46 protein-coding genes (1 of these 46 only partly in view) are annotated in these 56,576 nt (G+C 74.5%); 20 read left to right on the plus strand and 26 right to left on the minus strand.

Features of this window, described 5'->3' with window-relative positions; all coding sequences use genetic code 11:
* Positions 1-63: 63 nt before the first annotated feature.
* On the minus strand, positions 64-1,440 hold the full coding sequence (locus tag ACFVVA_RS21135) for a transcriptional regulator (RefSeq protein ID WP_359902173.1): 1,377 nt from the start codon (positions 1,438-1,440) through the stop codon (positions 64-66).
* Between the two features lie 306 nt (positions 1,441-1,746).
* Between ACFVVA_RS21135 and ACFVVA_RS21140 the strand changes: the two genes are divergently transcribed.
* Positions 1,747-2,460 carry a bifunctional DNA primase/polymerase gene (locus ACFVVA_RS21140; protein ID WP_387691542.1) on the plus strand — a complete coding sequence of 238 codons (714 nt, stop codon included), beginning with the start codon at positions 1,747-1,749 and terminating at the stop codon, positions 2,458-2,460.
* 404 nt (positions 2,461-2,864) lie between these two features.
* On the opposite strand, the gene ACFVVA_RS21145 is transcribed toward ACFVVA_RS21140, so the two are convergent.
* Positions 2,865-3,557: a metal-dependent transcriptional regulator gene (locus ACFVVA_RS21145; protein WP_049649967.1), complete on the minus strand. Its 693-nt coding sequence runs from the start codon at positions 3,555-3,557 to the stop codon at positions 2,865-2,867.
* A 221-nt stretch (positions 3,558-3,778) separates the two neighbouring features.
* On the opposite strand from ACFVVA_RS21145, the gene ACFVVA_RS21150 reads away from it, so the two are divergent.
* The 3 genes from ACFVVA_RS21150 to ACFVVA_RS21160 all read left to right on the plus strand — a co-directional run bounded on the left by ACFVVA_RS21150 (position 3,779) and on the right by ACFVVA_RS21160 (position 6,678).
* Positions 3,779-4,543 (plus strand): sugar isomerase domain-containing protein, encoded by a 765-nt coding sequence (locus ACFVVA_RS21150; protein WP_387691663.1) that lies wholly within the window; start codon positions 3,779-3,781, stop codon positions 4,541-4,543.
* Between the two features lie 297 nt (positions 4,544-4,840).
* The gene (locus ACFVVA_RS21155; protein ID WP_387691545.1) at positions 4,841-5,758 is read left to right on the plus strand and encodes a DUF4231 domain-containing protein; all 918 of its coding nucleotides are present in this window, start codon (positions 4,841-4,843) and stop codon (positions 5,756-5,758) included.
* A 23-nt stretch (positions 5,759-5,781) separates the two neighbouring features.
* Positions 5,782-6,678: an alpha/beta fold hydrolase gene (locus tag ACFVVA_RS21160; RefSeq protein ID WP_359902164.1), complete on the plus strand. Its 897-nt coding sequence runs from the start codon at positions 5,782-5,784 to the stop codon at positions 6,676-6,678.
* Here ACFVVA_RS21160 and ACFVVA_RS21165 read toward each other — a convergent pair.
* The 3 genes from ACFVVA_RS21165 to ACFVVA_RS21175 form a co-directional block, all read right to left on the minus strand.
* Positions 6,649-7,611, minus strand: a complete 963-nt coding sequence (locus ACFVVA_RS21165; RefSeq protein WP_387691547.1) for a 2-hydroxyacid dehydrogenase — start codon at positions 7,609-7,611, stop codon at positions 6,649-6,651. The genes ACFVVA_RS21160 and ACFVVA_RS21165 overlap by 30 nt on opposite strands.
* Positions 7,612-7,717: 106 nt before the next feature.
* Positions 7,718-11,725, minus strand: a complete 4,008-nt coding sequence (gene fxsT / locus ACFVVA_RS21170) for an FxSxx-COOH system tetratricopeptide repeat protein (RefSeq protein WP_380351892.1) — start codon at positions 11,723-11,725, stop codon at positions 7,718-7,720.
* Entirely contained in the window at positions 11,722-13,263 is a 1,542-nt protein-coding gene (locus ACFVVA_RS21175; RefSeq protein WP_387691550.1) for a TIR-like protein FxsC, read from the minus strand. The genes fxsT (ACFVVA_RS21170) and ACFVVA_RS21175 overlap by 4 nt, the downstream gene beginning before the upstream one ends.
* Positions 13,264-13,461: 198 nt before the next feature.
* Between ACFVVA_RS21175 and ACFVVA_RS21180 the strand changes: the two genes are divergently transcribed.
* Positions 13,462-13,656: a DUF397 domain-containing protein gene (locus ACFVVA_RS21180; protein ID WP_359902156.1), complete on the plus strand. Its 195-nt coding sequence runs from the start codon at positions 13,462-13,464 to the stop codon at positions 13,654-13,656.
* Positions 13,657-13,719: 63 nt separating this feature from the next.
* On the opposite strand, the gene ACFVVA_RS21185 is transcribed toward ACFVVA_RS21180, so the two are convergent.
* Positions 13,720-14,649, minus strand: a complete 930-nt coding sequence (locus ACFVVA_RS21185; RefSeq protein WP_387691552.1) for a helix-turn-helix transcriptional regulator — start codon at positions 14,647-14,649, stop codon at positions 13,720-13,722.
* A gap of 91 nt (positions 14,650-14,740) precedes the next feature.
* On the opposite strand from ACFVVA_RS21185, the gene ACFVVA_RS21190 reads away from it, so the two are divergent.
* Positions 14,741-15,307 carry an NIPSNAP family protein gene (locus tag ACFVVA_RS21190; protein ID WP_387691554.1) on the plus strand — a complete coding sequence of 189 codons (567 nt, stop codon included), beginning with the start codon at positions 14,741-14,743 and terminating at the stop codon, positions 15,305-15,307.
* A gap of 119 nt (positions 15,308-15,426) precedes the next feature.
* Here the strand turns inward: ACFVVA_RS21190 and ACFVVA_RS21195 are convergent, their stop codons facing one another.
* The 10 genes from ACFVVA_RS21195 to pdxH all read right to left on the minus strand — a co-directional run bounded on the left by ACFVVA_RS21195 (position 15,427) and on the right by pdxH (position 29,214).
* Entirely contained in the window at positions 15,427-15,930 is a 504-nt protein-coding gene (locus tag ACFVVA_RS21195; protein ID WP_387691556.1) for an N-acetyltransferase, read from the minus strand.
* 208 nt (positions 15,931-16,138) lie between these two features.
* On the minus strand, positions 16,139-16,852 hold the full coding sequence (locus tag ACFVVA_RS21200; protein WP_387691558.1) for an aminoglycoside N(3)-acetyltransferase: 714 nt from the start codon (positions 16,850-16,852) through the stop codon (positions 16,139-16,141).
* Between the two features lie 155 nt (positions 16,853-17,007).
* Positions 17,008-19,413 carry an FxsB family cyclophane-forming radical SAM/SPASM peptide maturase gene (locus tag ACFVVA_RS21205; protein ID WP_387691560.1) on the minus strand — a complete coding sequence of 802 codons (2,406 nt, stop codon included), beginning with the start codon at positions 19,411-19,413 and terminating at the stop codon, positions 17,008-17,010.
* A gap of 61 nt (positions 19,414-19,474) precedes the next feature.
* The gene (locus tag ACFVVA_RS21210) at positions 19,475-19,660 is read right to left on the minus strand and encodes a hypothetical protein (RefSeq protein WP_359913873.1); all 186 of its coding nucleotides are present in this window, start codon (positions 19,658-19,660) and stop codon (positions 19,475-19,477) included.
* A 386-nt stretch (positions 19,661-20,046) separates the two neighbouring features.
* Positions 20,047-21,114 (minus strand): aKG-HExxH-type peptide beta-hydroxylase, encoded by a 1,068-nt coding sequence (locus tag ACFVVA_RS21215; protein WP_387691562.1) that lies wholly within the window; start codon positions 21,112-21,114, stop codon positions 20,047-20,049.
* Positions 21,115-21,341: 227 nt separating this feature from the next.
* A complete protein-coding gene (locus ACFVVA_RS21220; protein WP_387691564.1) occupies positions 21,342-22,502 on the minus strand; it encodes an FxsB family cyclophane-forming radical SAM/SPASM peptide maturase in 1,161 nt (386 codons plus the stop codon).
* A 35-nt stretch (positions 22,503-22,537) separates the two neighbouring features.
* Positions 22,538-26,551 (minus strand): FxSxx-COOH system tetratricopeptide repeat protein, encoded by a 4,014-nt coding sequence (gene fxsT / locus ACFVVA_RS21225; RefSeq protein ID WP_387691566.1) that lies wholly within the window; start codon positions 26,549-26,551, stop codon positions 22,538-22,540.
* A complete protein-coding gene (locus ACFVVA_RS21230; RefSeq protein ID WP_387691568.1) occupies positions 26,541-27,929 on the minus strand; it encodes a TIR-like protein FxsC in 1,389 nt (462 codons plus the stop codon). Before ACFVVA_RS21230 ends, fxsT (ACFVVA_RS21225) begins: the two co-directional genes overlap by 11 nt.
* A gap of 240 nt (positions 27,930-28,169) precedes the next feature.
* Positions 28,170-28,361 (minus strand): FxSxx-COOH cyclophane-containing RiPP peptide, encoded by a 192-nt coding sequence (gene fxsA / locus ACFVVA_RS21235; protein ID WP_359913861.1) that lies wholly within the window; start codon positions 28,359-28,361, stop codon positions 28,170-28,172.
* A 154-nt stretch (positions 28,362-28,515) separates the two neighbouring features.
* On the minus strand, positions 28,516-29,214 hold the full coding sequence (gene pdxH / locus ACFVVA_RS21240) for a pyridoxamine 5'-phosphate oxidase (RefSeq protein ID WP_387691665.1): 699 nt from the start codon (positions 29,212-29,214) through the stop codon (positions 28,516-28,518).
* Between the two features lie 371 nt (positions 29,215-29,585).
* On the opposite strand from pdxH, the gene ACFVVA_RS21245 reads away from it, so the two are divergent.
* Entirely contained in the window at positions 29,586-30,686 is a 1,101-nt protein-coding gene (locus ACFVVA_RS21245; RefSeq protein WP_387691571.1) for a citrate synthase 2, read from the plus strand.
* A gap of 174 nt (positions 30,687-30,860) precedes the next feature.
* Positions 30,861-31,988, plus strand: a complete 1,128-nt coding sequence (serC, locus tag ACFVVA_RS21250; RefSeq protein WP_387691573.1) for a phosphoserine transaminase — start codon at positions 30,861-30,863, stop codon at positions 31,986-31,988.
* Between the two features lie 444 nt (positions 31,989-32,432).
* Here serC and thpR read toward each other — a convergent pair whose 3' ends face one another.
* Positions 32,433-33,020, minus strand: coding sequence for an RNA 2',3'-cyclic phosphodiesterase (thpR, locus tag ACFVVA_RS21255; RefSeq protein ID WP_387691575.1), 588 nt, complete (start codon positions 33,018-33,020; stop codon positions 32,433-32,435).
* A 44-nt stretch (positions 33,021-33,064) separates the two neighbouring features.
* On the opposite strand from thpR, the gene ACFVVA_RS21260 reads away from it, so the two are divergent.
* Positions 33,065-33,601: a GNAT family N-acetyltransferase gene (locus tag ACFVVA_RS21260; protein ID WP_387691577.1), complete on the plus strand. Its 537-nt coding sequence runs from the start codon at positions 33,065-33,067 to the stop codon at positions 33,599-33,601.
* A 45-nt stretch (positions 33,602-33,646) separates the two neighbouring features.
* On the opposite strand, the gene ACFVVA_RS21265 is transcribed toward ACFVVA_RS21260, so the two are convergent.
* On the minus strand, positions 33,647-34,936 hold the full coding sequence (locus ACFVVA_RS21265; RefSeq protein ID WP_359913881.1) for an MFS transporter: 1,290 nt from the start codon (positions 34,934-34,936) through the stop codon (positions 33,647-33,649).
* Positions 34,937-35,387: 451 nt separating this feature from the next.
* Positions 35,388-35,822, minus strand: a complete 435-nt coding sequence (locus tag ACFVVA_RS21270; protein ID WP_030235202.1) for a MarR family winged helix-turn-helix transcriptional regulator — start codon at positions 35,820-35,822, stop codon at positions 35,388-35,390.
* A gap of 120 nt (positions 35,823-35,942) precedes the next feature.
* Here ACFVVA_RS21270 and ACFVVA_RS21275 point away from each other — a divergent pair, with 120 nt between their 5' ends.
* On the plus strand, positions 35,943-36,401 hold the full coding sequence (locus ACFVVA_RS21275) for a VOC family protein (RefSeq protein ID WP_359905722.1): 459 nt from the start codon (positions 35,943-35,945) through the stop codon (positions 36,399-36,401).
* A gap of 295 nt (positions 36,402-36,696) precedes the next feature.
* Positions 36,697-37,578: an MHYT domain-containing protein gene (locus ACFVVA_RS21280; protein WP_387691580.1), complete on the plus strand. Its 882-nt coding sequence runs from the start codon at positions 36,697-36,699 to the stop codon at positions 37,576-37,578.
* Positions 37,579-37,696: 118 nt separating this feature from the next.
* Here ACFVVA_RS21280 and ACFVVA_RS21285 read toward each other — a convergent pair whose 3' ends face one another.
* Complete coding sequence (locus ACFVVA_RS21285) at positions 37,697-39,415, minus strand: hydrogenase maturation protein (protein ID WP_387691582.1); 1,719 nt, start codon at positions 39,413-39,415, stop codon at positions 37,697-37,699.
* 183 nt (positions 39,416-39,598) lie between these two features.
* Positions 39,599-40,522 carry a DUF4231 domain-containing protein gene (locus tag ACFVVA_RS21290; RefSeq protein ID WP_387691584.1) on the minus strand — a complete coding sequence of 308 codons (924 nt, stop codon included), beginning with the start codon at positions 40,520-40,522 and terminating at the stop codon, positions 39,599-39,601.
* A 131-nt stretch (positions 40,523-40,653) separates the two neighbouring features.
* Here ACFVVA_RS21290 and ACFVVA_RS21295 point away from each other — a divergent pair, with 131 nt between their 5' ends.
* On the plus strand, positions 40,654-41,103 hold the full coding sequence (locus ACFVVA_RS21295) for a VOC family protein (protein WP_387691586.1): 450 nt from the start codon (positions 40,654-40,656) through the stop codon (positions 41,101-41,103).
* Positions 41,104-41,179: 76 nt separating this feature from the next.
* Here the strand turns inward: ACFVVA_RS21295 and ACFVVA_RS21300 are convergent, their stop codons facing one another.
* Entirely contained in the window at positions 41,180-42,640 is a 1,461-nt protein-coding gene (locus tag ACFVVA_RS21300; protein WP_387691588.1) for an NCS2 family permease, read from the minus strand.
* 199 nt (positions 42,641-42,839) lie between these two features.
* On the opposite strand from ACFVVA_RS21300, the gene ACFVVA_RS21305 reads away from it, so the two are divergent.
* On the plus strand, positions 42,840-43,166 hold the full coding sequence (locus ACFVVA_RS21305; protein WP_359905737.1) for a DUF2530 domain-containing protein: 327 nt from the start codon (positions 42,840-42,842) through the stop codon (positions 43,164-43,166).
* A gap of 52 nt (positions 43,167-43,218) precedes the next feature.
* Positions 43,219-45,678 (plus strand): cation-translocating P-type ATPase, encoded by a 2,460-nt coding sequence (locus ACFVVA_RS21310; RefSeq protein ID WP_387691591.1) that lies wholly within the window; start codon positions 43,219-43,221, stop codon positions 45,676-45,678.
* Between the two features lie 44 nt (positions 45,679-45,722).
* Here the strand turns inward: ACFVVA_RS21310 and ACFVVA_RS21315 are convergent, their stop codons facing one another.
* Positions 45,723-49,019 (minus strand): sacsin N-terminal ATP-binding-like domain-containing protein, encoded by a 3,297-nt coding sequence (locus ACFVVA_RS21315; protein WP_387691593.1) that lies wholly within the window; start codon positions 49,017-49,019, stop codon positions 45,723-45,725.
* 229 nt (positions 49,020-49,248) lie between these two features.
* Entirely contained in the window at positions 49,249-50,130 is an 882-nt protein-coding gene (locus ACFVVA_RS21320) for a DUF3027 domain-containing protein (RefSeq protein WP_387691667.1), read from the minus strand.
* Positions 50,131-50,678: 548 nt separating this feature from the next.
* Here ACFVVA_RS21320 and ACFVVA_RS21325 point away from each other — a divergent pair.
* From ACFVVA_RS21325 to ACFVVA_RS21340, 4 genes are all read left to right on the plus strand, one after another.
* A complete protein-coding gene (locus ACFVVA_RS21325) occupies positions 50,679-52,028 on the plus strand; it encodes an MFS transporter (protein WP_387691668.1) in 1,350 nt (449 codons plus the stop codon).
* 73 nt (positions 52,029-52,101) lie between these two features.
* A complete protein-coding gene (locus tag ACFVVA_RS21330; protein WP_387691595.1) occupies positions 52,102-52,647 on the plus strand; it encodes a hypothetical protein in 546 nt (181 codons plus the stop codon).
* An 11-nt stretch (positions 52,648-52,658) separates the two neighbouring features.
* Positions 52,659-53,459 carry a futalosine hydrolase gene (locus ACFVVA_RS21335; protein WP_387691597.1) on the plus strand — a complete coding sequence of 267 codons (801 nt, stop codon included), beginning with the start codon at positions 52,659-52,661 and terminating at the stop codon, positions 53,457-53,459.
* Complete coding sequence (locus ACFVVA_RS21340) at positions 53,452-54,303, plus strand: 1,4-dihydroxy-6-naphthoate synthase (RefSeq protein WP_359905752.1); 852 nt, start codon at positions 53,452-53,454, stop codon at positions 54,301-54,303. Before ACFVVA_RS21335 ends, ACFVVA_RS21340 begins: the two co-directional genes overlap by 8 nt.
* Positions 54,304-54,321: 18 nt before the next feature.
* Here ACFVVA_RS21340 and ACFVVA_RS21345 read toward each other — a convergent pair whose 3' ends face one another.
* The gene (locus ACFVVA_RS21345; protein WP_359905755.1) at positions 54,322-54,705 is read right to left on the minus strand and encodes a cold-shock protein; all 384 of its coding nucleotides are present in this window, start codon (positions 54,703-54,705) and stop codon (positions 54,322-54,324) included.
* Between the two features lie 471 nt (positions 54,706-55,176).
* Here ACFVVA_RS21345 and ACFVVA_RS21350 point away from each other — a divergent pair, with 471 nt between their 5' ends.
* Positions 55,177-55,416 (plus strand): hypothetical protein, encoded by a 240-nt coding sequence (locus ACFVVA_RS21350; RefSeq protein WP_380538335.1) that lies wholly within the window; start codon positions 55,177-55,179, stop codon positions 55,414-55,416.
* Positions 55,417-55,517: 101 nt separating this feature from the next.
* Here the strand turns inward: ACFVVA_RS21350 and ACFVVA_RS21355 are convergent, their stop codons facing one another.
* The gene (locus ACFVVA_RS21355; RefSeq protein WP_387691600.1) at positions 55,518-56,147 is read right to left on the minus strand and encodes an HAD family hydrolase; all 630 of its coding nucleotides are present in this window, start codon (positions 56,145-56,147) and stop codon (positions 55,518-55,520) included.
* A gap of 99 nt (positions 56,148-56,246) precedes the next feature.
* On the opposite strand from ACFVVA_RS21355, the gene ACFVVA_RS21360 reads away from it, so the two are divergent.
* Positions 56,247-56,576: the beginning of a FecCD family ABC transporter permease gene (locus tag ACFVVA_RS21360; protein WP_387691602.1), read on the plus strand. 717 nt of this gene lie beyond the right edge of the window; only the first 330 of its 1,047 coding nucleotides appear in the window; the start codon lies at positions 56,247-56,249; the stop codon falls past the right edge of the window.

Below are 56,576 nucleotides of genomic sequence, written 5' to 3' on the forward strand. Positions count from 1 at the left end.
CCCCCGGGCCCGAGGCGCGGAGGCGGGCCCGCGCCCGGGACACGGAGACCGGCCCGGCGCCCGCTAGGCCGCCTCGGCGTCCGCGCGGGCGTGGAACTCCCGGACCACCCGCTGCTCCCGGTAGGGCTCCAGCCGGCGCCGGAACTCGTCCAGGTACTCCACGCCCCGGTTGGACCGCAGCCCGCTCAGCAGCCGGACCGCCTGGGCGCCCGTCTCGCAGGCGCGTTCCAGGTCCCGCTGCTGGAGCTGGGCGGTGGCCAGCAGGACGAGGTCCACCGCACGGCGCCGGACCCGGGTCGGCGGGTGCAGGTCGAGCGCCCGGCGGGCGTAGTGCTCGGCCTGGCCGGCCTGCTCCAGGTCCCGGTGGCAGTGGGCCAACTCGTCGGCGAGGTAGGCGTCGTCGAAGTGGGCGATCCAGTCCGGGTCGTCCTCCGGGCGGCGGCGCTCCATCATCTCCAGGGCCCTGGCCGACACCGTCTCGCAGGAGCGGGCGTCACCGAGCAGGGCGTGGCCGCGGGCCTCGGCGGCGTAGAACATCGCCATCGCCGTCGGGGTGGCCACCGAGCGGGCGCCCTCTTGGGCGGCGCGGGCGAGTTGGGCGATCTCCCGCGGGTTGCCGAGGGTCGCCGCCAGGTGGCTCATCGAGGCGGCCAGCACGTAGCCGCCGTAGCCGCGGTCGTCGGCGGCCTGGGCCAGCCGCAGCGCCTGGATGTAGTAGCGCTGGGCGAGGCCGGGCTGCCCGGTGTCCACCGCCATGTAGCCGGCCAGTTCGGTCAACCGGGCCACTGCGGCGAAGAGTTGGCGACCGGTCTCCTCCCGGTAGGCCCCGCCGAGCAGGCCGGAGACCACCGAGTTGAGGTAGTGCACCACCACCGGGCGCACATGACCGCTGCCGAAGCGGTGGTCCAGGTCGACCAGCATCGTGGTGGTCGCCCTGATCGCGGCCACGTCGGTCGGGCCGACCCGGGGGCCGCCGGCCCGCGCCACCACCGGGTCCGGCGGGGTGATCAGCCAGTCCCGGCTGGGTTCCACCAGCGCGGAGGCGGCGACCGTCGCGCCGGTCAGGAAGTCCCGCCGGCCGACGTCACTGCGCCAGAGCTCGCAGACCTGCTCCAGGGCGGCACCGATGGTCGGCGCGAACTGGAGCCCGATGCCGGAGCTCAGGTTCTTGCCGTCCGCCATGCCGATCTCCTCGACCGACACGCTGCGGCCGAGCTTGCGGCCCAGGGCCTCGGCGATCACGGCCGGCGCCTGCCCGCGCGGCTGCTGCCCGCGCAGCCAGCGGGCCACGGAGGTCTTGTCGTACCGAAGGTCCAGCCCGTGCTCGGCGCCGCAGAGGTTGACCCTCCGGGCCAGGCCGGCGTTGGAGCAGCTGGCCTCCTGGATCAGTTGCTGCAGACGCTCGTTGGGCTGTCGTGCGACGAGTGGTCTCGCGGCCATTGGGCTTCGCCTCCCCACACCCTCCGGTCCCGGCCGGCGGGCGACGATTCTGCTGATCTGTTGCCGACTGTCCGACCGTCCAAGGAATCTGACACCAGGTTAGCGATCAGCAACGCCAGCGGGATACCCACGGTGACGAACCGCACCCCCCTTGCGCCCTGGGAAATGCTCCTGTGCGCCCCCACTGCGCCTGCCCTCGGCCCCACCAACTCGGTCGACTAACCGGAACGGGTGACATTGCCGGGATGCACCCAACCGGGCGCCATCGGGCCGTAACCAGCCTCACACACGGTAGTTGAGTACCCCGTGGAAGACATCCCCGACGCCTCGGACCGGAACGAGAAGGCCGCTCCACCCCCCTTGCTCGTCGAAGCCGTCGGCTACGCCGAGAACCGCCACTGGGAGGTGGCCCCGGGCGCCTGGCTGATCGACGACGGCGGCGGCGGTGTCCGCTGCTCCTGCGGGGACCACCGCTGCACGCTGCCGGGCGCCCACCCGCTGGACGCGGACTGGGCGCGCACGGCGAGCGCCGGCCCCGGCGCGGTGCGGAGCTGGTGGACCGACCGGCCCCGGGCGTCGATCCTGCTGCCCACCGGGCGCTCGTTCGACGTGCTGGACGTCCCGGAGACGGCCGGCTGCCTGGCGCTCGCCCGGATGGAGCGGATGGACCTCCAGCTCGGCCCGGTCGTGGTCCAGCCCGCCGCGCCCGGACGGATCGGGCGGCGACTGCACTTCCTGGCACTGCCCGGGGCCGCGGCCAGGCTCCCGGAGATGCTCCGCCGGCTCGGCCGGCCGCCGGGCCGGCTGGACCTGGTCGCCCGGGGCGAGGGGGACTGGACGGTCGCCCCGCCGTCCCGGATCGGCTCCCTCGGGTACGCCCAGTGGGCCCGCTCCCCCTCCGCGCTCAACCGCTGGCTGCCGGACGCCGCCGAGCTGATCGGCCCGCTGGCCTACGCCTGCGCCCGCGAGACGCCCTCGGGCCGCGCCGCCCGGGCCGCCCGGCCGACGCCGGTGGGCTGAGTTCCGCCGGTTCCGCCCGGCCCCTCGAACGGCCGCCCTCCGCCGATCGGGTGAGGGTGCGCACCGCGCGACACAACGCGCGCGAGTGACGGGCCTTGTCCCCCACCGGGGACGGGGCCCGTCATACGCATGTCCGGATAAGGCTTCCGTGTACCCGCTGGTCAACGGGAGAAGCCCCTCGTACGAGTGACGGCACTCAAGGATTGCCATGATCGGCCGAGGGGAGGAATTGCGGTGTGTGGGGACGCCGGCAGGGGCGCTCGGACGGGGAAGCCGGGCGGCGGCGACGGAGGGGAAGCGGGAGGGAAAAGGAGGGGACGGGGAGGGGCGGGAGGGAACGGGGAGGCGAGCGGGCCCGCTGCATGGGGAGCAGCGGGCCCGCTCGACTGTTCGCGTCCGGCGCCTCAGGCCTGGGCGACGAAGACGTGCTGGGCGATGTCCTTGCCCAGCTCCGCCGCGTTGTCCCCGGTGCCGACCAGCACGCCGCCGACGCCGGCGCTCACCTTGACCGTGGAGCCCGGCCGGACACCGGCCCGGCGCAGGGTGCTCATCAGCGCGCTGTCGGTCTGGATCGGCTCGCCGATCCGGCGGACCACCACGTCGGCCCCGGCCTCGCCCGGCTTGACGGTGTCCAGCGGGACGAGCCCGGCGTCGAAGCCCTCGCCCTCGGCCTTGGTGTCGCCCAGCTCGTCCAGACCCGGGATCGGGTTCCCGTACGGCGACTGGGTGGGGTGGCCGAGCATGGCGAGCACCTTGCGCTCGACCGTCTCGCTCATCACGTGCTCCCAGCGGCAGGCCTCCTCGTGCACCTGCTCCCACTCCAGGCCGATCACGTCGACGAGCAGGCACTCGGCGATGCGGTGCTTGCGCATGACGCGCACCGCGAGCCGGCGGCCCTCCTCGGTCAGTTCGAGGTGGCGGTCCCCGGCGACCTGGAGCAGCCCGTCGCGCTCCATCCGGCCGACCGTCTGGCTGACCGTGGGGCCGCTCTGTTCCAGGCGCTCCGCGATCCGGGCACGCATCGGGACGATGCCCTCCTCCTCCAGCTCCAGGATGGTGCGAAGGTACATCTCAGTGGTGTCGATCAGCCCAGACATCGCCGCTGGCTCCGTTCTTCGGTGTCCTCACCGCCAATTCTGACGTACCGGACCGACAACCGGGCCCGCCCCGGGGCTCCGGAGGCCCGTTTTGTTCCTGTTGACAACGATGCCACCGGGGCGCGACCGTGCTCGCCGAAGCTTTCTCCACCGGCGGTCTGGACCACCCGGACCACCCCACCCGGCCGGAATCCCCCACCGGCAGAGAGCGAAGGCAGCAGATGAACGACCTGGTCGGCCGGTACTTCGACGCCGCGATCTCCCACCTCCAGCGGGTCCGCGAGGAGGAGGCCGACACCATCGAGGCCGCCGCCGCGCTGCTGGCGGAGGCGATGACCGAGGGTCGCCGGGTCTTCACCTTCGGTGCCGGGCACTCCGCGCTGCCGGCCCAGGACGTGGTCTACCGGGCCGGCGGACTGGTCCCGGTGAACCTGCTGAACGTGCCCGGGACCGCCGGGGTGACCGTGATGCCCGCGCCGCTGTCCAGCGCGCTGGAGCGGGTCTCCGGGCTGGCCACCGCCACCCTGGACCTGACTCCGGCGACCGCCGGGGACCTGCTGTTCGTGATCTCGCTCTCCGGCCGCCAGGTGATGCCGGTCGAGCTGGCCCGCTACGCCCGGGACCGCGGCCTCAAGGTGGTCGGCGTGACCTCGCTGGCGTACCCGCGGGAGGTGCCCTCGGCGCACCCGACCGGCACCTACCTCAAGGACCACTGCGACGTGGTGCTGGACAGCAAGATCGCGGTCGGCGACGGCGAGCTGACCCACCCGGGCGCCGAGACCACCTTCGGCCCGGTCTCCACCATCGTGACCAGCGCGCTGATGCAGGCCGTGGTCGCCTCCGCGGTCGGCCGGCTGGCCGACCGGGCGGCCGCCGGGGAGTGCCCCGCGCCGCCGCTGTTCCGCTCCGGCAACGTCCCGGGCGGCACCGAGTGGAACGCCGAGCAGATGGCCGAGAACACCGAGCGGGTCTTCTACACCTACTGAGCGGCACCCGCCGGGCCGCACCCGCCGGCCGCGCGCACCGGCCCGCACTCCGCCCGGCCGCACCGGCAGGTCGCCCGCGCACATCCGCCGACCGGTGCGCGCCCCCGCCACCTCCCGCACGCTGGGTACCGGCATGAACACGGGGAGTACCGGACAACCACCGGGGCTTCCCGGCCACATCCGGCCGCCCCGGCCGTCACCAGGCGTACCGGCGAGTCCCCCGGGGCAGGAGAGCGGTGCGACCGGAGCGACTGGTGGGGGCCGAACATGGCGTCTGTTGCGGGACGGACCGGGTGGGTGCGTGAGCGGGACCTGCTGCCCGAGTTCTTCTGGGCCGCCGACTCGGCGTCGCTGCGCGGGCAGCGGCGCTCGGTGCTGCTCTCCGCCTGGGAACTGGTCCTGCTGGTGGTCGCCGCGGCGACCGGCTCGGCCGACGGCGAGCCCTGGGCCTGGCCCGCGGCGGCCGCCTACCTCGGCGCGATCGTGCTGGCGGTGGTGATCAGCCGGCAGAACCCGCAGGGCCTCTGGTACGAGGGGCGGGCGGCCGCCGAGTCGGTGAAGACGCTGGCCTGGAAGTACGCCGTCCGGGCCGACGCCTACCAGCCCCCGCCGCGCGCCCTGCCGGACGCCGAGGGCCTGTACCGCTTCCAGCTCTCCGGGGTGCTCGGCGCGTTCCGGGACAGCCCGGTGGCCGTCCCGGACGCCGGGGTGGAGATCACCCCGGCCATGCACGACCTGCGCGGCCAGCCGCTGGCGGTGCGCCGCGAGGTGTACCTGGCCGAGCGGATCCAGCTGCAGCACGACTGGTACCGCGCCAAGGCCCGCTACTGCGCCCGCGCCGGGCACTGGGCCGGGGTGCTGGGCGTGCTGCTGCCGGCGCTCGGACTGGTGCTCGCCCTGCTGCGGGCGCTCGGCGCGTTCAGCTACGACGCGCTGGGCACGGTCTCGGCGGTGGCCGCCTCGGTCGCCGCCTGGGCGCAGCTGCGCCAGTACCGGCCGCTGGCCGCCGCGTACGCCCTGGCCGCCGAGGAGCTGGCGCAGATCCAGCGCCAACTCGCCCAGCTGGACCTGGAGTCGATGGAGGCCGAGGAGATCTGGGCCCGCCTGGCCCGGGACGCCGAGGACGCGATCTCCCGCGAGCACACCACCTGGCAGGCCCGCCGGGAGGTACGCACCACCACCGACCGGGAGCACGCAACCGACCCGGAGCACTGAGGAGGCCGCAGGTGTCGTTACGGATGATCAAAACGGCGGACGACCGCGCGCTCGCCGTCGAGTCCCTCGGCGACCCGCGCGGCCGTCCGGTGTTCCTGCTGCACGGCATGCCCGGCAGCCGGGTCGGCCCGCACCCGCGCAGCACCGTGCTGTACCGGCTGGGCGTGCGGCTGATCTCGTACGACCGGCCGGGCTACGGCGACTCGACCCGGCTGTTCGGCCGCCGGGTGAGCGCGGCGGCCGCGGACGTGCGGACCATCGCGGACGAGTTCGGGCTGGACAGCTTCGCGGTGCTCGGCCGCTCCGGCGGCGGCCCGCACGCGCTGGCCTGCGCGGCGCTGCTGCCGGGGCGGGTCAGCCGGGCGGCGGTGCTGGTCGGCCTCGCGCCGCGCAACGCGGCCGGCCTGGACTGGTACGCGGGGATGACGCCGTCCAACGTCCGCGCCTACCAGGAGGCCGAGCGCGGGCACGGCCGGATCGCCGACGCGATGGAGTTCCGCTCCCGGCAGATCAAGGACGACCCGGTCCGGCTGCTGAACGGGCTGCGCACCGAACTCTCCGCCGCCGACCGGGAGGTGGTGGCCGACAGCGGACTGCGGCGGATGCTCCAGAGCAACTACCGGGAGGCGTTCCGGCACGGCGCCGACGGCTGGATCGACGACGTGCTGGCCTTCACCGCCGACTGGGGGTTCGAGGTCGGGTCGGTCCGGGTGCCGACCTGGCTCTGGCACGGCGCGGACGACCAGTTCTCGCCGGTCGACCACTCCCGCTGGCTGGCCGACCACATCCCGGACGCCGAACTGTTCCTGGAGCCCGGCGCCGCGCACTTCGGGGCGTTCCGGGTGATGACCACCGCGCTGGCCTGGGCCGCGGGCTGGGGCGGCCCGGGCTCAGACCTCCACCGGCGTCAGGGGCGCTGAGCCGCCGAGCACCGCCAGCACGTTGTCCACCGCCAGGCTGCCCATCGCCTGCCGGGTGCGGACGGTGGCGCTGCCCAGGTGCGGGGCGAGCACCGCGCGCTCCTGGGCGAGCAGCGCGGACGGGACGGCCGGCTCGTGCTCGAAGTTGTCCACGGCGGCGGCGAACAGCGCGCCGGACTCCAGCGCGGCGGCCAGCGCCTCCTCGTCCACCACGCCCGCGGTCATGCTGACCACCACCGCACCGCGCGGCAGCAGGGCGAGGCGGCGGGCGTCCAGCAGGTGCCGGGTCCCCTCGGTGAACGGGCAGGTGACGACCAGCACGGTGGAGGTGGCGAGCAGGTCCTCCAGCGGCTTCCAGTCGGCGCCCTCGGCCTGACCGGCCGGCAGTTCGCGGCGGTTGTGGTAGCTGACCGGCATGTCGAAGGCGCGGGCCCGGCGGGCCACCGCCCGGCCGATCCGGCCCATGCCGAGCACGCCCAGCGGGGTGCCGGCCAGCTCCAGGCCGAGCAGGAAGTTCGGCGCCCAGGTCCAGGACGCGCCGGAGCGCAGCAGCCGTTCGCCCTCGCCGAGCCGGCGGGTGGCGGCCAGCAGCAGTGCCCAGGCCATGTCGGCGGTGGCGGTGGTGAGCACGCCCGGGGTGTTGGTGACCAGGACGCCGCGTTCGGCGCAGGCGGCCACGTCCACGTTGTGGTAGCCGACGGCGTGGTTGGCGACGACGGCCAGCTGCGGGCCGGCCGCGTCGAGGAACCCGGCGTCCACCCGGTCGTCCAGGGTGGTGATCACGGCCCGTCGGCCGCGGACGGCGTCCAGCAGCGCGGCCCGGTCCATCGCCAGGTCGGAGTCGTGGCAGGTGGCGGCGTGGTACGCGGTGAGCCGTTCGACGACGCCGGGGGCGAGGCGCCGGGTGACCAGGACCGGGGGCGGGGTGCTCATGGTCAGGGAGCGTACCCCCGGTCCGGCGGCGCACCCTCGTCCGGCCGCGCGCCCCTCGCCGGCGGCGCACCCCTGGTCCGGGCACGCACCCCGCCCCCCTTCCCGGTCAGACCGGCTGCGGCTCCAGGTCGCGGTTGATCCGCTTCCAGCCCCGCGCGGAGACCGTGTTGGGGTGCTCCTCGCCGACCTGCCGGATCAGCTCGGAGATCGCCCGCGCCCTCAGCTCGGCCGCCTGGGTGTGCCGCCCGCCGGACCGCAGGGTGATCGCCAGGTTGGCCTCGCAGGCCACCGCGTCCGGGTGCTGGGCGCTGTAGCGGTCGCACAGCCCCTGGTACGCGGCCCGGCCGAGCCGCTCGGCGCGGTCCAGCTGCCCGTCGTCGCCGTAGGCGTTGGCCAGGTTGATCATCGCGTTGAGGGTGTACGGGTGCTCCGGCCCGACCGAGCGGGTCAGCCCCTCGACGGTGAGCCGGCCGCGCTCGATGGCGCCCGGGACGTCGCCGCTGCCCCGCAGGTAGATGCCGAGGTTGTTGGCGCAGGCCAGGGTGAACGGGTGCTCGTCGCCGAACAGCCGCCGGTGGCCCTCGAAGACGGTGGAGCAGAGGTCGCGGGCGGCCTCCTTGTCTCCGGAGGCGCTGTGGTCGGCGGCCAGGTTGAGCGCGCAGGCGAGCGCGTCGGGGGCGTCGGCGCCGTAGCGCTCCAGGTAGCGCTCGTAGGTCTCCTTGGTGATCCGGCGGGCCTCGGCGAGCTGGCCGATCCGGCGCAGCGAGACGGCCAGCGACTTGGCGTTGCGCAGGTTCTCCGGCAGGTCCGGGTCGAGCACGTCGCCGAGGTCGGAGGTGACCTCCTGGAGCAGGTCCACCGAGCCGCGGTAGTCGCCGAGTTCGCGCAGGTCGCGGGCCAGGTTGGACTTGGTGGACAGGGTGTAGGGGTGCTTGGGGCCGAGGACGGCGGTGCGCCGGTCGAGGGTCTCCTGGTCGAGTTCGCGGGCCGCCTCGCTGTCGCCGACCAGCCGGTAGTCGATCGCCAGGTTGTTCGCCATGGAGAGCGTGCGCGGGTTGTCGTCGCCGAACAACTCGCGGAACTGGTCGAGGATTTCGCGGTCGAGGTCGAGCGCGGCCTGGAACCGGCCGAGCGCCCGGCGGTCGGCGCCGAGCGAGCCGGCCGTCATCAGTGTGTACGGGTGGTGCTCGCCGAGCAGGCCCCGCTGGCGCTCCAGGGTGTCCTCGTCCAGGGCCAGCGCCTCACCGTAGTTGCCCTGGGAGCGCAGCACGTTGGCGAGTTGGAAGCGCAGCAGCAGGGTCTGCCGGTCGTTCTCGCCGAGCTTGCCGGTCCACTCCACGTCCAGGGCGTGGCCGAGGTCGCGGGCGCGGTCGAGCTCGCCGCGCTTCCACAGGTAGCGGACCCGGTCGATGAGCAGCTGGCGGGTGTCCGCCTCGTCGCAGTTGTGCGCCTTGGACGGCGACAGGTGCGGCCAGATCTCGTCGAAGGCGGGCCAGTTGGCCGGGTCGTCGGTGTCGCCGAGGACGGGCCGGGCGCCGGTGAGGATGCGGTGCACCTCGTGGACGGCGATCTCCTGCTCGTCGGCGGTCATCCCGGCCCGGATCACCGCCTGGACGAGCCGGTGCACCTGGAAGCTGTTGCTGCCGGCGTCGACCTTGGCCAGCGCATACCGGCCGATCGCCTGGATCACCTTGCCCAGCATGAACTTGTCGCTGAGGTCGGCGTCGAACTTCACCAGCGCCCGGATCATCTGGTCGCTGTAGAAGAGGTTCATCGAGATCGGCTCGGGCGCGAAGAACGCGCACAGCTGGAGCAGCCGGACGGCCGCCGGGGACTGCTGGCGCAGCCGTCCGATCGACACGTTCCAGGTCGCGGCGACCGGCGTCGGGTAGTCGGCCGGGCGGCCGACGGCCAGTGCGCGGGCGGCCTCGGCGTGCAGCTGGGAGACGTAGGTCTCCACCGGGGTGCCGGTGGTGTCCAGCCAGGCGGCGGCCACCTCGACGGCCAGCGGCAGGTCCCCGACCGCCTCGGCGACCCGGTCGGCGTCCGGGCGGGAGAGGCTGCGGGCGCGCCGGCACAGGTGCTCGACGCTCTCGCCGCGGGTGAAGACGTCGACCTCCAGCGCCTCGGCGTGCCCGGTCCAGGCCTGGTTGCGGGAGGTGACCAGGATGTGGCCGGAGCCGCCGGGGAAGAACCGGCGGATCTCGGCGGGCTCGTCGGCGTTGTCGAAGATCAGCAGCCAGCGCGAGGTGGGCACGCCGCGCCGCAGCGCCTCCCTGGCCGCCTCGGCGGCCTCGGTCACCGAGTCGCCGACCCGCAGGCCCAGCCGGCGGGCGAGTTCGGCCAGCGCCGGCGCGACCAGCTCGGTCTGCTCGGCGTCGATCCACCAGACCAGGTCGTAGTCGGACATGAAGCGGTGGGCGTACTCCAGCGCCACCTGGGTCTTGCCGACGCCGCCGAGCCCGTACAGGGTCTGCGGGGTGGGCAGCACGGCCGCCATGCCGCCGCGCAGCTGGTTGCGCAGCTGCTCCAGGACGGCGGAACGGCCGGTGAAGGAGGGGTTGCGCGGCGGGACGTCCCACACCGAGGGCTTGCTGCCGGGGAAGCGCGGGCCGCCGCTGGGCGCGTCGTCGAGCGGGGTGTCGCCGCGGCCGAGCGCGCGCAGCAGGCTCTGGATCGACTGCGTCTCGTCGCGGCCGACCAGGTCGACCGGGTTGCGGTTGCTGAACGGCGCGGTGAGCCGCACGTCGCCGACCCGGACGGGCAGCAGCTGGCGGCGGGTGCCGGAGGGGTCGGAGCTGACCACCGACTCCCACAGCGCCCGCGCCTGCGGGGAGCGCTGGTAGGCGGGCGAGAGCACGGCGACCGTCCGGTACGCGGAGTCGATGCCGCGCTCGGTCTCCTCGCGCGGGTCGGTGCCGGCGCTGAGGTCGCGCGGCAGCACCCGGAAGCCGGCCCTGGTCAGGACGGACTCGATCCAGTCCGCCCACATCCGGTCCTCGGGGACGTAGGAGAGGTAGAGGTCGGCGGGCACGGAGGGGCGGCGGCGGGTGAACGCGTCCACGAAGCGCAGCCGCACCTCCTCGTCCACCGGCGGCAGGCCGGCCGCCCGCCCCTCGGTGATCATGGAGGTGAGCCGCTCGCAGGCGGCCAGCATCGAGGTGGGCGTGCCGGTCTGGTCGCCGAAGGTCGCGAGGATCTCCTCGTAGGCGTAGAACGGCCGGTACGGGATCTCCACCGAGCCCCAGTACTGGGCGAGTTCCTCGCCGTCGAAGCCGGCCGGCAGCCCGTCGAAGCGGACCCGGGCGAGGGCGCGGCCGGCGTCGGCCTTCTCCTTCTCGCCCTCGTCGATGCGCATCGGGACGGGCAGGATGCGGATGCCGCGCTCGCGGTAGCGGTCGTGGATGTGCTGGGCGATCCGGGAGGCGCCGTCGATGGACTGGTCGCTGAGGGTGAAGCAGACCACCAGGTCGTCGGGCATCTGGACGGTGCAGATCTCGGCGATGTCGGACAGGCCGGTGCGGGAGTCGATCAGCACGTAGTCGTAGCGCTTGGCCATGTCGGCCTTGAGGGCGTCGAAGAACTGCCCGCCGTCGAAGCGGTCGTAGAAGATGTCCCAGTCGAGGTGGGTGACGGCCTCGGAGTAGTCCCGGTTGAACTGGCCCGCGGAGAGGAAGTCCAGGCTGCCGCCGGCCGGGAAGTGCGGCCAGGTGAGCGAGAGCGCGTGCGGGTGCACCCGGGCGAAGTCCAGGTGCCAGCCCTCGGCGTGCTCGACCGGGCGCAGCGCCTCCTCGCGGTACTCGGCGATCAGGTCCATCATCCCGGTGGTCCCGGCCAGCGAGGCCGGGTCGAGGAACGGGTGGAAGAACTTGGCGAGGCCGGGCGCCTCCAGGTCCCAGTCCACGGTGAGCACGCGGAAGCCGTTGGCGGCCAGGATCCAGGCGGTGTTGGCGAGCGCCATGGTGCGGCCGGTACCGCCCTTGTACGAGTAGAAGGTGATGATCCGGCCGTTGCGGTCCTGTTCCGCCGCCTGCCGCTCGGCCTCCCGCTGGGCGGCCAGGTCGGCGGAGGTGAGCCCGCCGAGACGGAGGTTCCTGGTGCGGTTGTCAGTCATCGCGGTCCTCGTCCTCCCAAGGGCGCCATCCCGTCATCGGGTTCATCGCCGTCGTCGCGGTACGGGTCGTGCTCGCGGTGCGGGTCCTGCTCACGGTGCGGGTCCTGCTCACGGTGCGGGTCGCGCTCGCGGTGCGGGTCGTCGCCGTTGTCCCGACGTCGGTGGGTGGTGCTGGTGGTGCGGCCGGTGCCGTTGCCGCCGGCTCGGTCGTCGGCGCGGTCGTCCCGGTCGTCGCCCCGGTCGTACTCGAAGGGGTCGGCCGGGGACCCGTCCGGTCCGTACCCGCCCGTGCCGCGCCGGAACGCGTCCCGCAGGCTCGGCCGGGGCGGCGGCGGTTCCTCCGGTTCGGCCCGGGTGCGGCCCTCGAACGCGTACTTGGCCTTCATCGCCGCCCGGGGCAGCGCGTCGTCGAAGTCCTCCAGGGAGTGCAGCCCGGTCGGTCCGGTCGCGCCGAGGAAGCTCGGCCGGCTCGCCCGCCGGGTGATGCGCAGCGTCTCGTCGGTCAGGTCGCCCAGCTCGTCGGCGCGGTCGGCGCACTCCGGGTCGTCGCCGTTGAACGGCTCCAGGATGCTCACCCAGGTGGCGTCCGAGCGGTCGAAGCGCCGGACCAGCTCGCGCCGGCGCGGGTCGCGCAGCGCCCAGCGGTCGAGCAGCAGCAGGCCGGGCGCCTCGGCGTTGCCCCCGATGATCGACTCGACCTCCTCGTCGAACTCGTGCACGGTCGGCTGGAACCCCAACTGCCGGGCGAGGCGCGCCGCGTGCTGGGCGATCGGCGAGCCGACCGGCCGGTACGGGTGCCAGTCGGTGCGCCGCTCGCCGTAGTAGTCGGGGCTGCGGTCGGCGGGCAACTCGTTCTGGTGGTAGGCGAGTACGGAGATCCGCAGCTGCTTGGTCGGGGCGGTGACGTTGAACGCGCTCGGCAGGCCGTTGAATCCCAGCCGCCGCCCGACCGGGATCACCGTCTCCTCCGCGACCTGCACGATCCGGGCCGCCAGCCGGTGCACCGCCAGCTCGTAGGCGGAGCGGAAGTAGCTGAGCTTCATCAGGGCGTACAGGCCCTCGGTGGCGTACTCGGGCCCGAAACTCGCGTGGTTGAACTGGAGTTCACTGGCCACGTTCGGCAGCCGGTAGCGGCTCATCGGCGCCCACAGCACCGGGACGATGCCGCTGGTGCGCTCGGAGTCGAGGTTCGCCGGGTAGACCGGCCGGCGGGTGAAGGCGTGCCATTCCTGGCCGCACGGAACGCTGTTGAAGTACCTCGGCGAGTACAGGGGTACGAAAACCCGGCAGGTCGCCAACTCGTCGGACAGTCGTTCGGCCCACAGCTCGCCCTGGTGCATGGACTCGTCCATGAAGCCGACCGCGGCCCCGTCCGGGACCGTGGTGAGCTGGAGCACCGCCTCGCAGAGGTCCCGGTACAACTGCCTGACCCAGTGGTTCGGGTCGCTCGCGCCCCGCGCACCGGCCTTGGGGGTGTGCGCGTAGGAGAGGAAGAAGTACGGCCGGGCATCGTCCTCGTCCCAGCCCCGGTCAGTCACACGCGCCTCCCCCGGGCCCGTCGGCAAACCTGCCTCCCGCAGCCCCCGTGCGGCGGGGCTTCAGTGTAGGAACGACTGACACCCCAATGGAATAGCACAACGTCTCGCACGAATTGACATGACCGAAACGATGCCGCCAACCGTGCACTGGGACCAGTACCCTCGATACGGCCGCCACGCACCACCAGGAGGGCACTCGTGGACCACCTCGACTGGCAGAGGTCCAGCACCAGCAGCGACAAGGATGACTGGATCGAGATCGCCTCCGAGGGCGACCACGTCTACATCCGGCAGTCCGACGACCCCACCCTCGTCGTCACCACCACCCGCATCAAGTTCAACGCCTGGGTGCTCGGCGCCAAGGCCGGCGAGTTCGACCACTTCGTCGCCTGACCCGCCCGACCCCGCCCGGCCGGCACCCCGCCGGTCGGGCGCCCGGCCGGCCGAGCCCGAGGATCACCCCCCGTAGCGGGCGGCCAGGGCCCGTACCGTCCTGGCGATGCGGTCACGGAGTTCGGCCGGTTCCAGCACCTCGACGTCGGCGCCCAGCCGCAGGAACTCCCCGTGCGCGTGGTCCAGCGACTCGATCGGCACCCGGGCCTCCGTCCAGCCCTCGTCCGCGGCGGCGACCCCGAGGCGCCGGGCGCCCTCCGGGGTGAGCCGGACCAGCGCCTCCCCGGTGTGCAGCCGGGCCCGGAAGTCGGCGAGGTAGCCCGTCCAGTACGCGCCCAGGCCGAAGCCGTCCGGCACCGCGAACTCCTCGTCCAGCGCGCGCAGTCCGACGACCTGATCGACCCGGTACGTACGCATCCCGCCCGGACCGGCGGCGACCAGGTACCAGCGCCCGGCCTTGAGCACCAGCCCGTACGGCTCCACCCGCCGCTCGATCTCCTCCGGCGCCCGCCAGCGCCGGTACCGCAGCACCACCGCCCGCCGCTCCCACACCGCGGCGGCGACGGCGGCCAGGTGCGGGGTCTCGTCCGCCGCGCCGTACCAGCCGGGCGCGTCGAGCAGGAAGCGCTCCTGGATCCGCCCGGCATGCTCGCGCAGCTCCGCCGGCAGGGCCGCCCGCAGTTTGAGCTGGGCGGCGGTGAGCGCCTCGCCGAGGCCCAACTCGGCGGCGGCGCCCGGGAGTGCGGCGAGGAAGGCGGCCTGGGCCTCGTCGGCGGTCAGCCCGGTGAGGCGGGTCCGGTAGCCGTCGACCAGCCGGTACCCGCCGGCATGCCCGGCGTCGCCGTACAGCGGGACTCCGGCGGCGGCGAGCGCCTGGACGTCCCGGTAGACCGTACGGAAGGAGACCTCCAGCTCCCCCGCCAGCTGCTCGGCGGTCAGCCGGCCCCGGTTCTGGAGCAGCAGGAGCAGGGCGACCAGCCGACTCGCGCGCATGCCGCCCAGTATCCACTGACAGGAGGTGTCAGGAGAGTGCTCCTACGCTGCGGCGCATGAACGACTTCACCCGCACCGGGGCGGCCACCGCATGAGCCTCGTCGTCGAACTCCGCCAGTACACCCTGCACCCCGGCGCCCGGGAGACCCTGATCGAGCTGTTCGAGCGCGAGTTCGTGACCGGCCAGCAGGCGGTCGGCATCACCGTCGGCGGCCGCTTCCGCGACCTCGACGATCCGGACCGCTTCGTCTGGCTGCGCGCCTTCCCCGACATGGCCGACCGGCGGCGCGCCCTGGAGGCCTTCTACGGCGGCCCGGTCTGGCGGGAGCACCGCGACGCGGCCAACGCCACCATGGTCGACAGCGACGACGTCCTGCTGCTGCGCGGCCCCGGATTCACATCGCGTGCGGGCGGCCGCGAGGTCCTCGCCACCGTCTGCCACCCGGCCGCTTCGGCGGCCGTCCACGGCGGCGCCTTCGACTCCTTCGCCACCGAACACTTGCTCCCGGACCACGCGTTGCACCGCACCGAACACGCCGAGAACGACTTCCCCCGGCTGCCCGTCCGCACCGGCGAGGACGTCCGCGTCTGGTTCGGCCCCGCCGAGCCGGCCCCCTGGCCGTCCCGGCGGCTTCGGCTGGAACCAGTCGCGCCGTAGCCGCCGGGTGCACGCCGGCGTGCCCGTTGTGCCCGCTCCCTCAGGGGCCCGTGACGTTCGCCCCCGCGGCCCGGCGTGGGCCGGGGGCCGGGGGACGGAGGACGGGGGACGAGGCCGGCTCACGCGCCGGGGTGCGCGGGCAGGGCGAGCCAGTCCGACCAGGAGATCTCACGGCCGAGGAAGCGGGGCCGCTCGAACGGCCAGTCGGCGGCGATCCACCGCGGCACCAGGGCGTCCATGGCCCGCTCGACCTCGCTTCCCACCAGTTCGTCCACCACCCACCAGGCGATCTCGCCGTCCGCACCGGCCTTCGCGGGCGGGTCGATGTAGACGCAGCCGAGCAGGGCCGTCTCGGCCGCGTCGAGCAGCGCGTAGTTGAAGGACTGGTGTGCGGCGATCTCCTTCTCGTGCCGCAGCAGGTCGGCCTGGTTGGCCTCGAAGGTCATGGTGGCCGCGGGCCAGCCCCAGGCCGGACCGAAGAGGGTCCACAGCCGTTCGCGCGAGCCCATCACGGCCGGGTAGTCGAGCGGGGCATCCGCCTCCCGGACCGGCCGCAGGTGGTGGGCCCCGCCCGGCAGCGGCACCTGGACGGGATGGACGAAGTCATCGGGAAGCCAGCTCATGGCGCCCGACCGTAGCACCGCGCGGACGCCCGGCCCGCTGGATTTTCCCCGCACCCGCCGCCCCCTCCACCCGCCGCCGAATCACCAACCCCCTGACGTCTCGCGCGGGAAGTCGGCCGAGCCGACTTCCCGCGCACGCGATGGGAACGGGCGGGGCGAGGAGGAGGGGCGGGACCGGGTGTCGAGGGGTGAGAACGAGGAGCGGGGGTCAGGGGCGGCCGCGGCGCAGGACGACCTCGGCGAGGTCGACGGCCTCCCGCACCGGGACGAGCCGGCAGTCGGCCGTGCCGATGCGGGCGGTGGTGATGCCGCGGGCGGTGCGCAGGACCTCCTCCCCGAGGCGGTCGAAGTGGAGGTCGTCGAGGTCGGGGGCCCGGAAGGTGGTCCAGCCGTCCGCCCCGACGCAGCGGTACTCGCGCAGCGGGACGTCGGGCATCCGCAGGTCGGCCAGGTGGAAGGCGGTGAACCGGCCCATCGGCACGCCGAGCATCAGCACTCGGGCGTCCAGTTCGTAGAGCCGCCCGAGCGGCGACTCCGGGCCGAGGTGGGAGGTCAGCGGGTGGCGCCCGGTGATCTCCCGGGCGAGCCGGCCCACGGCCGCCCAGGAGGTCTGCGGGTGGTGGCTGCGCAGTGCGCCCGGGTGGGTGCGGACCGCCTCCGACAGCGCCCCCATGGAGGGCGAGGCCGGGGTGGTGGCCGGATCGAAGCGGGGCATCCGGGCCTGGTAGTCGGCCACCGCCGCCGGGGAGAGACCGGCGGTGGCGCGCTGGTGGACGCGGGAGGTGGCGGAGTTCTCGGGTGTGGCGGTGTAGGCGACCAGGGTGCCGTCGGGGCCGAGGAGTTCGAGCAGGGCCTCGACCACACCGGCCGCCCCTCCGGGCACCGGTCCGAGGGCGCGCAGGGACGCCTGGACGTGCAGCACCGTGCCCGGACGGACCCCGAGGTCGGCGAGGTCGCGGACGAGGGGACGGACGGGGGAGGCGACGGCGACGCCGCCGCGGGGTTCGGTGAGGATGGCGTTTCCCCGGGGTTGATGGCCCCGGGCGAGGGAGGACCCGGGGCGGCGGGAGTGGGAGGTCAGACCCCGGCCCGTTCGCGCCGTACCCGGTCGGCCGCCTGCTCGGCGGCGGCGGGCAGCGGCAGGGCGAGCCAGGGTGCCACGGTGGCACGCATGCCGTCGGCGAAGCGCGAGCCGGTCCCGGTCAGGGCCCCGGACGACGCCAGCCGCTCCACGGCTTCGGCGGTGTACCGCCGCCAGAGCGCGAACTGCTCCCGCGCCCGGTCGGCGGCCGGTCCCGGCAGTCCGTCGTACGCGCGGGTGCGGGTGCCCCAGTACTCGGTGACGGCCAGGTGGGCGTACGTGCCCTGGAGCAGCCCTTCGAGCGGCCGGGGGTCGGGCCGCCAGGGGGCGAGGTACAGCGTGGTGTCGGCGCGGTCGTACAGGTCCGTCAGGTCCAGCACCGCGCCGAGCTTGACGTGCTGGAACTCGTGCGCGAGCAGCAGGGCGAGGGCCGGCGCGGTGGCGGGCCGGGCGATGCCGACCGCACCGTACGCCTGTCGGGCCGCCGAGCTGACGTCCCGGCCGGTCGGGCCCGGCCGCAACGGGGTGACCGTCGCCAGGCCGGCCCGGATGCCCTCCGCGTACCCGGGCAGGTCCCGCCCGAGCAGCTCCCAGGCCTCGCGCAACGCGCCCGTCCAGTCGAGCAGTTCGCCCTCGGACAGGCGGTCCGCCACCGGGTGGTCGTGGCAGTCGCGCAGCGGGTCGGTGTCCTCCAGGGCGACCGTCCAGCCGCCGGCCAGCCGGATCCGCCGCAGCGGCTGGTCCGGCACGGTGTGCACCGAGCCGTCGGACGCCCGCACCTCGAAGCCGTCGGCCCGCCCGGTGACCACGGCCTCGCCGTCGGGTACGGCGATCCGGCCGAGCGTCGGCAGGTGCAGCCACCCGCCGCGGACGGGCACCGCCACCGCGTCCCCCCGCCCGGCCCGCACCGCGGCGGCCGCGGCGAGCGCGGCCAGTGGGCCGAGCCCGACCGGCAGGTCCCCGGCGAGTCTGCGGGCCGCCCAGGAGCGGGCGTACGGGTGGGCGAGCACGGTGTCCACGGCGGCGGGGGCCGCCGTGTCGAGCTCCGTCAGCAGGGCCCACGCCTCGGCCCGCCCCTGTCCGGAGGCGTCCCAGGCGGCGGCCAGCATCGCCCGGGTGAGGGCGAGTTGGGAGCGGCCGAGCGCGGCGATGGTCTCCGCGCTCCCGTATCCGCGCGCCAGCTCGTCGAGTTGCGACGGGGTGAGCGCGCCGGGCGGCAGCGGCTCGGCGCCGGGCCGGGCGGCCTCGGCCGTCCGCGCCGGAACACCGGTCGAACCCCCGTTCCCCGCAATGCCGTTGATGAACGTCATGAGATCACCGCAGTAGACGGAGGGATGGTCGAAGCTGCCTCCTCCATCGTCGCTCCGATAGCGGTGGGCGTACAGCCCGCCACCGCAGGAGCGGACCACGGAGCAGGCGCGGCAGGCCTCGCTCAGCCCGGCCAGGCCGGACTGGCGGGCGGCGATGCCGGGGTGGCGGGCCAGGTCGTCGAGGCTGTGCGCGAAAACGTTCATGCCGGTGACGGGCGCGCCGTCGTACGCGGTCTTCAGGCTGTCGGCCTGCTCGAAGGTCCCGTCCGTCTCCAGGACCGCCAGGTCGGAGGGCTCCAGGCCGAGCGACTCGGTGAGACTGGAGAATCCGCGCAGGGTCCGGTGCACGGACTCGAAGGTCCGTACGGCGAACGGCCGTCCGTCCGCTTCCCACAGCCCGTGGACGGTCAGCAGCCAGTCGGCGTACGGGGTGGTGGCCGGTCCGGCGGGGCGCGCGGGCGGATCGTCCCAGGTGGCATGCGGAAGCAGGAAGTCCACGGCGGGCGGGCGGAGTTCGGCCAGCGCCCGGTACACGGCCACCGGGTCGTTCTCGACGTCCATCGTGCACAGCAGCCCGGCGAACAGGTGCCGGTACTCAGGCGCGTTCAGCAACGCGACCGCCCGCAGCACCTGCGGGTGGCTGCTGCGTCCGTCGGCGAACCGCCGGTGGCGGTCGTTGGCGGCCCGGTCGCCGTCCAGCGAGATGCCGACCTTGATGTCCTGCTCCGCGAACAGCGCGCAGAAGTCCCGGCTCAACAGCACGCCGTTGGTGTGGATGCGCAGGTCGAGCACGCAGCCGGGCGGGAGTGCCGCCCGGAGCGTCCCGGCGGCGCGGCGCAAGCGGTCCGGGCCGGCGAGCAGGGGTTCTCCCCCGTGCAGGACGACCCGGACGGCGGGCAGCCGGTGGGCGGCCGCGTGCTCACCGATGCGCTCGGCGGCCTTGGCCATGATCCCGTCCGCGATGACCTTCGGCCGGGAGCGCCAGCTGCTGTCCGCATGCTCGTAGACGTAACAGTGGTCGCAGGCCAGATCGCACCTGCTGTGCATCTTGACCACGAACTGCGTCAACGGCAGCGGAATCGACGTCGTCATGGAACTGTTCGGCTCGGTTCGGTCTGCTCGGTCTGGGTTCCGCTCGGAGGTCCGGGTCGGGTCAGATCGAGGAGTTGAAGGCAGCGACCGGCACGAGGCCGGATTCCGCGCCGGGGAGCGCGCGCTGGAGCCGGGAGGCGAGCTCTTCCGCGCCGAGCGCGGCGAGATCGGCGAGAGAGGGGCGTTCCGGCGTCTCCTGAGGGTCAGTGAGCTTGCCGGCCGGCCTGATGCTGGTTACCGGAGTCATATTCGTTTCCTTAGGCGCGGTTAGGACCTGCCGAGGGTGGGTAAGCCCACCCGGTTGCGACCAATGTAGTGCCAGCGAAGACTCCGCGCGGCACCTTGCGGACTCACGTTGAACTCCCCAGGCGGTCCACGTCGTACGACAGCGCGCTGAGCCCCCAGAATTCACCCGTTCAGCGGTCGCGCACTTCGCCCTGGCGCACGCCGAAGCGCACCGCCGGGACGAGCGCCCGGACGAACACCCGGGCCCGCATCCGGAGGAGAACCCGGAGGAGAACCCGGCCGGGAACCGGGACCAGCACCTGAACCAGTACCTGGGCACACCCCGGGAGTGCCCGGGGAAGCCCTCCGACAAGCACACCATCCGGCCAAGCGTCCGATGTCCGGGATTCATTCCCCCGGCTCGCCGAGCTCCCGGACGGTCCGCACCAGCTCCTCGGTGAACTCAAGCCCGCTCGACGTCAGTTCGCCGCAGCTCAGGAGCGTCCGCCCGGCGGCCAGGGTGTGCGTCCGCCAGCGCGCGAACTCCCCGTGCGCGCGGGCGGCGTCGCCCGCCCCGGCGGCCGCCTCCGCCCGCCAGAAGTCCGCCACGCCCAGGTGCGCGTACGCCCCCTGGAGCAGCGCCCCGGCCGGGCGCGGGTCGGGCCGCCAGGGGGCGTGGTGGACGGCCGGGCCGTTGGGGCGGTGCAGCGGCACCAGGTCCAGCAGGGCGCCGAGTTGGACGTGGAGGAACTCGTGCACCAGGGCCAGCGCAAGCAGCACCGGATCGCCCGGCAGCGAGGCCGCCACCGCGCCGTAGGCCCGCCGGGCGGCGGCGCTCACCGCCTCCCCGCCGGGGGCGGGCCGCAGCGGGACGACAGTGGTCACGCAGGCCGCGACGGCCGCCGCATGGCGGCGGTGACGGCGCACCAGGATGTCCCAGGCCTCGGACAAGCGCTGTTCCCAGAGCCCGAGTTCGTCGTCGGCGAGCGGACCGGCCGGCGGACGTCCGTAGTCCACCCGGCGCGGGCCGGCGTGGTCGATCGACGGCGCCCAGCGCAGCCCGTCGCACTCCAGCGCGAGGGGCGCGCCGGAGCCGGGGCGGAGGAACTCGCCCAGCCCGCCGAGCGGAACGTCCTCCCCCGCCGCCGCGCCGCGCAGGCAGTCGGCCGCCCAGGCGTCCAACTCGGGCCGCAGCAGCACCTCCTCCCACTGCTCCCGGTCGTCCCGCTGCAGCGCCCGGACCCGGGCGTACGCCTCCCGGTAGCCGTCGTGCTCCGGCACCGCCCGGCGCAGCGCCAGCAGCAGCAGCGCCCGCTTGCTCAACTGCCCGCCGCGCAGCAGCCGGACGGCCTGCGGCCCGCCGCGCGCGCCCGCGATCGCCCGGAACGTCTCCCGGTCCACGCCGTGCCGGGGCAGCCCGTCCGCCCCGCGGGCGCCCGGTACCCCGGCCGCCACCACCTCGCCCGTACCCGCCACCGGTCCTCCTCCTCGTCCGTTCGGCTCCCGGCCCGGTCGGCCGGCCCATCGCCCAACCCGCCGGGTCCGCCCGCAGTCTCCCCGCGCCGGGGCGGATCAGCCGGACGGCGGCCGGGCATGACCCGGACGGGTGAGCCGAACCGCCACCCGCCGACGCCCGCGACCCGACGCCCGACGCCCACCGCCCACCAGGAACCCACCGCCCGACGCCCGCCCCGCACCGGTCCTCAGCTCCCCGCCAGCCCCGCCACCCCCGCCCGCAGGCGCCCCGCGATGTGCCGGACCAGCCGGTCCAGGTCCGCGCAGTACACCGACGGGTGCCCGAAGCCGTCCCCCGCGTACCGGTGCGCGTACAGCCCCCCGCCGCAGACCCGGGCCAGCGGGCAGCCGGCGCAGACCGGCCCGAGGCCCGCGAGGCCGCGCTGGCGGGCCCGGAAGGCCGGGTGCGCGCCCGCCCGCGCGAAGCCGTGCCGCCACACGTCCAGGCCGGTCCCGGGGGCGCCGTCGTAGGCCACCTTGAGGCTGTCCGCCTGCTCGATCGTCCCGTCCGCCTCGACCACCACCAGGTCGACGGGCGCCAGCCCGACCGCCTCGCTGGCCGCCCGCCCGCCGAGCAGCAGCACCGCCAGTTCCTCGAACAGCCGCACCCCGGTCTCCCGCCGCGGCGCGTCGTACCAGCGGTCGAAGGCGGCGATCAGCCACTGCCCGTACGGCGCCGGCTCCGCGCCCGACGGCGGCGCGTCCGGCACCGGCCGCGGCCGGACGCCGGGCGGCGGCTCCCGCCAGGTCGCGTGCGGCAGCAGCAGGTCGATCCGGGGCGGCGCGAACTCCAGCAGCGCCTCGTAGGTGGCCACCGGGTCGGACTCCAGGTCGACGACGCACAGCAGGCCGGCGAAGAGGTCCCGGTGCCGGTCCGAGCCGAGCAGCCGCACCGCCTCGGCGGTGCGTGCCCAACTGCCCGCGCCGGAGGGCAGTCTGCGGTGCCGGTCGTGGCCGGCCCGGGTGCCGTCCAGCGAGACCCCGACCGCGACCCGGTGGCGGTGCAGCACGTCGAGCAGGGCCGGTTCGTCCAGCAGCCGCAGCCCGTTGGTCTGCACGGTGAACCGCGTCCGGGGCCGGACGGCCGCCAACTCGGCCAGCAGCGCGTCCAGATGGGCCGCGCCGACGAGCAGCGGCTCGCCGCCGTGCAGCACCACGGACACCTCGTCCAGGCCGTGCTCGGCCGCGTGCTCCTCGATCCGCCGGGCGGTGCGGCGGACGGTCGCGAGTTCCATCCGCCGCGGCCGCCCGCGCCAGCTCTGGTCCGCGCCCTCGTACACGTAGCAGTAGTCGCAGGCCAGGTTGCACCGACTGTGGATCTTCAGCAGGAACTGCCGGAACGGCACCATGCCGGTGAGCCTAGGCCACGCCGGCCGACCGTCCGTCACACGTGCGGCGGCTCCACGTCGGAGTCCAGCCGCGTCCCGGCCCGCACCGCGATCGTCGTCGGGTGCTCCTCCCCCAGGGTGATCCGGGCCCGCCGGATGCAGTCCGCCCGCAGCTCCGCCGCCCGCTCGGCGTACCCGAGGGCGGCCATCGACAGCGAGAGGTTGGAGTTGATGCCGATGGAGTCGTAGTGGTCCTGGCCGAGGGCCTCGGTCATCAGCGGAGCGGCCTCCAGTTCCAGGTCGAGCGCGTCCTGGAGCTCCCCGGCCAGCGACAGGTCGTTGGCGTGGTTCATCATCGCGATCGGGATGTAGAGGTGGTGCGCGCCGAGGACGGTGCGGAACTGCGCCAGCGTACGGCCGGACAGGTCGCGCGCCTCCGTCGCGCGCCCCGCCAGCCGCAGGTACACCGAGAGGTTGTTGGCGCCGGCCAGCGTCACCGGGTGGTTCTCGCCCAGGTAGTCGCGGTACCGCGCCAGCGCCCGTTCGGCCAGCGGGATCGCCCGCCCGGTGTCGCCGAGCGCGTTGAGGTCGCTGGCCAGGTTGGTGGCGGCGGCCAGGGTGTCGGGGTGCTCGGGGCCGTTGATGTCCAGGTAGCGCTGGTAGATGTCCTCGTCGATCTCCAGGGCCTCGTGGTACCGGCCGGCCCGGCGCAGCGCCACGGCCAGGTTCTTGCGGGCGCGCAGGGTGTCGGTGTGGCTGTCGCCGATGGTCTGCTGGTAGATCCGGACGGTCTCCTCCAGCAGGTCCAGGGCCTCCCGCAGCCGCCCGGTCTCGCGCAGGTCGCGGGCGTAGTTGGAGGCCGAGGAGAGCGCGTAGAGGCTGTGCGCGCCGAGCGCGTCGCGCTGCTGGAGGTAGTTGCTGCGGTGCCGTTCCAGGGCGGCCCGGCGGTCGCCGGCCAGGTAGTCGGAGACGGCGAGGTTGTTGGTGATCATCAGGGTGCGGGGGTGGTCCGGGCCGAGGGTGCGCCGGGCGGCGTCCAGGGTGCGGCGGTCGAGCGCCCGGGCCTCGTCGTAGCGGCCGAGGAAGCGCAGGTCGGCGCCGAGGCTGTTGGCGACGGCGAGGGTGTGGGAGTGCTCCGGGCCCAGGGTCGCGGTGAAGCGCTCCAGGATGTCCCGGTCCATCTCGTACGCCTCCTGGAGGGCGCCCTGGGAGCGGCGGATGTTGCTCAGCTGGGTGCGCAGCATGAGCGTCTGGGCGTCGTTGTCGGCGTCGAAGCCGGGCCCGCCGTAGCCGTCCTGGCGCCAGTGCTCCAGGGTCCGTTCGGCGAGTTCCCGGCCGGACTCGTGCAGGCTGCGCTTCCACTGGTAGCGGACCGAGTCGATGATCCACTGCCGGACGTCCTCGTCGGCGCTGTCGAGCGCTCCGGACGGCCAGAGGTGGGGCAGGAGTTCGGCGTACTCGGCCCAGTTCACGGGCACGTCCGGGTCGCCGGGGTTGGCGGTGGCGAGCGCGGCGTGGACGACGCCGCGCAGTTCGGCCCGCCGCTCCTCCTCGACCTGGTCCCGCAGCACCGCCTGGACCAGCCGGTGCACGGTGATGGTCTCGCTGCCCTGGTCGGTGCGGGCGAGCCCGAAGCGGTTGATGGCGCGCAGGAACTCGCCGATCGCGAGCTTGTCGCGGGGCGCGCGCGGGGGCAGCCGCAGGGCGCGGGTGACGGCCCGGCTGTAGAGCAGCCGCATCGGGATGGCGTCCGGGCCGAAGAAGGCGCAGATCTCCAGGATCTGGGCGGCCGGGGCGTTCATCCGGCGCAGTTCCTCGACCGAGATGCGCCAGGTCGCGGCGGCCGAGTGCGGGTAGTCGGCGGCGCGCAGCCGGGTGCGCTCCAGCATCTCGGTGAGCTCTTCGTCGAGCAGTTCGAGGTAGGTGGCGATCGGCATCGACGTCTCCTGGAGCCAGACGGCGGCCTGGCCGACGGCGAGCGGCAGGTCGCCGAGGCGCTGCGCGACCTGGTCGGCGTCCTCCGAGGAGAGCCCGCCGTTGAAGCGGCGCAGCAGCCGGACGCTCTCCTCGCGGAGGAAGACGTCGACCTCCACCAGGCCTGCGTGCCGGGCCCAGCCCTGGTTGCGGGAGGTGATCAGCACGTGCCCGCCGGAGGAGCCGGCCGGCTGCCAGGGGGCGAGCTCCTCGGGGGTGCCGGCGTTGTCGAAGACGAGCAGCCACCGGCGGTACGGCTGGCCGCGGCGCAGCGCGTCGAGCACGGCGGCGGCGGTGTGCGCGACGTCGTCGCTGGTGGGCACGCCGAGCCGGGGCGCGAGTTCGGCGAGCTTCTGCGGGATGTTGGCGGGCTCCTCGGCGGGCACCCACCAGACCACGTCGTAGGCGGCCTTGAAGCGGTGCGCGTACTCGGCGGCGATCTGGGACTTGCCGGCGCCGCCGAAGCCGTAGAGCACCTGGCTGAGCACGGCGGCGGGCCCGCCGGTGAAGCGGTTGCGGAGCAGTTCGAGCAGCTTGCCGCGGCCGATGAAGGCGGCGTTGCGCGAGGGCGCCTCCTGGACCTGCGGGGCGGTGCCGGGGAACCGCGCGGGGGCGGCGAACTCCCCGCTGTCGGTGTCCGACTGGCGGCTGCTGCCGGGCGGTGGGCCGAGTTCGGCGTAGAGCTGGGACTCGGCGCCGACCGCGGAGGAGCGGACCAGGTCGGGCACCGGCGGCCCGGTGAACGGGCGGGGCACCGGCTCGTCCGAGTCCTGGAGCCGGAAGGCGACCAACGACGGTGATCCGGAGGCGAGTTCGCGCCCCTGGAGGAGCTGCCAGACCTCGGCCGCGCGGGGCAGCGCGGTGTACTCGGGCGAGAGCAGCGCGAGCAGCCGGCCCTGGCCGTCGACCGGCCCGGCGACCTCCGGCGGCCGGGAGCCGCTGTACGGCTCGGCGGCGCTGTGCAGGGAGGTCTGGTAGCCGAAGCGGGTGAGCGTCCCGGCGGCCCACTCGGCCCACATCCGGTCCTCGGGGGCGTAGCTGACGAACACCTGGCGCGGAACCGCCCGGGCGGAGCGCAGGTAGGCGCCGTAGAGCCGGCGGCGGGTCTCGGCGGTGAGCGGGCGCAGGGCGCGGACCCGGCCGTCGGTGATCCAGCCGGCCAGCCGCTCGAAGGCGTTGAGCAGGCTGCGGGCCTCCTGCGGCCGGTCGGCGACGGTGGCGGGCACCTCCTCGTAGGCGTAGAAGGGCTTGTACGGCACCTCGACGTCGGCCCAGTAGCCGGCCCGGCGGTCGCCGGCCAGCCAGCGGCCCAGGTAGGGGGCGAAGGCCTCGCGGGCGTAGTCGCGGCCGGCTTCCAGGCGCTCCTGCTCGGCGTCCTCGACCCGCATCGGCACCGGCAGGACCCGGATCGCCCGCTCCTCGGCCGCGGCGATGTCGCGGGCCGCGTCGACGCCGCCGCGGATGTTCTGGACGCTGAAGGTGAAGCAGTCCACCACGGTGTCGGGCATCAGGACGGTGCAGATGCCGGAGGTGTCGCTGACGCCGGTGCGGCTGTCGATGAGCACGTAGTCGTAGCCGCGGGCCCAGCGGTCGCGCAGCTCGCGCAGGAACTCGCCGCCGCGGATGTCCCGGCCGTGGTAGAAGCTGCGCCAGTTGAAGCTGGTGACGGCGGCGGCGTAGGCGGCGTTCTGCCGGCCGGCGGGCAGGAAGTCGAGCCGGCCGCCGGGCGGCAGGTCGAGGGCGAGGCCGCAGACGTAGCCGTCCAGGCGCCCGGGCTCGTCCAGCCAGGCGGCCGGGGACTGCCCGACCGGCCCGGCGGTGGAGGGCAGCGCCTGCTTGACGTAGGAGCGCAGCAGGTCGATCAGGCCGTCGGTGGAGTGCAGTTCCGGGTCGACCAGCAGCGGGTGGTAGTACCGGTGGAGGCCGGGCGCCTCCAGGTCCCAGTCGACGACCAGGACGCGCAGGCCGCGGCTGGCGAGGATCCAGCCGACGTTGGCGAGCGCCATGGTGCGGCCGGTGCCGCCCTTGAAGGAGTAGAACGTGACGACCGATCCCGGTCCGCCGCGCTCCGGATCCGCGCCGGGCTCAGTGGTCATCGTTCTTCTCCCCCCTCAGCGGGACAGCGGTGTCCTTGCCCCGGCTCTGGTGCGGCAGGTCGGTGGAACCCGGGAGGCCCCGGTTGACGCGTGCGGGCCCCCGGCGGGGCCCCGGCGGGCCGGCCGGGATGGTCAGCCCGGGCATCGCCGGGCCGGCGTCCGGGCCGCCGGGGCCGAGGCCGAAGGCGTCGCCGCCATCGTCCCCCCAATCCAGGTTGTCGTCCATGAGCTTGTTCTGAGCGACCGTCACCATGATGGTGAGGTCGTTGTCGAAGCTCTCCCGGCTCACTTTGACCCGGAACAAGTGCTCCAGGTCGCTCCGGCGCAGCCAGTTGCGCCGGAACACGTCGCGCACGCCCGCCCAGAGCGCGTCGCGCTCCGGCCCGTCGGCCGGGTCGCCGCTGCCGGCGGGCACCATCACGCCGGTGACGGGGTGGTTCTGCTCGTCGTACGCGCGCAGCGCGGAGCGGTAGCGCTCGGCTCCGGCCACCCACGGGTCCACCAGCAGGATGCTGACCTGGCTGTCCTCGCGGGCCTGGTCGAGCTTGTCGGCGAGGGCGGTGTCGACCTCCTCCAGCGTGGTGGTGTGTCCGGCGCCGGTGATCACCTGCTGGGCGCGGGCCGCCAGGGACGGCTGGACGGGCGGGTGGTAGGGCGCCCAGTGCCACGGCTTGGAGCCGTACCAGCCGCCCTCGGCGGCGGACTCCGAGGCGCGCCCGGCCGCGATGAACAGCCGCACCATCCCGGGGGCGGACGCCGCGGGCGGCGCCGCCGGGGGCGGGAAGTAGCCGCGCACGGCGCCCAGGTCGAACTCGGGCAGCTCGCCGAGCCGGCGCGCGGCCGCGTCCCGGACCCGCTCCGCGACCACCCGGACGACCTGCTCGTACGCCCCGCCCTGCGCGGTGCGCAGCAGCGCCCGCAGGCCGTACCGGGCGTAGGCCTCGCCCATGTCCGGCTGGGCCCACTGGATCTTGTTGACCTCGTCGGCCAGGTCGCCCGGCTCGACGGGTTCCCAGAGCACCGGGACGAGCGCCGGGATGAGTTCCCCGGTCTCCTCGTGGTGGCGCCGGACCCGGCCGCGGAAGGCGGTCCACTCCTTGCCGCAGTAGAGGCTGGTGAAGTAGGCCGGGGAGTAGAGCGCGATCATGGTCCGGCTGCGGCCGAGCATCGTGGCCAGCCGCTCGGCCCAGTCGTCGCCCAGGCGCAGCTGTTCGGTGTCCCGGTAGGCCAGTTCCTCGCCGCGCACGCCGGTGCCGACCAGCCGCCCGAGTTCGTCCCGCAGGTCGTTGAAGAACTGGTTGACGAAGGCGTCCTCGGCCTCGAAGTCCCGACGCGCGTAGCTGAAGAAGAAGTACGGCCGGTGTTGTTCGTGCTCCATCACCTGTTCCCCCCGTGCCCAACGGTCCGCGACGGCGCTGGTTTCATACCCCAGCATGTCCCGAACTCCACCGTCCACGCTGGCGAGTTGGCGGATTCGGCCGCCTCGGGGGGTTTAGCCGGTGGTCAGGCGCACTTCCCCGGCCGGGGGCGCTCCGGCGCTCAGGGGGCGCACCGGCGGGGGGCGCGGGCGCCCGTCGGGCTCGACGCGCCGGGCGCGGGGGCGCGGGCTCCTGCGGTGCTACCGGTCGAGCGCCGACTGGAAGGCCGCGAGCGGCTCCGCGCCGGGGGTCAGGGCGTCCGCGACCACCCGGCGCAGCAGGTCACCGAGGACGGTGTCGGGCAGGGCGTCGAGTTCGTCGAGCGGCAGGGCGGCGACGTCGACCAGGTCAGAGCCGAGTCCAGCGGCGGTTCCCGCACCGGTGACGCCCATCAGTCCCTCACTCAGTCCCTCACTCGATCGTGTCGGCACGGCGGGCCGCCGGCCGGAGCTGCATCGGCCCAGGTCCGCGACGGGCATCCTACCGGACGGATGACGGTCCATCAGCTCCGCGCGGACGCCGCGCGGAGCCTTTGGGCCGAAGGGATCACGGGCAGAGCCGCTCCACCCGCCACCCCGTCGGGTCGGACGGGTCGGCGACGTAGCGGAGCCGGTCGTGCAGCCGGTTCTCCCGGCCCTGCCAGAACTCGACGCTCTGCGGGACCACCCGGTACCCGCCCCAGAACGGCGGGACGGGCACGCCCTCGCCCTCCGGGTAGCGCCGCTCCAGCTCGGCGTAGCGCTGTTCGAGGACCTCCCGGCCGCCGACCGGGCTGGACTGCTCGCTGGCCCAGGCGCCCAGCTGGGAGCCGTGCGGGCGGGTGCGGAAGTAGGCGGCGGTCTCGTCCCGGCCGACCTTCTCCACCCGGCCCTGGACGATCACCTGGCGGGCCAGCGCGATCCACGGGAAGAGCAGCCCCGCGTACGGGTTGGCGGCCAGCTCGGAGCCCTTGCGGGAACCGTAGTTGGTGAAGAACACGAAGCCGCGCAGGTCGTAGCCCTTGAGCAGGACGGTGCGCGAGCTGGGCCGCCCCTCGGCGTCGGCGGTGGAGAGCACCATGGCGTTGGGCTCCACCACGCCGGCGTCGTCCGCCTCGTGGAACCAGCGGGTGAACTGGCCGATCGGCTCGGGCGCGAGCCGCTCCTCGACCAGGCCCTCGTGGCTGTAGTGCTTGCGCATCACGGTGAGGTCCGGGCCGGGGCGGGCCTCGTCGGCCAGGGTCCGGTTGGCGGGGCTCGGGGGCATCGACTGGGCGCGATCCGGGGTCTGCACGCCAACATCATCCCGTACGACAAGCAACGGGCGCCGCTACCTCCGGACAAACCCCGGTGGGAGATGAGGTGACCCGCCGCCGCTTGACCGCCCGCCCCGAGGGGAATTGTCCGGAACAAGGCGTTTGGCTCCGGGGATCGCAGGGGTTCCGGGGCTCCCCCGGGCACGACCGGCCCCTCCGGCGGGAAAGTCGAGCGGGCCCGCGGGAAACATCACCACGGTGGTGTATGGCGCAATGCACCCCGTGCCTGTCACTCTGGCACCGAGTGCCAAACACCATTCGGTCACTGGTGCGCCGCCCCACCACGGCGGAGCGCCGATCACAGAACTGAGGGAGCCGTCGCATGTCCGATTTCGTACCCGGGCTTGAGGGAGTCGTCGCGTTCGAGAGCGAGATCGCCGAACCCGACCGTGAGGGCGGCGCCCTGCGGTACCGCGGTGTCGACATCGACGACCTGGTGGGCAACGTCTCCTTCGGCCACGTCTGGGGCCTGCTGGTGGACGGCAAGTTCAACCCCGGCCTGCCGGCCGCCGAGCCGTTCCCGATCCCCGTGCACTCCGGCGACATCCGGGTCGACGTGCAGTCCGCACTCGCCATGCTCGCCCCGGTCTGGGGCCTCAAGCCGCTGCTGGACATCGACGCCGAGCAGGCCCGCGACGACCTCGCCCGGGCCGCCGTGATGGCCCTGTCCTACGTCGCCCAGTCGGCCCGCGGCCAGGGCCTGCCGATGGTCCCGCAGAGCGAGATCGACAAGGCCGAGACGGTCGTCGAGCGGTTCATGATCCGCTGGCGGGGCGAGCCGGACCCGAAGCACGTCAAGGCCGTCGACGCCTACTGGACCTCGGCCGCCGAGCACGGCATGAACGCCTCCACCTTCACCGCCCGGGTCATCGCCTCCACCGGCGCCGACGTCGCGGCCGCCCTCTCGGGCGCGGTCGGCGCGATGTCCGGCCCGCTGCACGGCGGCGCGCCGTCGCGCGTGCTCGGCATGATCGAGGAGATCGAGCGCACCGGCGACGCGACCGCCTGGGTCAAGAACGCCCTGGACAAGGGCGAGCGTCTGATGGGCTTCGGCCACCGCGTCTACCGCGCCGAGGACCCGCGCGCCCGGGTGCTGCGCCGCACCGCCAAGGAGCTCGGCGCGCCGCGCTTCGAGGTCGCCGAGGCGCTGGAGAAGGCCGCGCTGGAGGAGCTGCACAACCGTCGCCCCGACCGCGTGCTGGCCACCAACGTCGAGTTCTGGGCCGCCATCATGCTGGACTTCGCCGAGGTCCCGGCGCACATGTTCACCTCGATGTTCACCTGCGCGCGCACCGCCGGCTGGTCGGCGCACATCCTGGAGCAGAAGCGCACGGGCCGGCTCGTGCGCCCCTCCGCGCGCTACATCGGCCCCGGCCCGCGCCGCCCCGAGGAGATCGAGGGCTGGGACGCCATCGTCCGCTGATCCCCTCCCCGGGGATACCGGACGAGCGTCCGGACAGTGCCCCTGAGCAGCGGGTCCGGCTCCGGCCGGGCCCGCTGCCGCACATCTCCGGCCCGCCTCCGGGCAGCAGTGATCACGGTCTCAGCGGGCGGACGGCCGTACCCCGCCGAACCCTCCGGCCGGTAGGCTGCGCGCGTGGCTCAGATCCAGATCCCCGCTGACATCAAGCCCGCAGACGGCCGTTTCGGCTGCGGACCGTCCAAGGTGCGCCCCGAGGCCCTGAGTGCCCTCGCCGCGACCCAGACCTCCCTGCTCGGCACCTCGCACCGCCAGGCCCCGATCAAGGACCTGGTCAAGCGCGTGCGCGAGGGCGTGAGCAGCCTGTTCTCGCTGCCGGACGGCTACGAAGTCGTCCTCGGCAACGGCGGCTCCACCGCCTTCTGGGACATCGCCGCCTTCGGCCTGGTGCGGGAGAAGTCCCAGCACCTGGACTTCGGCGAGTTCTCCTCGAAGTTCGCCTCCTCGGTCAAGGCCGCGCCGTGGCTCGGCGAGCCGACCGTGATCAAGACCGCCCCGGGCACCCACCCGCTGCCGGTCGCCGAGGCCGGCGTGGACGTCTACGGGCTCACCCACAACGAGACCTCGACCGGCGTCGCGATGCCGATCGGGCGTCCGGTGGGCGCGGACGAGGGCTCGCTGGTCCTGGTGGACGCGACCTCGGGCGCCGGCGGCCTGCCGGTGGACATCACCGAGACGGACGTCTACTACTTCGCCCCGCAGAAGTCCTTCGCCTCCGAGGGCGGCCTGTGGCTGGCGACGTTCTCCCCGGCCGCGCTGGAGCGCGCCGCCGAGATCGCCGGCTCCGGCCGCTACATCCCGCCGTTCTTCTCGCTGCCGACGGCCATCGACAACTCGTCGAAGGACCAGACGTACAACACCCCGTCGCTCTCCACCCTCTTCCTGCTGGCCGACCAGCTGGAGTGGCTGAACGGCAACGGCGGGCTGGACTGGGCGGTCGCCCGCACCGCGGACTCCTCGTCCCGGCTGTACTCCTGGGCCGAGAAGTCCTCCTACGCCACCCCGTTCGTGGCGAACCCGGCCGAGCGCTCCCAGGTGGTCGGCACCATCGACTTCGACGAGTCGGTGGACGCCGCCGCGGTCGCCAAGGCACTGCGTGCCAACGGCATCGTGGACACCGAGCCGTACCGCAAGCTGGGCCGCAACCAGCTGCGCATCGCGATGTTCCCGGCGATCGACCCGGCGGACGTCGAGGCGCTCACCCACTGCATCGACCACGTGGTGGAGCAGCTCGCGAAGGTCTGACCGGTCCCCCGAGGACACGGCCGAGGGCCACCGCCGACGGGCGGTGGCCCTCTCGCCGTTCCGGGGCCGGGCCGGGGGTCCTCCCGCCGGGGGCGTGTCCTAGGGCGTGTCTGACCATTCGAGTCGGATCAGGGCGCGGCGTCGGGGTGCGTGCATCGCAAGGCGGAGGAGGGAGCCACTGCGGAGCATTGGCGACCGACGACAACGCGGCGAGGTGCGTGCCCCGGCGTCGCGCACCCGGCGGGAATTGTCAGACACGCCCTAGCGGCCGACCAGCGAGCTGATCAGCACGACGACCAGCATCAGCACCAGGGTGCCGGAGACGATGCGCATACGAGTCTTGGGATCCACGGTCATCGAGCGTACCTGCGGCCCGCCCCGGACTTCTCCCGGGCCCCGGCCCCGGGCCCCGCGGCCCCGGTCGTGGAGCCGCCCCGGGGGGCCTCAGCTCCAGTCCGCCAGCGGCCAGGTGTACAGCGACTCGTAGTGGACCGAGCCGCCGCCCGGGTCGCTGCGCACCAGGTGCAGCCCGGTGGCGTCCCACTCCGGCCCCCGGTAGTCGGCCAGCGCCGCCACCAGGCCGTCCAGCTCGGCCGCCGCGACCCGCTGCACGGCCCTGCGGTGGCCGCGCGAGGAGCCGGCCCGGGCGAGGGTGAGGTGCGGGTGGAAGGCGTAGTCGTCGGTCGCCCCGGTGACCTCGGCGGTGGCCGCGGTGACGGCGTCGGCCAGCCGGCGCAGCGCCCAGGCCTGGCCCTCGACCCCGGCCCAGAGCACCCGGTCGCCGAACCGCCCCGCGCCCGCGATCCGCAGCCGGTGCACCGGGTGGACCTCGGCGACGGCGGCCAGGCCCGCCGCCAGCTCCGGCAGCCGCTCGGCCGGCACCTCGCCCAGGAAGGCCAGGGTCAGGTGCCAGCCCTCGACGCCGGTCCAGCGCAGCCGTTCCGCCCCGGGCAGCTCCCGCAGCGGCGCGACCGCGTCGAGGAGCCCCTGCAGCGCCTCGACGGGTGGCAGCACCGCCACGAACAACCTCATGGATCAATCTTCCCGCGCACGCCGGTTCGGGATAGAACGGATCCATGATCGATCCCAGCGGCGTGAAGATCCGCACCGGAGGCCCCGAGGACATCCCCGACGTCCTCGCCCTGCTCGACGGCGCCGTGGCCTGGCTGGCCGGCCGCGGCCGCACCGGCCAGTGGGGCGACCGGCCCTTCAGCACCGACCCGGCCCGGGTGGAGCACATCGCGAAGTACGGCGCCGAGCCGTTCCTGATCCGTCTCGCGGTGGACGACCGGGGCCGTACGGTCGGCTCCTGCGTGCTGTCCGAGGAGCGCGGCGCGTACGTCCCCGCCGTGGCCGAGCGCGAGCTGTTCGTCCGCAACCTGGTCACCGACCGCACCCGCAAGGGCTCGGGCATCGGCGCCGCGCTGATCGCCGACGCGGTGGAGGAGGCCCGCCGCCGCGGCATCGGCCTGCTCCGGGTCGACTGCTACGCCGGCGCCGACCGCGGGCTGGTCGCCCAGTACCGGGCGCTCGGCTTCACCGAGACCGAGGGCTTCGAGATCGAGCGGCCGGACGGCGTCTGGCCGGGCCAGGTGCTCGCCATCCGGCTCTGAACCGCCACGGGCCCCCGGGGCGCCTCCCGGGGGCCCGACGGACGGTCAGCAGGCCGCGGCCAGCTCCGACTTGGCCGCCGGCGCGGTCCGCGGCACGAAGGCCACCACCCGGCCGCCGCGGCCCGGGTGCAGGTCGAACCGCACCCGCAGGTCCGCGCTGCGGGCCAGCACCAGGCCGACCGTGCCGGCCGCCGCCGCGGACACCAGTCCGCAGGCCAGCAGGCCGAGCCGGGGCCCGTACGAGGCGGTCACCCAGCCGACGATCGGGGCGCCGATCGGCGTGCCGCCGGTGAAGACCAGCACCAGCAGGCCCATCACCCGGCCGCGCATCGCGGGGTCGGTGGCCAGCTGCAGCGAGGAGTTGACCGAGGTGTTGAAGCTCAGCCCGAAGACCCCGACCAGCATCAGCAGCAGCGCGAAGGTCCAGTAGTCGGGCGCGAACGCGGCGACCACCTCCAGCGCTCCGAAGGCCAGCGCCGCGCCGACCAGCCGGCGCAGCCGCGGCACGCCCCGGCGGGCGGCGAGCAGCGCACCCGTCAGCGACCCGATCGCCATCGCGGTGTTCAGCAGGCCGTACTGGCCGGCGCCGACCTTGAAGGTGTCGTACGCGAAGCCGGAGAGCAGCGTGGGGAAGTTGAAGCCGAAGGTGCCGATGAACCCGGCCAGCACCATCGGCCAGAGCAGCTCCGGCCGCTCCTTGACATACCGCAGCCCCTCGCGCAGCTGACCCTTCTCGCGGGCGATCGGCTCGGTCGGGCGCAGTTCGCTCTCCCGCATCGCGAGCAGCCCGCCGATCACGGCGGCGAAGGACAGCGCGTTGACGGCGAACGCCCAGCCGCTGCCGACCGCGGCGATCAGCAGGCCCGCGACGGCGGGGCCGACCAGCCGGGCGGTCTGGAAGTTGGCGGCGTTCAGGCTGACGGCGTTGGCGAGGTCCTTGGGCCCGACCATCTCGGAGACGAAGGCCTGCCGGGTCGGGTTGTCCACCACGGTGACCAGGCCGAGCAGCAGTGCGAAGGCGTACACGTAGTACGGCGTCACCACGCCGCCGACGGTCAGCACCGCGAGGCCTGCGGCCAGCAGGCCCATCGCGCCCTGGGTGAAGACCAGCAGCCGGCGCTTGGGCATCCGGTCGGCGAGCACGCCGCCGAACAGGCCGAGCAGCAGCATCGGCAGGAACTGCATGGCGGTGGTGATGCCGACCGCGAGCGGGCTGCCGGTGAGGCTCAGCACCAGCCAGTCCTGGGCGATGCGCTGCATCCAGGTGCCGGTGTTGGAGACCACCTGGCCGGCGAAGTAGTAGCGGTAGTTGCGAACGCGCAGTGAGGAGAACATCCCCCCGGGCCTGGTGAAGCGGGTGCCGGTCGGGGACGCTGCCGCGTGGGCGCGGCGCTGGGCGGCGGAGTCCGCCGCGGTGCGTTCGTCGGGGTCGTCGTCGCCGTTGCCGGGCAGCCCCGTGGGGGCGGGTGCCTGGGCGTCGGCGGCCGCGGCAGTGGCCGCGGCGGGGTCGGCGGTCGGGTCGTCGGTGCGGATGGCGGCGGCGCTGGCTGCGGCCGGCGGTGTCACGTTGGTCTCCCCTCGTGGCGGGGGGGGGGCGGGGCGGGGGGGGGGCGGGCGGGGGGGGGGGGTGCCCGGTTGGCCCCCCCGGGGGGCGCGCCGGCCTGGGGGGGGGCCGCCGCGCTCCTGGTGTCGGTGGTCGGTCCTGCGGTGATGCGGGCTCCTTCTTCTCCCGGCGGCCGGCCGGGGTCGGTGTGCCTCTGAGGTGTGCGAGCTGCGCGTGGGCGAGCTACAGGTGGGCGAGCTTGTAGAGCACGGGCGCGGCCTCCCTGAGGACGGCCCATTCCTCCTCGTCGAGCCCCTGGGCGAGTTCGGCGAGCCAGACGTTCCGGCGTCGACGGCTCTCCGCGAGGATCGTCTCGGCCTGCTCGGTGCTGCTGACGACCACCTGGCGGCGGTCCTCGGGGTGCGGTTCGCGCCGCACCAGCCCCTTCTCCTCCAGCATCGCGACGATCCTGGTCATCGAAGGAGGCTGCACGTGCTCCTTCCGGGCGAGCTCACCCGGCGTCGCCTTTCCGCACCGGGCGAGGGTGCCCAGCACTCCCATCTCGGTGGGACTCAGCGACTCCTCCACCCGCTGGTGTTTGAGTCGTCGGGAGAGGCGCATCGTGGACGATCGCAGCTGACTGATCGCTGCGAGGTCCTGCTCGGACATCTCGGGCATCTCTTTAGCCTACGTCATTACTCTCGCTAAGGAAAATGAGATCCGCCGCCGTGCCGGAGGGTCACCGCGGTGCCATATTGGTCATGGGCCCCAGCTCTCTCCCGGAAGGGCCGACCTGCCATGTCCGACCTCGCCACCGAGCAGTCCGAGCGGTCCCAGCGGTCCGAACAGCCGCAGCCGTCCGAGCGGTCCGCGCGCACCGGGCCGGGCGACACCGGCTTCGCCCGGCTCGCCATGGTCACCATCGACTGCGCCGACCCGGTCGCGCTGGCCTCGTTCTACGGCGAGCTGCTGGGGTGGGAGACCAGGCACGCGGACGAGCGCTTCGCGATCCTGGACAACCCCGAGGGCGGCAGCCCGCTGGGCTTCGGCCGGGTGACCGGCTACCGGCCGGAACCGTGGACGGAACCGGACGGCAGCAAGCACTTCCACCTCGACTTCTACGTCGACGACCTGGACGAGGCCACCGCGAAGGCCCTCGCGCTCGGCGCCACCGAGCCCGCCTACCAGCACGGCCGCACCCTGCGGGTGCTGATCGACCCGGCCGGCCACCCGTTCGGGCTAGCCCCCCTGGAGTGAGCGCCGACAGCGGACCGCAGCCACCCGGAGGCGGTGCGCAGGCGGTGTCAGGGCTTGGTGCCGGGATCATGCAGGCCGCGTAAAGGCCCATCCTGACCTGGGACTTCACGAAAAGCACGAACATTGTGCGACCGCCGGGCAGTGGTTACTCTCCCGGATTGTCAGGGGCACCACATGCCAGGCTCCTCCCCTGCGGGAGCACGTTCCCGCTCCGGTGCCCGCCGCCGCGCGCCTTCCCCGGCCAGCCGCGTCCGCCCGCGCCCCGGTGCCCTCAACCCTCCTCCAGGGAGCTCCATTGGGTGAGATCCACCATGCCGACCACGGCTGGGTGACACCGGCGGTCTCGTACTTCGTCGCCTGCGTCGGCGCCTTCGTCGCCCTGCGCAGCGCCCGCTGGGCACTCGTCTCCCGGGGCCGCACCCGGGCCGTCTGGCTGCTGTTCGCCTCGACCTCGCTCGGGGCCGGGATCTGGTCCATGCACTTCATCGCGATGCTCGGCTTCTCCGTGACCGGCGTCGAGATCGGCTACCGGCCCGGCCTGACCGTGCTCAGCCTGCTGGTCGCCGTCGCCGTGGTCGGCGTCGGGCTCTTCACCGTCGGGTACTGGCGGCGCCGCGTCCTGGCCCTGCTGGTCGGCGGGCTGACCACCGGCCTGGGGGTCGCCGCGATGCACTACCTGGGCATGGCCGCGATGGTCCTGCCCGGCACCCTCGGCTACGACCGGCCCACCGTGGCCGCCTCGGTGGCCATCGCCGTGGTCGCGGCCACGGCCGCGCTCTGGGCCGCGCTCAACATCCGGGGCACGCTCGCCGTGCTGGCGGCGGCGCCGGTGATGGGCGTGGCGGTCTGCGCGATGCACTACACCGGCATGGCGGCGCTCTCCGTCCAGCTGGACCTCTCGCGCTCCACCGAGGCCGGCGTGATGGCGCTCCAGTTCATCTTCCCGCTCGGGGTCGGGCTGGGCTGCTACGTGTTCTTCGGCTCGCTGGCCTTCGCGGTCTCGCCGAGCCGGTCCGACTCCCAGCCCCTGCTGGCCGGTCCGGCCGCCCCGCTGCCTCCGCGGCCCCCGCGCGCCTCCGGGACCGCGCGGGCCGCGGGGGCCGCGCGCACCCCGGGCGACCAGGGCAGCCCGCTGCTCCCGCAGCGGCGGCCGCTGGGCGGGGCCGCCCGGCGCTGAGGCCGGGCACGGGAGCGGGGGCCCGAGCGGGCGTCCGGCCGGGCCCCCCACCCCGGCCGGGCGCCGCCCGTCCCCGCTCCCACTGTCCGAAGGGCCCCGCCGGGGCCCGGGCCGGCCGTTACGGCTGTCCGGGCCGCCCGAGCAGCCCCGCCACGTGCTCCGGCGTGGCCACCGGGCAGACCTTGTGCACGAAGTCCCGCCGCAGCGCGTGGTACGGCTCGCCCGCCCGGTAGAAGTTGGCGTGCATCCGGCGCAGTTCCTCCGCCCGGTACTCGGCCAGCGGCTTGGCCTCCTCGTCGGCCGCGCGGCGGCGCTTCTTGTCCACCAGCCGCCCGGTGAGGTCCGGCGCGGCGGCGATCCGGGCCGCCTCGCGCGCCACCCAGCGGCGGAACCCGGCCGCGTCCCCGCCGACCGTGCGGTCCACCAGGCCGATCCGGCGGGCGTGGTCGGCGCCGACCGGCAGCGCCTCGGCGGTGAGCCGCTCGGCCTGCTCGGCGCCGACCCGGCGGGGCAAGGTGTAGGTCCAGTACTCGGAGCCGTACAGGCCCATCAGCCGGTAGTGCGGGTTGAGCACCGCCGACTCCCGGCACCACACCTCGTCGGCGGCCAGCGCCGCCATCAGCCCGCCGGCGGCCGCGTTCCCGGCCAGCGCCGCCACCGTCACCTTGTCCGTCGTGGTCAGCACCGCCTCGACGAAGTCGTCCATCGCGTTGATGTTCTCCCAGGACTCCAGCGCCGGGAAGGCCGAGCCCTGGATGACGTTGAGCTGGATCCCGTTGGAGTAGAAGTCCCGGGGCGCGCCGAGCACCAGCACCGAGGTCGGCCGGTCGGCCGCCTCCCGGTAGGCGGTGAGCAGCCGGCGGCACTGCTCGGTGCTCATCGCCCCGCCCGCGTGGGCGAATTCGAGGAAGCCGACCTCGCCCTCCTCGCGGTAGCGCAGCTCCGACCAGGTGTCCCGGCGGCCCGCCCGCTCCGGACTCACCGGCACCTCACGGACCCGGTACAGCTCGTCGGCGAGCACCGTGGCGGCCGGCAGCTTGAAGGTGACCGGCCCGCCGGGGGTGCGGCGCGGGCGCAGCTGCGGTATCCACACCGCGCCGTCCACGGTGGCCCGGCAGATCGCGCCGTCCCGGGTGGCCAGCACGGCGCCGGGCACCGGGCCGCGCAGTTCGTCCTCGGGGTGGCCGCCGTGCAGGAAGAACTCCCGTCCGTACAGCTCGTCCAGGACGCCGGGCTGGGAGTCGGCGGCGCGCAGCCTGCGCAGCACGGTGGCGGTGCCGTCCCGCTCCCAGTCGATCCGGCGTTCCTCCTGGCGCAGGAAGGGGCGCGCTTCGCCGTGCACGTCCGGCCGGGCGTAGTCCAGCGGCTCGGGGGTGAACAGCCCGCCCTCGTATCGCTGGACGGCCAGCAGGACGGCCTCGGCGGCGGCGTCGGCGAGCTCGCCCCGGTACAACTCGCTCTTGCCGCAGGCGGGGACGGGGAATTCGACGGACGCCCAGATGTCGCCGGCGTCCATCTCCGCGACGGCTTGCAGCACGGTGACGCCCCAGCGCTCCACCCCCTCGGTGATCGCCCGGTCGAGCGAGGAGGGGCCGCGGTCGCCCTTGGGGCCCGGGTGCACGATCAGGACGGTCCGGGTGGACCAGATGTCCTGCGGGACGGCCTTGGTGAGCATCGGGCAGATGATCAGCTCGGGGTCGGTGCGGGCCACCGCCGCCCTCATCCGCTGGTCGTCGAGGGCGAGTTGGACGGCGACCTGGTGGCCGCGCTCGCGCAGGGCGGTGTGGACGCGCTGGGTCAGGCTGTTGAACGCGCTGGCGATCAGGAGAATGCGCAAGGAGGGCCTCCGGCGGGAACTGGGGTCGCGCGCAGGCGATGAAACCAGGGCATGGACACGTAATGATTACGGTCCGTACCTGGGCGCTCTACCCTCACGCGCCCCGCACACCTGCGCCCCGCGTTTCGCCGGATCTCCCCAAGTCCCCGCTCCGGTCGAGTACCCTCCGCCGCCCGGCCCGGCTCAGCGCGGGAACGCCCTGCGGGCCCGCCAGGTGGTGTGCTCCCGGGAGACCGCGTCCTCGGCCTCGGCGGCCAGCCGGGCCCAGCCCGCCTCGGCGTCCGGCGCCCGGAGGTCGAGGTCGGACAGCTGGTTGCCGACGTTCTCCAGCTCGCGCGCGGCCAGTTGGTAGGCGGCGGCCAGCGGGCCGAGCTGCTTGAGCTGCGTCCAGGCGATGATCGCCGCGGCCGCGGCCGAGGTGGCGCCGAACACGTGCACCGGCAGCGCGCCGGTGGCCTGGGCGACGGCCGCCGCGGCACCGACGATGATCAGCACCGCGACGCCGAGCCCCCAGGAGACCGCCTGCGAGTCGCAGGCCTCGGCCCGGGAGCGGTACCAGGTGCGCTGGCCCTCGACCCGGGTGCGCAGGTAGAGGGTGCGCCGCGCGGTCAGGCTCTCGGCGCGCCGGCGGCGCATCTCCGGGGTGATCTCGGCGACGCTGCCGGGCGGCACGATCTCCGGGTCCTCGAAGGCCCGCAGCACGTCCTCGACCTGGAGCAGGTAGCCGCGGTCGACGTCCGCGGACTCGGCCGGGCCGTCGAACGGCCGGGCCCGGACGGTGTACTTCCAGGCCAGCGTCTTGACCGACTCGGCCGCCGCCCGGGCCTGGTACCAGCGGCCCTGCGGGTTGCTGCGGCGCAGCCGGGACCAGAAGTAGCCGGCCACCAGGAAGGCGGCGACCGAGAACAGCGGCCAGACGTCGAAGTCGGCCTTGTCGTCCGGGCCCGGGAACGACCCGATCACCGCGGCGACCACCAGCATCGCGATCAGCCCGCGGTACCAGCGCAGCGTCTCGCGCTGGCCGTCCAGCGAGGCCTTGTCCGTCGTCCAGAACAGCTCCGGCAGCAGCTGTGCCTCGACGCCCCCCGGCGGATCCTGTTGCACCATCGGTCGAGTCCCCTCCCCCTTCTCCGTCCAGGCAGTATTCCCGCCGCCAACTCGCCTACACGAGTGCCTTTTTGACAACTTCTGACGGCCGGCCGTTGCCCGCCCTCCCGGTAACCGGTAGAAACGGTTACATGCCGCTGCACTGGAAGCTCGTCATCGACTGCGCCGATCCGCACCGCCAGGCCGCCTTCTGGGCCGCCGCCCTGGAGTACAGGCAGGAGGACCACGGCTCGCTGATCACCCGGCTGCTCGCCGCCGGCGCGGTCGGCCCGGAGGACGTCACCGAGCTGGACGGCCGTCCGGCCTGGCGCTCCCTGGCCGCCGTCCGCCACCCCGAGGACCCGTTCGATCCGGCCTCCGACACCGGCCTCGGCCGCCGTGTCCTGTTCCAGGCCGTCCCCGAGCCCAAGCGGGGCAAGAACCGCCTGCACCTCGACGTCCACCCCGGCCCGGGCGAGCGCGAGGCCACCGTCGCCCGCCTCGGATCCCTCGGCGCCACCGTCCTGCGGCACGTCGAGGAGCCCGGCGGCGCCTGGACCGTCATGGGAGACCCGGAGGGCAACGAGTTCTGCGTCCACTGACCGGACGGCCGCCCGCGGGAACGCCGGAGCCCCGCCCTCCCGGAACGGGGGGACGGGGCTCGGTCGGCGTACGGCGTCAGAGCAGGCCGAAGGCCGGCATCAGGTAGTAGAAGGCGAACACCGTCGCCACCGCGTACATCGGGACGGGCACCTCGCGGCCGCGGCCGGCGGCCAGGCGCATCACGCAGAAGACGATGAAGCCCATGCCGATGCCGTTGGTGATGCTGTAGGTGAACGGCATCATCACGATGGTCACGAAGGCCGGGATCGCGATCGTGTAGTCGGCCCAGTCGATCGCCTTGATCGAGTTGGCCAGGATCAGGAAGCCGACGGTGACCAGGGCCGGGGTGGCGGCCTGGGCCGGGACCATGGTGGCGAGCGGGGTGAGGAAGAGCGCCACCACGAAGAGCAGGCCGGTGACGATCGAGGCGAAGCCGGTCCGGGCGCCCTCGCCGACGCCGGCGGTGGACTCGACGAAGCAGGTGTTGGCGGAGGCCGAGGTGGCGCCGCCGGCCGCGGTGGCGATGCCGTCGACCATCAGGACCTTGTTGATGCCGGGCAGGTCGCCCTTCTCGTCCAGCAGGTGGGCCTCGTCGGCCACGCCGAGGATGGTGCCCATCGCGTCGAAGAAGCAGGACATCAGCACGGTGAAGACGAAGAGCAGGCCGGTCAGCACGCCGACCTTCTCGAAGCCGCCGAACAGGCTGACCTTGCCGACCAGTCCGAAGTCCGGCGCGGAGACCGGGTTGCCCGGCCAGGTCGGGACGGTGAGGCCCCACTTGGCCGCCGGGACGTCGGCCACCTTGTCGATGACCACGGCGAGCGCGGTGGAGACCGCGATGCTGATCAGGATGGCGCCGGGCACCTTGCGGATCAGCAGGACCAGGGTGAGCAGCAGGCCGACCACGAAGATCAGCACCGGGAAGCCGAGCAGGTGCCCGTTGCTGCCGAGCTGGAGCGGGACGGTGGTGTGGGCGGCGTCCGGGATGCGGCTGACGAAGCCGGAGTCGACCAGGCCGACCAGGCTGATGAACAGACCGATACCGATCGCGATGGCCTTGCGCAGGCCGAGCGGGACGGCGTTCATGACGCGCTCGCGCAGACCGGTGGCGACCAGCAGCATGATCGCGAAACCGGCCAGCACGACCATGCCCATGGCGTCCGGCCAGGTCATCTTCGGAGCGAGCTGGAGCGCCACGATCGTGTTGACGCCGAGGCCGGCGGCCAGGCCGATCGGGACGTTGCCGATGACGCCCATCAGCAGGGTGGTGAGACCCGCGGTGAGGGCGGTGGCGGTGACCAGCTGGCCGCTGTCCAGGTGGGCCCCGGTGACGTCGGTGCCGCTGGCCAGGATGATCGGGTTCAGCACCAGGATGTACGCCATGGTGAAGAAGGTGGCGACACCACCGCGGATCTCGCGCGGCAGGGTGGAGCCTCGCTCGCTGATCCGGAAGAAGCGGTCGACGGCGCTCGTGGGGGGCTTCGGCGCGGCGTCGGCGGGTTCGGGCGACTCGGTGGTCGGCTGGACCACAGGCATGCGTGCGTCCTCTGTGGGGGAGCTGAGGAGAGGGTGGGGGACGCCCGGGGCGACGGTGGCCGGGCGCAGATCTTTAAGTATGGTTTCCCGATCGCACACGCGCTATCTTCGCGCGTAGAGCCTGCGGGGGGCCTGCAGGGGGTCCGCGGGGGGTCCCGGCACCCGCGCAGCCGCCCCACCGCACCGTACGCTAGACCCCATGCCCAAGACGCCACTGCACCCCTCTCCCCCTCCGCTGGAGGCCAACGACGTCGCCATCGTCGGCGGCGGCACGGTGCTGTGGTTCATCGCCTTCCTCGCCCTGCTCCCCTTCCAGGGCAGCCTCTCCGCCCACGGCCACGGCACCTGGCCCTGGATCTGCCTCTCCGGCGGCCTGCTCGGCCTGATCGGCCTCTGGTACTGCCGCGCCCGGCGGGACGCGATCGCCCGCAGCCGCGCCGCCGAGGCGGCCGGACCGGCGCCGGGGCACACGGCCGAACGGGCGACCGGGGACGACGGCCAGGGTCCGGCCACCCGGTCGGACTGAATGGTCCTTTAGTAGCACGCACCGGACATAAGGCGCCCGTAGAGTCGGTGCCATGACGCAGCCTGCCCAGCCAGCGGAAGAGCGGCCGACCGACGAAGACCGCCCGGACGGAGCGCACCCCCTCGGCCTGCTGCCCGGCCGACGCGGCGGCCTGACGGCCTCCGAGGTGGCCGAGCGGGTCGCGAAGGGACAGGTCAACGACGTCCCCGTACGGTCCAGCCGGTCCACCAGGGAGATCGTCCGGGCCAACGTCTTCACCCGCTTCAACGCGATCATCGGCGTGATGTTCGGGATCATCCTGATCGTCGGTCCGATCCAGGACGGCCTGTTCGGCCTGGTCATCGTGGCCAACACGGCGATCGGCATCATCCAGGAGCTGCGCGCCAAGAAGACCCTGGACAGCCTGGCCCTGATCGGTGAGGCCCGACCGCAGGTCCGCCGGGACGGCGCCGTCCAGCAGATCGGCGTCTCCGAGATCGTCCTCGACGACACCGTGCTGCTCGGCATCGGCGACAAGGTGATCGTGGACGGCGAGGTCACCGAGGCGGACGGCCTGGAGGTCGACGAGTCGCTGCTCACCGGCGAACCCGATCCGGTCCTCAAGCAGCCCGGCGCCCAGGTGATGTCCGGCAGCTTCGTGGTGGCCGGGGCCGGCGCGTTCACCGCCACCAAGGTCGGCCGCGAGGCCTACGCGGCCCAGCTCGCCGAGGAGGCCAGCAAGTTCACCCTGGTGAAGTCGGAGCTGCGCTCCGGCATCGACAGCATCCTGCGGATCATCACCTATCTGCTGATCCCCACCGCCCTCGGCCTGATCATCAGCCAGCTGGCCGTCGAGGGCCGGGACTGGCGGGAGGCCGTACGGCGCATGGTGGCCGGCATCGTGCCGATGGTCCCCGAGGGGCTGGTGCTGCTGACCTCGGTCGCCTTCGCGATCGGCGTGGTCCGGCTCGGCCGCAAGCAGTGCCTGGTCCAGGAGCTCCCGGCGATCGAGGGCCTGGCCCGGGTGGACACCGTCTGCCTGGACAAGACCGGCACCCTCACCGAGGGCGGCATGGACGTGATCGACCTGCGGGTGCTCTCCGACGGGGAGCCCGGCGCCGTCGCCCCGGAGACGGTCCAGCACGCCCTGGCCGTGATGGCGGGCGCCGACGCCCGCCCCAACCCGTCCATGCAGGCGGTCATCGACGCGTACGGGCGCGGCGACGACGGCGCCCGCTCCGGCCACGACGGCTGGCGGGTGATCGAGGCGATGCCCTTCTCCTCCGCCCGCAAGTGGAGCGGCGTGCAGCTGCTGGAGCCGCAGGGCGGCGAGGCCAGCTGGCTGCTCGGCGCGCCCGACGTGCTGCTGCCCGCCGGACACCCGGCGCTGGCCGAGGTGGACGAGCTGGGCGCCCGGGGCCTGCGGGTGCTGCTGCTGGGCCGCACGCCCGTCCCGCTGGACTCCCCCGACCCGGCGGCCGACCTCACCCCGCTGGCCCTGGTGGTGCTCCAGCAGCGGCTGCGCTCGGACGCCGCCGAGACCCTGCGCTACTTCGAGAGCCAGCGGGTCCGGGCCAAGGTCATCTCCGGCGACGCGGCGGTCTCGGTCGGCGCGGTGGCCGGCCACCTGGGCCTGCCCGGCGCCGACCATCCGGTGGACGCCCGCTCCCTGCCCGCCGACCCGGAGGAGCTCGCCGAGACCGCCGACCGGACCAGCGTCTTCGGCCGGGTCACCCCGCAGCAGAAGCGCCAGCTGGTCGGGGCGCTGCAGTCCCGCGGCCACACCGTGGCGATGACCGGCGACGGCGTCAACGACGTGCTCGCCCTCAAGGACGCCGACATCGGCGTGGCGATGGGCACCGGCTCCGACGCCACCAAGGCGGTCGCCCAGATCGTGCTGCTGAACGACTCCTTCGCCTCGCTGCCGTCGGTGGTGGCCGAGGGCCGCCGGGTGATCGGCAACATCGAGCGGGTCGCTTCACTCTTCCTGGTGAAGACCGTCTACTCGGTCCTGCTGGCGCTCCTGGTGATCTTCACCCATTCGCCGTACCCGTTCCTGCCCCGGCACTCCACCGTGCTGTCCTCGCTGACCATCGGCATCCCGGCCTTCTTCCTCGCGCTCGCCCCCAACGACGAACGGGCCCGCACCGGGTTCGTGAAGCGCGTGCTGCGGCTGGCGATCCCCGGCGGGGTCATCGCCGGCACCGGCACCTTCGTCGCCTACTCGCTCGCCCGCGCCGACCACGCGACCGACCTCAAGGCCGACACCAGCGTGGCCACCCTGACGCTCTTCCTGATCGCCCTCTGGGTCCTCGCCATCGTCGCCCGCCCGTACAACTGGTGGCGCCTGCTGCTGATCGCCAGCATGGGCGGCGCCTTCGCGCTGGTGCTGCTGGTGCCCCCGCTGAAGTCCTTCTTCGACCTCTCCCTGGTCGGCTTCCGCGACCCGCTGATCGGCGTCGCCATCGCGGTGGTCTGCGGCATCGCCCTGGAGATCACCTGGCACTTCATGAAGCGCCGCGGCATGGAGTGACCCGCCCGCGGGCCCGCCGGTCGGGGCGGGCCCGCGGGGGGCGCTCAGCCCTCGAAGTCGCGGGCGGCCGAGAGCTCGTAGGCGCGGTCCGGCTCGCTGAGGGCGGCCAGCACCTCGAAGCGGCGGTGCCACTGCCCGACCGACCAGGCCAGCCCGGCGGCCAGGCCCTCCGGAGTGGCCGCGTGCAGCAGACCGGGCACCGGCGGGACCTCGAACTCGTCGTCCTCGTCGCCGGCCTCGGCCAGCTCCGGGTCGTACGGCGGCTCCGGGGCGTCCGCCCCGGTGTCCCAGCGCCAGTCCACCGCCGCTTCGCCGCCGTCCGGCCCGACGACCAGCAGCTCCTCGTGCTCCTCGTAGGCGACCGGGCAGCCGGGCAGCAGTTCCCGCACCACCGCCGGGACCCGGTGCAGCACGCCCTCGGAGAGCACCCGGCCGCCCGCCACCTCGCTGGCCAGCGACACGTGCAGCCGCTCGGCGAGGTCGGCGGCCAGCGCCGGGGCGACCGGCAGCAGCGGGTACGGGTGCAGCAGCTGGACCAGGTCGGGGGCGTCCGCGACGACCGCCTCGGTGGCGTCCACCACCACCGTGTGGTCCGGCCGGCGCCCGGTGTCCGGGTCCAGCGGCGGCAGCGCCCGCACCACGTCCAGCGGCTCGATCCGCCCACGGTCCACCCGGGCCAGCGCGGTGTGGATGCCGTGCAGCTGACGGTGGCCGACCTCGGCCTCCGGGTCGGTCATCCGGTCCAGCACCTCGTCCGGCCCGTGCGGCTCGGCGAGCAGCGCGGCCAGCGTGGTGCGCACCCCGAGCGCGTGCAGGAACTGGTCGTCCAGGGTGGTGCGGGCCTCGTCGTACAGGCCGCGCAGCAGCGGGTCGGCCCCGGCGGCGCGCAGACCGGCCGGCTCCCGGCCCGCCAGCACCGGGTGGTCGCGCAGCCACCACGCGGTGTACGGCGGCAGGTCGGCGTACGAGCCGTCCGGCAGCAGGGTGCGCACCGGGGCGACCACCGCGTCCCGGTACGGCGGGCGGGCCAGCGCCGCGAGCGCCTCCGGCCAGGCGTCGTCGTCCACCAGGTCGAGGTCGCGCACGGCCAGCAGCTCGGCGGCCACCGGCGGGACGCCGACCGCCTCGTCGGCCTGCAGCGCCTCCAGCGCGTCCTCGGCCCACTCGGCGAGCCCGTCCGGCGCCTCGTCCAGCAGGCCGGTGGGGTGGCCGCCGGCCGCGCGGTCGGCCGGGACGGTGGGGTCGAGCCGCTCCAGGTCGTCCGGGTCGAGCACCACGTCCTCGGCGCGCACCAGCACGAAGTCGGCCAGCACGCCGACGGCGGTCAGCACCTCCGGCCCCCAGCGCTCCAGCAGCTCGTCGTCCACCCAGCCGGCGTCCTCCTCGCGGGCGAGCGCGGCGAACGGGCTCCCGGGCAGCACGAGTTCGCCGGCCCGGGCGGGCTCGCCCTCGTCGTCGAGCAGCGCGAGCCGGGCCAGCCAGGGGTGGGCACCCGGCTCCGGGGCGGCGGCCTTCACCAGGGCCAGGACGGCGTCGGCGAGTTCGAGCGCCGCGTCCAGGTCGTCCTCGGCCAGGTCGTAGGAGCGGGCGACGGCGGCCCGCACCTCGGGGGTGTCCAGCACCCCGGCCGGGGTGGCGGTGCCGGCGCCGAGCTTGGCCAGCAGCGGGTGGGCCGCCTCGGGGTGGGCCAGGCGCAGGTCGAGCGCGGCGAGCGCGCCCGCCAGCGACTCGGGGTAGCCGGGGAAGGCCGCCCAGTCGGCGTCCTCGGAGGGCAGCAGGACGCGCCGCGGCCCGGTGACCGTCCGCCCGTCGGCGAGCGGGACGGGCAGCGCGCCGAGCGCCTCCGGGTCGGCCGCGCCCAGCGCCGCGTACAGGTTGCGCCACCAGGCGGGATCGCGGTCCAGCCCGCCGAGCTGGTCCACCACCTCGGCCAGCGGCACCCGGCGCACGTTCAGCACCCGCAGCTCGGTGCGGCGCTCCAGGCCGGCCGGCAGCAGCCCCGGGAAGATCGGCGAGAGCGCCTCGACCACCGAGCCGTCCGCGCCCTCCAGCAGCGTCGCGTCCCGCGGCCGCAGCGCGGGCGTGCCCTCCTCGACCGGCGCCGGGTGCGGCAGGAACGGCGTCTCGGGCAGCCGGGAGAGCACCTCGGCGCGCAGCGCGTTGTCCAGCGCGCCCTGGCCGAGCGGGGCCGGGACGAGGCCGAGCGAGCCGAGGTCGGCGCCGCGGGCACGCAGCAGCTCCGCGTAGCTGTCGGCGGCGCGCTCGGTGAGGAAGTCGGCCAGCGGGCCGGGGGCGACGTGCCGGCGGGTGGAGTCCAGCGGGTACGAGGCGATCAGCAGCGCGGGCAGACCGACCGGCTCGTCGCTGGGGGTGGGCGCGTGCAGCACGGAGGCGATCCCGGGCCGCTGCGGGACGCCGTCCGGGCCGACCGGGACGGCCCAGGTCACCGTCCAGTACGGGCGGGCGCGCTCCTCGGTGGGCCGGTCGCCCAGCAGCTCGGCCGAGAGCGTGCCGGAGGCCCCGACGGTCTGCCAGACCGTCTGCCGCAGCCGGCCGCCCGCGTCGTCGGTGACGGTGACCTCGGTGACCCCGTCCGGGCGGGTCTCCGCGGCGTCCCGGGTGAGCGTCCGGGTGCCGTCCGGGGTCTCCACCACGACCTCGCGCAGGCCGGGCAGGGTGAGCAGCAGCGCGTCGTCGATCCCGGCCAGCAGACGGCGGGTCAGGTCCTCGGCGGCGGCGTCCCGCAGCGGCAGCACCACCACCGTGTCGTAGCCCGCCGGGGCCGGGCCCTCGGCCGCGAACGGCAGCCGCAGCAGCGGCACGTGGCCGTCCCGGCGGCGCAGTTCGTCGGCCAGCTCGGGCTGGGCCGCGGCCAGCGCCCGCGCCTCGCCGAGCGACCAGCGCACCCCGCCGGTCGCGCTCAGCACGGCGGGCTCGTCGGTGACCGCGAGGACGGCGGCGAAGCCGACCCCGAACCGGCCGACGGCGGGCGTCTCACCGCGCTTGGAGGAGGCGCGCAGGGTGGACAGCGACTCGACGGCGGCCTCGTCCAGCGGGGCGCCGGTGTTGGCGGCGGCGAGCACGCCGTCGGCGAGGGTCAGCCGCAGCCGGCCGGGGCCGTGCCCGGCCCGGACCGCCGCGTCGGCCGCGTTCTGCGCCAACTCGACCACCAGGCGGTCCCGGTAGCCGCCGAGCGCCAGCTCCTCCTCCGCGTTGGCGTCCTCCCGGAACCGGGCCGGCGAGGCGGCCCAGGCGGCCAGCACCCGTCGGCGCAGCGCGGCGCTGCCGAAGGGGTCCGCGAGGTGCTCGTCCGTGCCGCTGCCGATGATCCGAGGTTCCACTGGACCTGCCGCCTTCCGCTGCCCTGTTCGTCGTAGGGCATTCTTCCCTGCCCCACTGACTGCTCCCGACCACGGGCCCCGCCGCCGGCGGGCCGGGGACGGCGCCGGCGGCGGACCTGACGGCCTTTCCGCCGCCCGCCCGGCACCCGCCGTCCGCCGTCCGGAAAGCACCGCGGCCCGCGCCGGTCGTTGACCGGGCGGGCCGCTGGAGCCTGGGCGCGTGCCCGGCTCAGGAGTGGCCGAGCTCCTCGGCCGGGGCGTCGGGTTCGACCGAGCCGGAGGCACGGTCGGGGTGCAGCGGGAGCGGCTCGACCACCAGCTCGTCCAGGATCAGCTCGGACGGCGCCGGCGGGGCCGGGATGACGGCCGCCTCGGAGTGCCCGCCGCAGCCGTACGCGAAGGAGACGATCTGGCCGTCGGCCGGGCCGAACTCGTTGCCGCACACGCCGAAGGCCTGTCCGAGCGAGCCGCCGATCGGGACCAGGAAGCCGCAGCTCGCGCACGAGGCCGGGGCGGCCTGCGCCATCGGGGTCTGCGAGCCGTGGGTCTTCTCCCAGCGCTCGGCGGCCAGGTGCAGGCCGAGCCGGGAGAGCACCCGGCTGCGGCCGAGGCCCAGCTCCTCGGCGACGGCGTCGATCCGGGCGCGGGCCGGGGCGGGCTGGACGTGCGGGTCGGTGACGACCAGGTCCTCGTCCTGCGCCAGGGCGACCGCGGAGTTCGGCGCGGGCTCGTCCTCGCCGGTCCAGCCGGGCTCCAGCCGCAGGTCGTCGGCGCCGGTGGGCAGCAGGTCGCCCGGGCCCATGTCGCCCGGACGCAGCCGGTCGCTCCACGGCACCCACTGGGGCGCGAGCACCGCGTCGGGGCCGGGCAGCAGCACGACCTCGTCCAGGGTCACGTTCTTGGCGCGCGGCGCACGGGCGACGGTGACCGCCCAGTGCCAGCCGCGGTAGGCCGCGTCGAGGCACTCGAAGGTGTGGGTGACGACGCGGTCGGCGTCCGCCTGGACACCCAGGTGCAGCCCGACGGCCTCCGCACCGACGGCCTCCTCGGCGGCCTGACGGGCGAGTTCGACGGCCTCGGCACAGAGCCGGTCGGGGGTACGGCTTCGCATCGCAGCACTCACGGCGTCGATTCTCTCCCAGTTCTTCTGTCGCCCACGGCGTGTTGCCTGTTCCGTCGCGGCTCGGTGTCCCTCGTCCATTCTGCGTGACCGGGAGCCCCCTCGGGTACCGGCCGCGCCGCTCGACCGGCCTGCCGGCGCCCCGGCGGGTCGGCGGGTCGACCTTGGGCAGGCTACCCGTCGGTCGGCGCCCCGGCACAGTCCGGGGCGGACCCGGCTCTTCCGGGACCGCGCCGAACCGGGCCCGCTCCCGCGTCGGCTCGGGGATTCTGGGGCAGGATGGGCTTGTGGCGGACCACGACCCGTCGCAGCACGCACTGCGCGACCCACGGGCCGGCAGCCCCGACCCTACGGACGCCGTGCCGCGACAGCAGCCCCCGGTCCCCGGCGCGGACGAACCGCAGCCGGCGGACGGCCCCGGGCCGCCCGCGGACACCGCGGACCCCTCCGCGGCCGAAGCCCCGGACGGCCCCGACCTGGCCAAGCGGGAGCCGGACGGGGACGAGGACGAGGCCCCCGAGCCCCGCCGGCACTTCCTGATCCGCACCGCCTCCGCCGCCGGCTCCCGCACCGGCAAGGTGGTGCACGGCACCGGCCGCCGGATCCGCCGGGCCACCGCCGCCGAGGGCGCGGGCGAGTCCGGCCTCGCGAAGCTGATCGAGCTGCACGCGCTCAACTCCTTCGGCGACATGCTGATCACCGTCGCGCTGGCGTCCACCATCTTCTTCTCGGTGCCCACCGGCGAGGCCCGCGGCCGGGTCGCGCTCTACCTGCTGATCACGATGGCCCCGTTCGCCCTGCTGGCCCCGGTGATCGGCCCGCTGCTGGACCGGCTGCCGCACGGCCGCCGGGCGGCCATGGCGATGGCGATGCTGGCCCGGGCGGTGCTGGCCTGGACGATGGCCGGGGTGATCGTCGGCGGCGGCATCGCGCTCTACCCGGAGGCGCTCGGCGTGCTGGTCGCGTCCAAGGCGTACGGCGTGGTGCGCAGCGTGGTGGTGCCGCGACTGCTGCCGAGCCGGCTGTCCCTGGTGAAGGCGAACTCCCGGGTCACCCTGGCCGGACTGCTGGCCACCGGCGTGGCGGCCGGGGTGGGCGGGCTGTTGCACCTGGTCGGGCCCGGCTGGCCGCTGCGCGGCGCCTTCCTGGTGTTCGTGGTCGGCACCCTGATGGCCTTCCACCTGCCGCCCGCGGTGGACTCCGCCAAGGGCGAGCAGCGCGCCGTCCTGCACGCCGAGGTGCACGGCGAGGGCTCGCACCTGATCCACCACAGGCCGCCGCCGGTCAAGGCCTCGCTGCGCACGGTCGGCCCCTCGGTGATCCTGGCGCTGCGGGCGATGTCGGCGATGAAGTGGCTGGTCGGCTTCCTGGTGATGTTCCTGGCCTTCCTGCTGCGGGAGGAGCCGATCGGCGGGCTGCAGCCGACGGTGGCGCTGGGCCTGGTGGCGCTGGCCGCCGGGACGGGCAACGCGCTGGGCTCGGTGCTCGGGTCCTGGCTGCGCACCCGGGGCCCGGAGAAGACCATCAGCGCGATGCTGCTGCTGGCGACCTGCGCGACGGCCGCGGCCGCGCTCTGGTACGGCGTGGTGACGGTGGTCGTGGTCGCCGCGGTGGCCGGGATGGCGGCCTCGCTGGGCAAGCTGGCGCTGGACGCGCTGATCCAGCGGGACGTCCCGGAGGCGGTGCGGACCTCGGCGTTCGCCCGTTCGGAGACCCTGATGCAGCTGTCCTGGGTGGCGGGCGGCGCGGTCGGGATCCTGCTGCCGCTGAACGGGAAGCTGGGCCTGTCGATCGCCGCCGGGGTGGTCGGCCTGGCGCTGCTGTGGACGCTGCGCTCACTCCTGCGGGTGGGGCCGCGGCGGCACCCGGCGACGCCCCGGGTCGCCTGACCGCGCCGGCGCGGCAACACGCGGTGCCGACCCCCGCGTCGCGTGATCGGCCGGGCCCGGTAGATTCTGACGCATGAGCCTCAATTCCCGTGCCATCGCCGCCCTCGGCGCCGTCGTCGTGGTCGGCGCCGCCACGGTGGGCACCTCCGTCGCCATTGCCGCCGGCCAGACCGAGCACATCTCGCACCGTGCCACCCTCACGGTCGGCAACTCCTCGATCGTCGCGGACCCGCTGTGCTGGAACGCCGGCAGCCCGCTCACCGACGACCAGCAGCAGAAGTGCCAGGAGGACGCGACCAAGGCCCTGCGCGACGGCACGCTGCCCACCTCGGACGTCGTGGGGAGCGACCGGGTCGGCATCGGGGTCTCCCCCAACGTGGCCGACACGGGCTGGTGGGCCTTCACCAACGGCGGCTCGTCCAACCAGGGCGGTCGCTACACCCTGTTCTCGGCCGCCAAGGGCCCGACCTGGTCCGGCGCCCAGCCGGCGAACAAGGTGCTCAACTCCAGCGGCAAGACCGTGGTGACCGTGGTCGAGGGCGACCCGAACCAGGAGGCCCCGATCGCCGTCTGGTACTTCCAGCTGAAGACCGAGGGCGCCACCTCCAACAACGGCTGACCGGTCCTGCGATGACCGCGCCCGCCGTCACCGACGGCCGCACCGAGCAGTCGGGCCCCGCACGGGCCCGGCTGCTCGTCGTCGTCGCGGTGGCCGCCGAGGCCGAGGCCGTGCTGCGCGGCCTGCCCGGTGCGACCGCCGCGCTGCCGCTGCCCGGCGGCACGCTGCACCGGGCCCAGGAGGTGCCGGTGGACGTGCTGGCCGCCGGGGTCGGCCCGGCCGCGGCCGCCGCCGGTGCCGGTGCCGCGCTGGCGGCCCACCCGTACGCGCTGGCCGTCTCGGCCGGGATCGCCGGCGGCTTCGCCCCGCTCGCCCCGGTCGGCTCCACGGTGCTGGCCGACGCGATCGTGGCCGCGGACCTCGGCGCCGAGACCCCCGAGGGCTTCGCCGACGTCACCGAGCTGGGCTTCGGCACCGTCCGGCACGCCCCGCCCCCGGCCGCCGTCGCGCTGGTCGCGCGGGCGCTGGACGGTCCGGGCCTCGCCGTCGGCCCGGTACTGACCGTCTCCACCGTCACCGGCAGCGCCGCGCGGGCCGCCGAACTGGCCGCCCGCCACCCCGGTGCCGTCGCCGAGGCGATGGAGGGCTTCGGGGTGGCCGAGGCCGCCGCCCGGTACGGCGTGCCGGCCCTCGAACTGCGCACGGTGTCCAATCCGGTGGGCCCGCGCGACCGGGCCGCCTGGCGGATCGGCGAGGCGCTGGCCGCCCTGGAGCGGGCCTTCGCCGCGCTGCCCGTGCACGACCTGGCCGCGCGCCACGAACCGGACCCGGCCGCGCGGCACGAACCGATTGAGGAGGCCGGCCGTGGCTGAACGGCTGAGCATCGCGTACTCGCCCTGCCCGAACGACACCTTCGTCTTCCACGCCTGGGCGCACGGCCTGGTGCCCGGGGCGGACGCCCCCGAGGTGACCTTCGCCGACATCGACGTCACCAACGGCCGGGCCGAACGCGGCGAGCTGGACGTGCTGAAGATCAGCTACGGCGCGCTGCCCTGGGTCCTGGAGGAGTACGCCCTGCTGCCCTGCGGCGGCGCGCTGGGCCGCGGCTGCGGCCCGCTGGTGCTCACCCTGCCGGGCGTGGCCTCCCCCGCCGACCTGGCCGGGAAGACCGTCGCGGTGCCCTCCGAGCGCTCCACCGCCTACCTGCTGTTCCGGCTCTGGGCGGCGAAGGCGGTGCCGGGCGGCTTCGGCGAGATCGTCGTCCTGCCGTTCCACGAGATCATGCCCGCCGTCCGGGACGGCCGGGTGGACGCCGGCCTGGTGATCCACGAGGCCCGCTTCACGTACCAGCAGTACGGCCTGCACAGCCTGGCCGACATGGGCGAGGCCTGGGAGCAGGAGACCGGCCTGCCGATCCCGCTGGGCGCGATCGTCGCCCGGCGCTCGCTCGGCGCCGAGCGGCTGCGGGCGATCGCCGACGCGATCCGCGCCTCCGTGCGGCAGGCCTGGGCGGACCCGGCGGCGAGCCGCGAGTACGTGCTGGCGCACGCCCAGGAGATGGACCTGGACGTCGCCGAGCAGCACATCGGGCTGTACGTCACCGAGTTCAGCGAGGACCTCGGCGAGGAGGGCTACGCCGCCGTCCGCGCGCTGCTCACCCGGGCCGCCGCGGAGGGGCTGGTGCCCCCGCTCGACCCGGGTGCGCTCGCGTTCTAGCCGTCGGCCGGCCGACGGTCAGACGTCGAACTGGTCGGCCACCGCGCGCAGCAGGCCGGCCAGCTTCTGGCCGGTCGGCTTGGCGGGGTAGCGCCCGCGCTGGAGACCGGGCAGCACCGCGTCCAGCGTGGTGATCAGGTCCTGGACGATCGGTGCCATGTCGTCGGCGCTCCGGCGCTGGGCGGCGGCCACCGAGGGCAGCGCCTCCAGCAGCTGCACCGCCATCGCCTGGTCCCCGCGGTGCCCGGCGACCACGCCGAACTCGACCCGCTGGCCCGGCTTCAGCGACGTGACACCGGAGGGCAGCGCCTTGGTGTGGACGAAGACGTCGCCGCCGTCGTCGCGCGACAGGAAGCCGAAGCCCTTCGTCTCGTTGAACCACTTGACCTGGCCGGTGGGCATCTCGAACAGTCCTCGAATGGGTGTGGGGGATCCCGGCCCGGGCCGGGGATCACTGGGTGGTGGGAAAAGACGACCGGCCTCGACTCGGCGCCCGTGGGCGCTCATGGCCGGCACGCGGTCAGGAGCAGACTAACCGTCCGTCACTGCCTCATCCGCGTTCCGCGAGGGATCCGCGTTCCGAGGCCCGGTCGGGGCGGCGGGACCGGGATCTCGCGGTCACGGGCAACCCGGCGCCGGCACGGCCGTGGCGCGGCTCCGCGCGGTCCATCGGCTCACACCCCCCGGGTCTGAGGACGCGGGGCGCACCTGTAGCGCCCCTCGGCACCCCGTGCATACCCCCGCTCAACAGGGATCAAAACGTTCAGCTGCCGGGAAACTGCGCAACGTGACCGACCCGCTCCGGTGGCGGCCCCCGGCCGCCGCTCTGCCAGACTGGGGACAGTGCCGACCGGCCCGGAGGAGTGAGCAGACGTGAGCAGCCAGAGCACCGACCCCGGCGACGTGTACGTCAAGGCCGGGGCGATCGTCTTCGGTCTCGGCGCACTCGCCACCCTGGTCACCTTCGTCCCGCTGTTCCTGCACCTGACGCCGCTGCCGACGGCGGCCTACTGGCTGAGCATGCTGATGCCGGCCGGTTTCCTGGCCGCGCTGACCGGGCTGCTGCTGAACGCGCGGTCCCAGCGCCGCCGGAGCGCGCCCGTCGAGTCCTGAGGACGGCCGGGACGGCCGCCGAGGACCGGCTGCGGGCCCGCGCGGACCACTACGGGCCCGCCTGACCGCCACGGGCCGCCGCAGGCCGCAGCGGGCCTGCCCTAGCGTTCGGCCAGGTGCGCGGCGAGCCAGTCCGGGAAGTCGGTGAGGTCCGCCAGCACCACGTCCGCACCCGCCTCGCGCAGCTCCTGCGCGCTGTACGGGCCGGTGGGCACGCAGACCGCGACGGCGTCCGCGCGCCGGGCGCCCCGGATGTCGCCCAGGTGGTCGCCGACGTAGACGCTCGCGCCGTGCTCGCGCAGCGCGTCGCCCTTGGTCTCCGCCCACAGGTCGCCGATCACGGTGTCCGCGGCCAGCCCGGCGTGCTCCAGGTGGAGGCGCGCGTTCGGCTCGTACTTGCCGGTGATCACCGCGACCCGGCCGCCGTGGGCGCGGACCGCCTCGACGGCGGCGTGCGCGCCGGGCAGGGCCACGGTCGGGGCGAAGGCGAGGTCGCGGTAGAGCTCGCGGTAGCGGTCGACGACCCGCTCCACGTCGGCCTCCGGGAACCAGTTGCGGATCTCGTCCAGCAGCGGCGGGCCCAGCCGGGTGACCACCAGGTCGGCGTCGATGTAGGTGCCGGTCTCGGCGGAGAGCGCCAGATAGGTGGCGCGGATACCCGGCCGGGTGTCCAGCAGCGTCATGTCGAGGTCGAAGCCGACGGTGAGCGGAGTGGGTGGGGTCGCGGACATGCCGTCAGGCTACCCAACCGGCGCCGCGGACCACGAGGCGATTTGCCCGGGCTTCTCGGCTGAACTTAGGTTTACCTGAGTTGTCTGCGGAGAGGGCCCATGACCGACACCAGCGCACCGCCCGGCGCACCGCCCGGCTCGCCGTACCGCGCGCCTCGGCGCCGAGCACTGTGGCTCGCCGCCGCCCTCGCCGTCCTGGCCGCCGCGGTACTGCTGAGCCTGGCGGTCGGCAGCCGGACCATCCCGTTCGGCGACACCCTCGACGCCCTGCTGCACGGCGGCGACACCGCCAACGCCGTGGTGATCCGCGAGCTGCGGGTGCCGCGCACCGTTGTCGGCCTGGCCGTCGGCGCGGCGCTCGGCCTGGCCGGGGCCGTCATGCAGGGCCTGACCCGCAATCCGATCGCCGACCCCGGCATCCTCGGCGTC

Origin of the sequence: Kitasatospora sp. NPDC058048, from assembly GCF_042885555.1 — a bacterium.
In the GTDB taxonomy this organism is placed as follows: domain Bacteria; phylum Actinomycetota; class Actinomycetes; order Streptomycetales; family Streptomycetaceae; genus Kitasatospora; species Kitasatospora lactacystinica.

Excerpts from the sequence above, each read along its gene's own strand:
- ACFVVA_RS21245 (WP_387691571.1), top strand. The coding sequence starts at position 29,586 with ATGTCCGATTTCGTACCCGGGCTTGAGGGAGTCGTCGCGTTCGAGAGC.
- ACFVVA_RS21190 (WP_387691554.1), top strand. The coding sequence starts at position 14,741 with ATGAGCCTCGTCGTCGAACTCCGCCAGTACACCCTGCACCCCGGCGCC.
- pdxH (WP_387691665.1), bottom strand. The coding sequence starts at position 29,214 with ATGCCCCCGAGCCCCGCCAACCGGACCCTGGCCGACGAGGCCCGCCCC.
- ACFVVA_RS21265 (WP_359913881.1), bottom strand. The coding sequence starts at position 34,936 with ATGTTCTCCTCACTGCGCGTTCGCAACTACCGCTACTACTTCGCCGGC.
- ACFVVA_RS21330 (WP_387691595.1), top strand. The coding sequence starts at position 52,102 with ATGAGCCTCAATTCCCGTGCCATCGCCGCCCTCGGCGCCGTCGTCGTG.
- ACFVVA_RS21295 (WP_387691586.1), top strand. The coding sequence starts at position 40,654 with ATGCCGCTGCACTGGAAGCTCGTCATCGACTGCGCCGATCCGCACCGC.
- ACFVVA_RS21185 (WP_387691552.1), bottom strand. The coding sequence starts at position 14,649 with ATGCGCGCGAGTCGGCTGGTCGCCCTGCTCCTGCTGCTCCAGAACCGG.
- ACFVVA_RS21355 (WP_387691600.1), bottom strand. The coding sequence starts at position 56,147 with ATGTCCGCGACCCCACCCACTCCGCTCACCGTCGGCTTCGACCTCGAC.
- ACFVVA_RS21195 (WP_387691556.1), bottom strand. The coding sequence starts at position 15,930 with ATGAGCTGGCTTCCCGATGACTTCGTCCATCCCGTCCAGGTGCCGCTG.
- thpR (WP_387691575.1), bottom strand. The coding sequence starts at position 33,020 with ATGAGGTTGTTCGTGGCGGTGCTGCCACCCGTCGAGGCGCTGCAGGGG.
- ACFVVA_RS21305 (WP_359905737.1), top strand. The coding sequence starts at position 42,840 with ATGCCCAAGACGCCACTGCACCCCTCTCCCCCTCCGCTGGAGGCCAAC.
- ACFVVA_RS21220 (WP_387691564.1), bottom strand. The coding sequence starts at position 22,502 with ATGGTGCCGTTCCGGCAGTTCCTGCTGAAGATCCACAGTCGGTGCAAC.
- ACFVVA_RS21300 (WP_387691588.1), bottom strand. The coding sequence starts at position 42,640 with ATGCCTGTGGTCCAGCCGACCACCGAGTCGCCCGAACCCGCCGACGCC.
- ACFVVA_RS21145 (WP_049649967.1), bottom strand. The coding sequence starts at position 3,557 with ATGTCTGGGCTGATCGACACCACTGAGATGTACCTTCGCACCATCCTG.
- fxsT (WP_380351892.1), bottom strand. The coding sequence starts at position 11,725 with ATGACTGACAACCGCACCAGGAACCTCCGTCTCGGCGGGCTCACCTCC.
- ACFVVA_RS21210 (WP_359913873.1), bottom strand. The coding sequence starts at position 19,660 with ATGACTCCGGTAACCAGCATCAGGCCGGCCGGCAAGCTCACTGACCCT.
- ACFVVA_RS21270 (WP_030235202.1), bottom strand. The coding sequence starts at position 35,822 with ATGCCCGAGATGTCCGAGCAGGACCTCGCAGCGATCAGTCAGCTGCGA.
- ACFVVA_RS21150 (WP_387691663.1), top strand. The coding sequence starts at position 3,779 with ATGAACGACCTGGTCGGCCGGTACTTCGACGCCGCGATCTCCCACCTC.
- fxsT (WP_387691566.1), bottom strand. The coding sequence starts at position 26,551 with ATGACCACTGAGCCCGGCGCGGATCCGGAGCGCGGCGGACCGGGATCG.
- ACFVVA_RS21260 (WP_387691577.1), top strand. The coding sequence starts at position 33,065 with ATGATCGATCCCAGCGGCGTGAAGATCCGCACCGGAGGCCCCGAGGAC.
- fxsA (WP_359913861.1), bottom strand. The coding sequence starts at position 28,361 with ATGGGCGTCACCGGTGCGGGAACCGCCGCTGGACTCGGCTCTGACCTG.
- ACFVVA_RS21205 (WP_387691560.1), bottom strand. The coding sequence starts at position 19,413 with ATGACGACGTCGATTCCGCTGCCGTTGACGCAGTTCGTGGTCAAGATG.
- ACFVVA_RS21310 (WP_387691591.1), top strand. The coding sequence starts at position 43,219 with ATGACGCAGCCTGCCCAGCCAGCGGAAGAGCGGCCGACCGACGAAGAC.
- ACFVVA_RS21290 (WP_387691584.1), bottom strand. The coding sequence starts at position 40,522 with ATGGTGCAACAGGATCCGCCGGGGGGCGTCGAGGCACAGCTGCTGCCG.
- ACFVVA_RS21335 (WP_387691597.1), top strand. The coding sequence starts at position 52,659 with ATGACCGCGCCCGCCGTCACCGACGGCCGCACCGAGCAGTCGGGCCCC.
- ACFVVA_RS21230 (WP_387691568.1), bottom strand. The coding sequence starts at position 27,929 with ATGGAGCACGAACAACACCGGCCGTACTTCTTCTTCAGCTACGCGCGT.
- ACFVVA_RS21165 (WP_387691547.1), bottom strand. The coding sequence starts at position 7,611 with ATGAGCACCCCGCCCCCGGTCCTGGTCACCCGGCGCCTCGCCCCCGGC.
- ACFVVA_RS21275 (WP_359905722.1), top strand. The coding sequence starts at position 35,943 with ATGTCCGACCTCGCCACCGAGCAGTCCGAGCGGTCCCAGCGGTCCGAA.
- ACFVVA_RS21160 (WP_359902164.1), top strand. The coding sequence starts at position 5,782 with ATGATCAAAACGGCGGACGACCGCGCGCTCGCCGTCGAGTCCCTCGGC.
- ACFVVA_RS21135 (WP_359902173.1), bottom strand. The coding sequence starts at position 1,440 with ATGGCCGCGAGACCACTCGTCGCACGACAGCCCAACGAGCGTCTGCAG.
- ACFVVA_RS21320 (WP_387691667.1), bottom strand. The coding sequence starts at position 50,130 with ATGCGAAGCCGTACCCCCGACCGGCTCTGTGCCGAGGCCGTCGAACTC.
- ACFVVA_RS21345 (WP_359905755.1), bottom strand. The coding sequence starts at position 54,705 with ATGCCCACCGGCCAGGTCAAGTGGTTCAACGAGACGAAGGGCTTCGGC.